Origin of the sequence: Salinicola salarius, from assembly GCF_002179555.1 — a bacterium.
Lineage (GTDB): Bacteria > Pseudomonadota > Gammaproteobacteria > Pseudomonadales > Halomonadaceae > Salinicola > Salinicola salarius_A.
On sequence record NZ_NHOU01000011.1, the window covers coordinates 55,507 to 113,177 of the forward strand.

46 protein-coding genes (1 of these 46 running past the window's edge) are annotated in these 57,671 nt (G+C 64.4%); 11 read left to right on the plus strand and 35 right to left on the minus strand.

Annotated elements, in window-relative coordinates; translation table 11 throughout:
* The first annotated feature begins 317 nt into the window (after positions 1 to 317).
* Positions 318 to 2,027, plus strand: a complete 1,710-nt coding sequence (locus tag CCD76_RS10490) for a proline--tRNA ligase (protein WP_087719475.1) — start codon at positions 318 to 320, stop codon at positions 2,025 to 2,027.
* Positions 2,028 to 2,039: 12 nt separating this feature from the next.
* Complete coding sequence (locus tag CCD76_RS10495) at positions 2,040 to 2,672, plus strand: lytic transglycosylase domain-containing protein (RefSeq protein WP_256961258.1); 633 nt, start codon at positions 2,040 to 2,042, stop codon at positions 2,670 to 2,672.
* A 65-nt stretch (positions 2,673 to 2,737) separates the two neighbouring features.
* On the opposite strand, the gene CCD76_RS10500 is transcribed toward CCD76_RS10495, so the two are convergent.
* Both CCD76_RS10500 and rfaH read right to left on the minus strand, forming a co-directional pair.
* Positions 2,738 to 3,253: an FKBP-type peptidyl-prolyl cis-trans isomerase gene (locus tag CCD76_RS10500; RefSeq protein ID WP_087719476.1), complete on the minus strand. Its 516-nt coding sequence runs from the start codon at positions 3,251 to 3,253 to the stop codon at positions 2,738 to 2,740.
* Between the two features lie 81 nt (positions 3,254 to 3,334).
* Positions 3,335 to 3,871: a transcription/translation regulatory transformer protein RfaH gene (gene rfaH, locus CCD76_RS10505; protein ID WP_087719477.1), complete on the minus strand. Its 537-nt coding sequence runs from the start codon at positions 3,869 to 3,871 to the stop codon at positions 3,335 to 3,337.
* Positions 3,872 to 4,102: 231 nt separating this feature from the next.
* Here rfaH and CCD76_RS10510 point away from each other — a divergent pair, with 231 nt between their 5' ends.
* On the plus strand, positions 4,103 to 5,557 hold the full coding sequence (locus CCD76_RS10510) for an AmpG family muropeptide MFS transporter (protein ID WP_143543275.1): 1,455 nt from the start codon (positions 4,103 to 4,105) through the stop codon (positions 5,555 to 5,557).
* A gap of 59 nt (positions 5,558 to 5,616) precedes the next feature.
* On the opposite strand, the gene CCD76_RS10515 is transcribed toward CCD76_RS10510, so the two are convergent.
* Positions 5,617 to 7,437 carry an SEC-C domain-containing protein gene (locus CCD76_RS10515; RefSeq protein WP_087719478.1) on the minus strand — a complete coding sequence of 607 codons (1,821 nt, stop codon included), beginning with the start codon at positions 7,435 to 7,437 and terminating at the stop codon, positions 5,617 to 5,619.
* Between the two features lie 150 nt (positions 7,438 to 7,587).
* Between CCD76_RS10515 and CCD76_RS10520 the strand changes: the two genes are divergently transcribed.
* The 3 genes from CCD76_RS10520 to CCD76_RS10530 are packed head-to-tail and all read left to right on the plus strand — an operon-like array spanning position 7,588 to position 12,561.
* On the plus strand, positions 7,588 to 9,501 hold the full coding sequence (locus CCD76_RS10520) for a hypothetical protein (protein WP_087719479.1): 1,914 nt from the start codon (positions 7,588 to 7,590) through the stop codon (positions 9,499 to 9,501).
* Positions 9,502 to 9,544: 43 nt separating this feature from the next.
* Positions 9,545 to 11,590 carry a DNA topoisomerase III gene (locus CCD76_RS10525; protein ID WP_087719480.1) on the plus strand — a complete coding sequence of 682 codons (2,046 nt, stop codon included), beginning with the start codon at positions 9,545 to 9,547 and terminating at the stop codon, positions 11,588 to 11,590.
* The gene (locus CCD76_RS10530; protein WP_087719481.1) at positions 11,587 to 12,561 is read left to right on the plus strand and encodes a ketopantoate reductase family protein; all 975 of its coding nucleotides are present in this window, start codon (positions 11,587 to 11,589) and stop codon (positions 12,559 to 12,561) included. The genes CCD76_RS10525 and CCD76_RS10530 overlap by 4 nt, the downstream gene beginning before the upstream one ends.
* A gap of 59 nt (positions 12,562 to 12,620) precedes the next feature.
* Here the strand turns inward: CCD76_RS10530 and CCD76_RS10535 are convergent, their stop codons facing one another.
* The 8 genes from CCD76_RS10535 to cysM all read right to left on the minus strand — a co-directional run bounded on the left by CCD76_RS10535 (position 12,621) and on the right by cysM (position 23,444).
* Positions 12,621 to 13,307, minus strand: coding sequence for a nucleoside/nucleotide kinase family protein (locus CCD76_RS10535; protein ID WP_256961259.1), 687 nt, complete (start codon positions 13,305 to 13,307; stop codon positions 12,621 to 12,623).
* A 354-nt stretch (positions 13,308 to 13,661) separates the two neighbouring features.
* Positions 13,662 to 13,970, minus strand: a complete 309-nt coding sequence (locus CCD76_RS10540) for a chaperone modulator CbpM (protein WP_179208900.1) — start codon at positions 13,968 to 13,970, stop codon at positions 13,662 to 13,664.
* Positions 13,967 to 14,998, minus strand: coding sequence for a DnaJ C-terminal domain-containing protein (locus CCD76_RS10545; RefSeq protein ID WP_087719482.1), 1,032 nt, complete (start codon positions 14,996 to 14,998; stop codon positions 13,967 to 13,969). The genes CCD76_RS10540 and CCD76_RS10545 overlap by 4 nt, the downstream gene beginning before the upstream one ends.
* Positions 14,999 to 15,130: 132 nt before the next feature.
* On the minus strand, positions 15,131 to 17,806 hold the full coding sequence (gene ppc / locus CCD76_RS10550) for a phosphoenolpyruvate carboxylase (RefSeq protein ID WP_087719522.1): 2,676 nt from the start codon (positions 17,804 to 17,806) through the stop codon (positions 15,131 to 15,133).
* 176 nt (positions 17,807 to 17,982) lie between these two features.
* Entirely contained in the window at positions 17,983 to 18,858 is an 876-nt protein-coding gene (gene mazG, locus CCD76_RS10555; RefSeq protein WP_087719483.1) for a nucleoside triphosphate pyrophosphohydrolase, read from the minus strand.
* The gene (gene relA / locus CCD76_RS10560) at positions 18,855 to 21,119 is read right to left on the minus strand and encodes a GTP diphosphokinase (RefSeq protein ID WP_087719484.1); all 2,265 of its coding nucleotides are present in this window, start codon (positions 21,117 to 21,119) and stop codon (positions 18,855 to 18,857) included. Before relA ends, mazG begins: the two co-directional genes overlap by 4 nt.
* Before the next feature lies 1 nt (position 21,120).
* Entirely contained in the window at positions 21,121 to 22,545 is a 1,425-nt protein-coding gene (rlmD, locus tag CCD76_RS10565; RefSeq protein ID WP_087719485.1) for a 23S rRNA (uracil(1939)-C(5))-methyltransferase RlmD, read from the minus strand.
* Between the two features lie 2 nt (positions 22,546 to 22,547).
* The gene (gene cysM / locus CCD76_RS10570) at positions 22,548 to 23,444 is read right to left on the minus strand and encodes a cysteine synthase CysM (RefSeq protein ID WP_087719486.1); all 897 of its coding nucleotides are present in this window, start codon (positions 23,442 to 23,444) and stop codon (positions 22,548 to 22,550) included.
* Between the two features lie 258 nt (positions 23,445 to 23,702).
* On the opposite strand from cysM, the gene CCD76_RS10575 reads away from it, so the two are divergent.
* The gene (locus tag CCD76_RS10575; RefSeq protein WP_087719487.1) at positions 23,703 to 26,219 is read left to right on the plus strand and encodes a response regulator; all 2,517 of its coding nucleotides are present in this window, start codon (positions 23,703 to 23,705) and stop codon (positions 26,217 to 26,219) included.
* Positions 26,220 to 26,224: 5 nt separating this feature from the next.
* Here the strand turns inward: CCD76_RS10575 and pdxJ are convergent, their stop codons facing one another.
* The 10 genes from pdxJ to rpoE all read right to left on the minus strand — a co-directional run bounded on the left by pdxJ (position 26,225) and on the right by rpoE (position 37,019).
* Positions 26,225 to 27,022, minus strand: a complete 798-nt coding sequence (gene pdxJ, locus CCD76_RS10580) for a pyridoxine 5'-phosphate synthase (protein WP_087719488.1) — start codon at positions 27,020 to 27,022, stop codon at positions 26,225 to 26,227.
* Positions 27,023 to 27,102: 80 nt separating this feature from the next.
* Positions 27,103 to 27,813, minus strand: coding sequence for a DNA repair protein RecO (gene recO / locus CCD76_RS10585; protein ID WP_087719489.1), 711 nt, complete (start codon positions 27,811 to 27,813; stop codon positions 27,103 to 27,105).
* A 56-nt stretch (positions 27,814 to 27,869) separates the two neighbouring features.
* On the minus strand, positions 27,870 to 28,769 hold the full coding sequence (gene era, locus CCD76_RS10590; RefSeq protein WP_087719490.1) for a GTPase Era: 900 nt from the start codon (positions 28,767 to 28,769) through the stop codon (positions 27,870 to 27,872).
* Positions 28,766 to 29,449, minus strand: a complete 684-nt coding sequence (rnc, locus tag CCD76_RS10595; RefSeq protein WP_373419417.1) for a ribonuclease III — start codon at positions 29,447 to 29,449, stop codon at positions 28,766 to 28,768. The genes era and rnc overlap by 4 nt, the downstream gene beginning before the upstream one ends.
* 199 nt (positions 29,450 to 29,648) lie before the next feature.
* Positions 29,649 to 30,437 carry a signal peptidase I gene (gene lepB / locus CCD76_RS10600; RefSeq protein WP_087719492.1) on the minus strand — a complete coding sequence of 263 codons (789 nt, stop codon included), beginning with the start codon at positions 30,435 to 30,437 and terminating at the stop codon, positions 29,649 to 29,651.
* 11 nt (positions 30,438 to 30,448) lie between these two features.
* Positions 30,449 to 32,266 carry a translation elongation factor 4 gene (lepA, locus tag CCD76_RS10605; protein ID WP_087719493.1) on the minus strand — a complete coding sequence of 606 codons (1,818 nt, stop codon included), beginning with the start codon at positions 32,264 to 32,266 and terminating at the stop codon, positions 30,449 to 30,451.
* A 338-nt stretch (positions 32,267 to 32,604) separates the two neighbouring features.
* A complete protein-coding gene (locus tag CCD76_RS10610) occupies positions 32,605 to 34,020 on the minus strand; it encodes a DegQ family serine endoprotease (RefSeq protein WP_087719494.1) in 1,416 nt (471 codons plus the stop codon).
* 251 nt (positions 34,021 to 34,271) lie between these two features.
* Complete coding sequence (locus tag CCD76_RS10615; protein ID WP_087719495.1) at positions 34,272 to 35,339, minus strand: MucB/RseB C-terminal domain-containing protein; 1,068 nt, start codon at positions 35,337 to 35,339, stop codon at positions 34,272 to 34,274.
* On the minus strand, positions 35,339 to 36,133 hold the full coding sequence (locus tag CCD76_RS10620) for a sigma-E factor negative regulatory protein (protein WP_087719496.1): 795 nt from the start codon (positions 36,131 to 36,133) through the stop codon (positions 35,339 to 35,341). Before CCD76_RS10620 ends, CCD76_RS10615 begins: the two co-directional genes overlap by 1 nt.
* Positions 36,134 to 36,413: 280 nt before the next feature.
* Positions 36,414 to 37,019 (minus strand): RNA polymerase sigma factor RpoE, encoded by a 606-nt coding sequence (gene rpoE / locus CCD76_RS10625; RefSeq protein WP_087719497.1) that lies wholly within the window; start codon positions 37,017 to 37,019, stop codon positions 36,414 to 36,416.
* 347 nt (positions 37,020 to 37,366) lie between these two features.
* Here rpoE and CCD76_RS10630 point away from each other — a divergent pair, with 347 nt between their 5' ends.
* Positions 37,367 to 38,449: a 3-deoxy-7-phosphoheptulonate synthase gene (locus tag CCD76_RS10630; RefSeq protein ID WP_087719498.1), complete on the plus strand. Its 1,083-nt coding sequence runs from the start codon at positions 37,367 to 37,369 to the stop codon at positions 38,447 to 38,449.
* A gap of 90 nt (positions 38,450 to 38,539) precedes the next feature.
* Here CCD76_RS10630 and dinG read toward each other — a convergent pair whose 3' ends face one another.
* Together dinG and rhlB are read right to left on the minus strand one after the other, a co-directional pair.
* A complete protein-coding gene (gene dinG / locus CCD76_RS10635; RefSeq protein WP_087719499.1) occupies positions 38,540 to 40,693 on the minus strand; it encodes an ATP-dependent DNA helicase DinG in 2,154 nt (717 codons plus the stop codon).
* A gap of 103 nt (positions 40,694 to 40,796) precedes the next feature.
* On the minus strand, positions 40,797 to 42,086 hold the full coding sequence (rhlB, locus tag CCD76_RS10640; protein ID WP_087719500.1) for an ATP-dependent RNA helicase RhlB: 1,290 nt from the start codon (positions 42,084 to 42,086) through the stop codon (positions 40,797 to 40,799).
* 372 nt (positions 42,087 to 42,458) lie between these two features.
* Between rhlB and CCD76_RS10645 the strand changes: the two genes are divergently transcribed.
* A complete protein-coding gene (locus tag CCD76_RS10645) occupies positions 42,459 to 42,710 on the plus strand; it encodes a hypothetical protein (RefSeq protein ID WP_087719501.1) in 252 nt (83 codons plus the stop codon).
* Positions 42,710 to 43,528: an exodeoxyribonuclease III gene (gene xthA / locus CCD76_RS10650; RefSeq protein ID WP_087719502.1), complete on the plus strand. Its 819-nt coding sequence runs from the start codon at positions 42,710 to 42,712 to the stop codon at positions 43,526 to 43,528. Before CCD76_RS10645 ends, xthA begins: the two co-directional genes overlap by 1 nt.
* A gap of 421 nt (positions 43,529 to 43,949) precedes the next feature.
* Here xthA and CCD76_RS10655 read toward each other — a convergent pair whose 3' ends face one another.
* The 8 genes from CCD76_RS10655 to CCD76_RS10690 all read right to left on the minus strand — a co-directional run bounded on the left by CCD76_RS10655 (position 43,950) and on the right by CCD76_RS10690 (position 51,064).
* Entirely contained in the window at positions 43,950 to 45,155 is a 1,206-nt protein-coding gene (locus CCD76_RS10655) for a hypothetical protein (protein WP_087719503.1), read from the minus strand.
* An 11-nt stretch (positions 45,156 to 45,166) separates the two neighbouring features.
* Positions 45,167 to 45,955, minus strand: a complete 789-nt coding sequence (locus tag CCD76_RS10660; RefSeq protein WP_087719504.1) for an energy transducer TonB — start codon at positions 45,953 to 45,955, stop codon at positions 45,167 to 45,169.
* Positions 45,955 to 46,362 carry an ExbD/TolR family protein gene (locus tag CCD76_RS10665; RefSeq protein WP_087719505.1) on the minus strand — a complete coding sequence of 136 codons (408 nt, stop codon included), beginning with the start codon at positions 46,360 to 46,362 and terminating at the stop codon, positions 45,955 to 45,957. Before CCD76_RS10665 ends, CCD76_RS10660 begins: the two co-directional genes overlap by 1 nt.
* Entirely contained in the window at positions 46,355 to 46,888 is a 534-nt protein-coding gene (locus CCD76_RS10670; RefSeq protein ID WP_087719506.1) for a MotA/TolQ/ExbB proton channel family protein, read from the minus strand. The genes CCD76_RS10665 and CCD76_RS10670 overlap by 8 nt, the downstream gene beginning before the upstream one ends.
* Positions 46,872 to 48,278, minus strand: a complete 1,407-nt coding sequence (locus tag CCD76_RS10675) for a MotA/TolQ/ExbB proton channel family protein (RefSeq protein ID WP_087719507.1) — start codon at positions 48,276 to 48,278, stop codon at positions 46,872 to 46,874. Before CCD76_RS10675 ends, CCD76_RS10670 begins: the two co-directional genes overlap by 17 nt.
* Before the next feature lie 11 nt (positions 48,279 to 48,289).
* The gene (locus CCD76_RS10680) at positions 48,290 to 49,129 is read right to left on the minus strand and encodes a DUF3450 domain-containing protein (RefSeq protein WP_256961262.1); all 840 of its coding nucleotides are present in this window, start codon (positions 49,127 to 49,129) and stop codon (positions 48,290 to 48,292) included.
* Between the two features lie 232 nt (positions 49,130 to 49,361).
* Positions 49,362 to 50,288 carry an electron transfer flavoprotein subunit alpha/FixB family protein gene (locus CCD76_RS10685; protein ID WP_087719509.1) on the minus strand — a complete coding sequence of 309 codons (927 nt, stop codon included), beginning with the start codon at positions 50,286 to 50,288 and terminating at the stop codon, positions 49,362 to 49,364.
* Between the two features lie 14 nt (positions 50,289 to 50,302).
* Positions 50,303 to 51,064: an electron transfer flavoprotein subunit beta/FixA family protein gene (locus tag CCD76_RS10690; protein ID WP_087719510.1), complete on the minus strand. Its 762-nt coding sequence runs from the start codon at positions 51,062 to 51,064 to the stop codon at positions 50,303 to 50,305.
* Positions 51,065 to 51,470: 406 nt separating this feature from the next.
* Between CCD76_RS10690 and CCD76_RS10700 the strand changes: the two genes are divergently transcribed.
* Positions 51,471 to 53,153 carry an electron transfer flavoprotein-ubiquinone oxidoreductase gene (locus CCD76_RS10700; RefSeq protein WP_087719523.1) on the plus strand — a complete coding sequence of 561 codons (1,683 nt, stop codon included), beginning with the start codon at positions 51,471 to 51,473 and terminating at the stop codon, positions 53,151 to 53,153.
* 151 nt (positions 53,154 to 53,304) lie between these two features.
* Here CCD76_RS10700 and CCD76_RS10705 read toward each other — a convergent pair whose 3' ends face one another.
* The 4 genes from CCD76_RS10705 to CCD76_RS10720 form a co-directional block, all read right to left on the minus strand.
* Positions 53,305 to 54,132 carry a sulfurtransferase gene (locus CCD76_RS10705; protein ID WP_087719512.1) on the minus strand — a complete coding sequence of 276 codons (828 nt, stop codon included), beginning with the start codon at positions 54,130 to 54,132 and terminating at the stop codon, positions 53,305 to 53,307.
* Between the two features lie 114 nt (positions 54,133 to 54,246).
* Positions 54,247 to 56,499 carry an ATP-dependent helicase gene (locus CCD76_RS10710; RefSeq protein ID WP_087719513.1) on the minus strand — a complete coding sequence of 751 codons (2,253 nt, stop codon included), beginning with the start codon at positions 56,497 to 56,499 and terminating at the stop codon, positions 54,247 to 54,249.
* Positions 56,496 to 57,029: a DUF1285 domain-containing protein gene (locus tag CCD76_RS10715; protein ID WP_087719514.1), complete on the minus strand. Its 534-nt coding sequence runs from the start codon at positions 57,027 to 57,029 to the stop codon at positions 56,496 to 56,498. Before CCD76_RS10715 ends, CCD76_RS10710 begins: the two co-directional genes overlap by 4 nt.
* 56 nt (positions 57,030 to 57,085) lie before the next feature.
* Positions 57,086 to 57,671, minus strand: partial view of a TatD family hydrolase gene (locus CCD76_RS10720; RefSeq protein WP_087719515.1) — the 3' portion only. 221 nt of this gene lie beyond the right edge of the window; 586 of the gene's 807 nt are visible here — the last part of the coding sequence; the start codon falls outside the window, past its right edge; it ends in the stop codon at positions 57,086 to 57,088.

The following is a 57,671-nucleotide window of genomic DNA, read 5'->3' on the forward strand; positions in this document are numbered from 1 at the left end:
TCCCTCCGGCGCGGGCCGCCAACGACGGATTTCCGATGGTGTCCTGTTCCGCTCGCCTCCCCGACGATGCCGGATGCGGCCCTCACCCTCACTATAGGAAAGATCAGCAGAGTGGAAAGGCCAATCTCGGTGCCTGTTGCAGACCGCCAGCCGGCAGGCGCTGTGCCATGGTGCCCGCGGGAGGTTTTTACCGCTCGCCCTTCCCCGTCCGCTGCTCGCATCTCTATACTGGCGACCCTACGAACGACCGCAGATCACGTCATATCGAGCATATGCCGCGTTCCGCTTACGCTGATGAATACAGGAAAGAACACCCAATGCGTGCCAGCCAATTACAGATCTCGACCCTCAAGGAAACGCCGGCGGACGCGGAAATCGTCAGTCACCAGCTGATGCTGCGTGCCGGCATGATCCGCCGTCTGACATCGGGGCTCTACACCTGGTTGCCGGTGGGCGTGAGAACGCTGCGCAAGGTCGAGCGTATCGTCCGCGAGGAGATGGATCGCGCCGGCGCGCAGGAAGTGCTGATGCCGGCGGTACAGCCCGCCGAGCTGTGGCAGGAGTCCGGCCGCTGGGACGAGTACGGTCCGGAATTGCTGCGACTCAAGGATCGTCATCAGCGCGACTACTGCGTCGGTCCTACCCATGAAGAGGTCATCACCGACCTGGTGCGACGCGAGATCAGCAGCTACAAGCAACTGCCGACCAACTTCTATCAGATCCAGACCAAATTCCGCGACGAGATCCGCCCCCGCTTCGGCGTGATGCGCTCGCGCGAGTTCATCATGAAGGACGCGTACTCGTTCGACAGCGACGAGGCCGGTCTCAAGGCGTCCTATCAGCGCATGTACGACGCCTACGTGCGGATCTTCACCCGGCTGGGTCTCGATTTCCGCCCGGTACTCGCCGACAACGGCTCCATCGGCGGCACCGGCTCCCACGAATTCCATGTGCTGGCCGACTCCGGCGAAGATGCCGTGGTCTTTTCCACCGGCTCCGACTACGCCGCCAATATCGAGAAGGCCGAGGCGCTGCCGCCCAAGGACGCCGAGCGTGCCGCGCCGCAGGAAACCATGCGCCAGGTGCCCACGCCGGGCGTGCGCACCATCGCCGCGCTGGTCGAAGGCTTCGATCTGCCGGTCGAGAAGACCGTCAAGACGCTGATCGTGCATGCCGCCGACGGCGGGCTGATCGCGCTGATGGTACGCGGCGATCACCAGCTCAACGAGATCAAGGCCGAGAACCTCGACGCCGTCGCAGCGCCGCTGACCATGGCCAGCGAAGAGGAAATTCGTGCCGCTATCGGCGCCGGCCCCGGCTCGCTGGGTCCGGTGGATCTGCCGCTGCCGCTGATCATCGATCACAGCGTTGCGCTGATGAGCGACTTCGGCGCCGGCGCCAACGTCGACGATCACCACCTGTTCGGCATCAACTGGGAGCGCGACCTGCCGCTGCCGCAGGTCGCCGATCTGCGCAACGTGGTCGAGGGCGACCCGTCGCCGGACGGCCAGGGCACGCTGTCGATCACCCGCGGGATCGAGGTCGGCCACGTCTTCCAGCTCGGACAGAAGTACTCCAAGGCGATGAACGCCACGGTACTCGATGATAACGGCCAGCCGACGACGGTCTGGATGGGTTGTTACGGTATCGGCATCACCCGCGTGGTGGCCGCAGCCATCGAGCAGAACCACGACGCCGGCGGCATCATCTGGCCCGACGCCATTGCTCCGTTCCAGTTGGCGATCGTGCCGATGAACGCCCACAAGTCGGACCGGGTTCGCGAGACCGCCGACAAGCTCTATCAGGAGCTGACGGACGCCGGCATCGACGTGCTGCTGGATGACCGCGACCTGCGCCCCGGCGTCAAGTTCGCCGACCAGGAGCTGATGGGCATTCCCCATCGTCTGGTGATCGGCGACCGCGGTCTCGACAAGGGCGAGCTGGAGTACAAAGGCCGCCGCGACAGCGAAGTCACCATGGTCGCGCTGGACGAACTTCGCGCATTCCTGGACGCCCGGTTCGCCTGATCGGGCGGGATCGTGCCGGCGCGACTCACCGCGACACTGACGACGGCGAGCTGGCTCGTCGTCGCCAGCCTGTTCTCGGCTGGCGTGACGCTGGCCCAGACGAATGCGCCGCCCGCCGGCAGCCCGAGCGAGCCGCCATCCCCCGCGCTGCTGAGATCGCTGTCGCGGGTCATGGCGGCGCCGGACGGCTTCGAGGATGCTTTCGATGCCCAGGTGTGGCTGCTGGACATGCAATCCCGCCTGGCCCGACGCCAGCCCGAAGCCTATCCGTCACGCCATGACCGCCTGGCTCTGCTGGAGCGCATTCATGCCGAAGCGCGGCGTGCCCAGCTGCCGCCCGAACTGGTCCTGGCGCTGATCGATGTGGAGAGCCGCTTTCGACCGAGCGCGGTCTCGTCGGCCGGCGCGCTGGGGCTGATGCAGGTCATGCCGTTCTGGAAAGCCGAGATCGGCCGTCCGCAGGACGATCTGCACGATATCGATACCAATCTGCGCTACGGCTGTACCATCCTCGCTCACTATCTGGCACGCGAACATGGCGACTGGACCCAGGCTCTGGCTCGCTACAACGGCAGCCTGGGCCGCACGGTCTATCCCGAACGGGTCATGCAGGCCTGGTTCACGCGCTGGTGGGTGGATCGCTGAGAACCCGTTCACAATCTGCTGCGCGTCGGCGGCAAGCCCCTTCACGACATACTAGCCACGACATACTAGCGTTTGCGGTCCTCGACTTCGGTATGTGAGGTTCCCGGCGGTAGCGGATGCCCCTTGGCCAGTTCGGCCCGCGTCGCCTCGCGTACCTCGAGAATCTCGATCTCGTAGGTCAGCGTCTCGCCGGCCAGCGGATGATTGGCGTCCACGGCGACCTGCGCCTCGTCGACCTCGACGACCGTCACCGTTCGCGGGCCGTCCGGCCCCTGCGCCTGGAAGCGCTGACCGGCCTGCAATACCTGGTCTTTCGGGAAAGCCGATCGCGGGCTGGCGCTGACCAGCGCTTCGTCGCGCTCGCCGTAGGTATCCACCGGCGCCAGGGTGACGCGCAGCTGCTCGCCCGCCCGGCGCTTAACCAGTGCCGCTTCCAGCGCCGGGAACAGATTGTCGTGCCCGTGCAGATATTCCAGCGGCTGCTGGCGTGCCCGGGAATCGTCGAGGGTGCGGCCTTGCTCGTCCGCGAGAACATAGTGCAGGGACGCAACGAGAGACGGTGCGATGGCGAACTGGCTCATGATGACTCCAGGATGACGATGGGAATTCTTGGTGGATGAGGGACGATGCCAGCTTGCCGGAAGGTCGATGAATCCGAACAGCTAGGAGGAGTGCTTGCGCAGGGCATCGACAGGCACTTCGAGGCGCTGGGTCTGCTGCAGCAGGTTGAGCAGCACGATGGCGCGCTCTTCACCCTTCTGCGCCTCGAACACGGCCTGCAGGGCGCGAAACGGCCCGTCGGTGATCTCGACGATATCGCCCTGGCGATAGTAGACATTGGCGCGGTCGCGGCTGGCATCGGCGCTGACGCGATCGCGCAGGGTATCGATTAGCGCATCCTGCACGAACACCGGCTCCTGGCCGAAACCGACCAGCCGCAGAACGCCCCGCGTGGAGCGAATCGGCCGCCAGTTGCTGGCAACGCGATCGAGACGGATGAACAGGTAATGCGGAAACAGCGGCTCGGCAACCCAGGTCAGCTTGCCACGCCGGCGCTTCTGCACCTCGAGCACCGGGTGGAACACTTCGTAGCCCTGGTTGTCGAGATGTTCACTGGCACGAAACGACTCGCCGCCCTTGCACTGGATCACATACCAGCGTGGCAACGACTCGCCGTCCTGCGTCGACTCACTGGTCATCGGTATACCTTCCCTGATCGCCGCCACTGATCACGACCTCTGGTCATGACCATTAATCATGACCTTTTAAAAAGACAATCCCTGTCATCGCCCGTTTCGACGAGGCAGAATCACGCGTTATCGCGAGATCGCCAGCGTGGCATTCGGGCCAGACGCGACAGGCCATCTAGCGTACCATTTTCGATCCGACACGTCCGCCCGCGGCGTGCCGATCCGGTTCTGGGAGGTTGCATGCAACGCAAGCCACGTGACTGGCTGACATCCTTGCGCGTCTACCTGCGGGCGCCGGTGGTGACCCTGCTATTCCTGGGGTTTTCCGCCGGGCTACCCTATCTGCTGGTGTTCTCGACGCTCACCGCCTGGCTCGAGGATAGCGGTGTCGAAGTCGCCGCCATCGGCTTTTTCAGTTGGGTGGGGCTGCTCTATTCGATCAAGCTGTTCTGGGCGCCGATCGTCGACCGGGTGAGGCTGCCGCTGGTCGGGCGCTGGCTGGGCCAGCGCCGCAGCTGGATGCTGCTGGGGCAGACGCTAATCGCCGCCGGCCTGCTGGGACTGTCCGGGCTCGATCCCGCCGGACACCTGCCGCTGGTGGCGGCCTTCGCCCTGCTCACCGCCTTCGGCGCGGCGACCCAGGACATCGTCATCGACGCCTACCGTATCGAATCCGGCGAAGCGGCAATCCAGGCCGCCATGGCTTCGACCTACATCATCGGCTATCGCATCGGTATCGTCATGGCGGGGGCCGGTGCGCTCTACATCGCCGACGCCGCGTCCTGGGCAGTAGCCTATCTGAGCATGGCCGCGCTGGTCGGCATCGGCATGGTCACCGTGCTGGTACGCCCGGAACCGCCGCGTCCGCAGAGCCTCACCGTAGTGCTGTTCCATCCTCGGGTGAAGCGCTTTCTCCGCCGCAGCGCGAACCGCCCCGGCTGGCAGCGACAGACCGGTGTCTGGCTGATCGCGGCTATCGTCTGCCCGATCGGAGACTTCTTCCAGCGCTATGGCCGCCTGGCGCTGTGGCTGCTGGTCTTCATCGGCATCTACCGCATCAGCGACATCTCGATGGCGGCGATGGCCAATCCGCTCTACCTGAGTCTGGGCTTCACCAAGAGCGACATCGCCAGCGTCACCAAGGTCTTCGGCGTGCTGATGACCATCGGCGGCGGCGTTCTCGGCGGGCTGCTGGTGGTCCGTTATGGTCTGGGCCGGATGCTGATCGTCGGCGCGCTGGCCGTGGCACTGACCAACCTGCTGTTCGTGCTGCTCGCCACCGGCGGCGACAGCCTGCCGCTGCTGATCGTGGCCATCACCGGCGACAACCTGGCCAACGGCCTCGCCAGCACGGTGTTCATCGCCTTCCTGTCGAGCCTGACCTCCCGCACCTACACCGCCACCCAGTACGCGCTGTTTTCCTCGCTGATGACCCTGCCCGGCAAGTTCATCGGCGGCTTCTCCGGCGTGGTCGTGGCCGATGTCGGCTATGCCAGCTTCTTCGGGATTGTCTGCCTGCTTGGCCTGCCGGCCGTGGCGCTGGCGTGGTGGCTGAGCCGCCGGCTGCCGACGCTCGATACCAACAGTGACGGCGACGAAGCGGGGACGGCCTCGAAAACCCAAGGACGGGACAACGGACGGAAAAACGGACAGGAAAGCGGGCGGGAAGACGGCGAGCCCGCCAGCACACGCTGACGGGCCCGGACAGGAATGAGAAATGAAGAGGCCGTTGTCGGCGAACCTCTCGGCGAACCTCAGGAGAGCGCCCGGCGCTGCCGGGCGAGCCAGTCCAGGGCGCCCTCCGAGGCGAGCCACTGGTCGCGCATCAGCTGGCGATACTGCCACGCCTCCGCGCGCGTGCCCGGCTCCGGCATATCGTCGCCGAGCCGTGCCGGCCGCGGGCGGTCTTCGCACAGGATCGGCAATATGTAGGGATTGGCCGAATAGACCTCGCGCAGCACGGCGAGCGCGTCCTCCCGACGCGACAGGCGATAGAGCGCCAGTACCCGGCCCATCTGCACGCCCAGCATCTCGGTTCCTTCCGGCCCCTGTTCGCTGACCGCCAGCGCCTGTTCGTCGTTGCCCTCACGCAGCAACTGGTCGATCACCAGCTCGCGCAGGCCCAGGCTGTCCTCCTCGTCCAGCGCCAGCAGCCGCTGCGCCAGCTTCCGCGCCTCCTGCCCCGCGCCACGCTCCATGCCGATGACCAGCGCCAGGCCGGTTCGCAGCAGCGTCGCGTTGTCCGCATCATGCCAGGAAAAGCTGCCACCGGCGTCCTCGAGCTGGTTGAGCCAGAAGCCGTAGCGCTCCGCCAGCGGCGTGAAGAAGGTATCGACCATCCAGGGCAGGCTGCCGAAGCGACTGGCCAGCGCCAGGGTCAGCGCCTGCATCACGCGCGGCGCGTCCAGCCATTCCGGGTTGGCGCACAGCGCCTGCAGCCACTGCAGCGCCGTTACCCACGGGTCGCCCAGAAACCCGAGCGCGGCATCTTCGTCGATCTCGACCTCGCAGGCATCGGCCCAGCCGCGGTAGAGCGATGCCTCGCGAGAGCTGGGCTCGTACAGCAGCGCCCCTTCCTCGGAGTGGGTCAGTTCGAGACGGGGCGGACGCTGCTGGGTATGCAGCAGCGCCTGCAGCGCCGTCAACGGGCCGGCCAACGCCTCCTCGGAGTGGATGACCTGCTCCGCCAGCGCCGCCTGAGGGTCGTCGGCCAGCTCGGCGATGAATTCGAGCTGATCCGGGTCCAGGTGGTGCTGGCGCGACAGCCGTCGCCACCAGAAGGCCGCGCGCTGACGCGCCTTGCCGACATTGCCTTCGTGAAGCAGTACCATCGCCTCGATATACGCCAGCGATGGTGAATCCGGCAGGGTTCGCTGGGCGCTCTGGAAGGCGTCCCGCGCGCTGGCCAGATCGCCGCTGTCCAGATGCATCAGGCACAACCGCTCGAGGGCGGCACCCCGCAGGAACCCCGGCCCCTCGGCCATCACTTTCTCGACCAATGCCGCTCGCTTGCGATGGAAGCCGCGCTCCTGATAGAGATCGACCAGGATTTCGAAGGCCGGCTCGATCTGCTCTTCCAGCGCCTCCCAGTCGCGATCGCCGGCAAACAGCGACTCCAGAATCTGCTGGGCGCGGCCGTTGTTGCCACTCTCCGCCGAGACGATGCCGGCTTCCAGCAGCGCCTGCGGCGGCGCCTTGCGGCTGTCCAGCGCGGCCTTCAGCGTCTCGCCACGCCACTCGCGCAGCGACAGCATCCACATCAGATGCCCGGGAATGACGCTGGGCATCTCGACTCGCGCACAGCAGTCGCGATAGAGCCGTCCGGAGTCGCACCAGCAGGGTTCGTCCCGCTTCGGCTCCGCCAGCGGCTCGGTATCGAAGTCGCGCCGGACCAGCGGGGTCTGATTCCAGATGAGCGGAGCGAGCGCCTGGGCCAGATCGAGACTGCCGCCGCAATGTTCGACCCCCTCGGCTCGGGCCCATGCCATCATCGTCGGGTAATATTCATTGGCGCGAATCGCCTCGAGGGCACCGCTGGCAAAACCCAGCAGCTGTTCGACCCAAGCTGTCAGCATGGCATTCCTCCGTTTTCTGGCCTCATCCTAGCACGCCGGGCAACGGCGCTGGCGAGTGCCGGCATGGGGTGATAATTTAGCCGCCGCTTGCCCTATCGTGACTAGCCGACCGCCGTACCCACCCACCGTCGTCACCAGAGAGGAGCGCCCGTGCTCTTGCCGATTCCGTTTCGTCGCCCTTCGCCGTCGGCCGCCAGCGATGCACCACAGGTAAGGCTGGAACGGGAAGGCCGTGACGAGATTCGGCGCATCACCGCGGCGGTCGAGAAAGTTCCCTGGACCGTCAGCCTGCTGCAGATCCTGTGGACCGCCGGGCCGGTCACCCTGCTGGGCGCCTGGGGCGGCTACCTGCTGGGCTACGGCAAGGCGCCGACGCTCGAGAACTACATCTTCTTCATTTCGTTCACGGTCATCACCGGCGCGGCGGGGATCATCGCCAATCTTCTGCATCACCTGACAGGCGGGAGACGGCTGGAACGGACCTCGAGTCGCATCGAGCGCGTCATCAAGACGCTGCCGGAGTTGCTGCTGGCGACGCGCAATCTCATCGTTGAAAGCCTCGAGGGCGATGCCCGGCGCCGTGAAGCGGCCGCCATGCTGCTGCGCAAGCAGGACCTGTCGCCGGAAGGCGTCGAACTGGCAGCGCTCGAACTGCTGGACGATCACGAGAGCGCGCGCGTGATCGGCCAGATCGATGTCTACCGCCGGGTGGGCCTGCACGCGCGTGTCAGCGATCTGGTCGAGATCTACCGCGACGACATCGAACCCCGCCTCACCGAACTGTACGAGCTCGCGCCGGTGGCGATCACCCTGCTGCGCGAGCGCTTCGAAGGGCACGCCCCGGACCCGCGCTACGGTGTGCCGCGCGACGAGCACTTCATCGAACGGGTCATGGCCGCCATCGAGCACGACAACGACCTGCTGATGACGCTGCAGGACGTCGAAGAGATGGTGATCCTGGCGTTCGAACTGATCAGCGGCCGGGAGATTCCGGTGCTGTCGTTCGAATATCGCGGACGCTGGAAGCTGGCCCGGGCGTTCGACAGTCTCGAGGAAGCCCGCGCCCGCCACCGCATCGCCCAGGCGACCGGGCTCTCCCGCCTCAAGGCGCTGAATACTTACCTGATCGAGCATTCGGTGACCCCGCTCGCCGAGAACGTCTCCGGCCAGCGTGCCGATGCCCTGCTGGCCCACAGCGTCGCGGCCATCGACGAACTGAGCGAACAGATCCAGACGCTGGCCTACGCCATCCATACCGGGCGCAGCGATGATCGCCAGACGCTACGCCACCAGGCAGAGGTGCTGACCAACGCGATCAAGCTCTACAAGAGCGTCTCCAGCGCCTACAACGAAGTCGGGCGCAGCCACGCCCATCGCCTGCGCATGGCCCAGCGCTGGGAGGCGGTGAGCGCCGATCTCTCGGACGACACCACCCGCCTGCGTCTGGGGCCGGGACGGCGCGGCCTGCGCATTCGCGAGAGCAAGATCGCCCTCAACGACGAAGCCAAGGCGGTGGTGTGCAAGCGTCTCGGCCAACACCTGGAGAAGGCCAATATCGGCACGCTGCGCGAGCGGCTGCGCCAGGCCGAGCGGGATACGCAGCTCAGCGTAGGGGTGGAAAGCGCCAAGCGGGTCGCAGTAGAGATATTTCTGGCGCTGGAGCCCCACGTGCACCTCTCGCGCCCGGCCGTTCAGCGTGCCATCAACAGCACCAATGCCGCGGATTTCGGCCAGCTCGAACCCAACCTGTCGATCGCCGCGAAAGCCGCGATGGGGTCCGCCATGGTCCGCGAGATCGAGACCGACCTGTCGCGTACCGCAGAGTCGCTGGCCCTGGCCCTGGTCAAGCACTACCGCGTCGCGCTGGAGCCGGAAGCGATGGCGTTCCTGCAGCGTCAGTACGGCGCGCGGGAAGCCACGCTGCAGATGCTGACCAACGTCAACCTCGACCGTGGCGAAACGCCCAACGTCAGTTACCTCAGCATGGCGCCGCCCGCAGTGGGTACGCCGCATCGCCAGTGGTATCGGTCACTGGTTCGTGCTCGTCGCCATCTCGAAAAATGATCGCCGAACGGATCGACCACAGCCATCTGCCGGAGCCAGTGCCATGCGCTTGATCGTCGCCGAAAAGCCGAGTCTCGCCCGCGCCATCGCCGACGCGCTGCCGGTCAAGGCGACGCGCCGCGACGGCTATCTCGAGGCCGGCGATACCGTCGTGAGCTGGTGTCTCGGCCACCTGCTGGAACAGGCGCCGCCCGAGCGCTACGACCCGAGATACAAGCAGTGGCGGCTCGATGACCTGCCGATCATCCCCCAGCGATGGCAACTGGTGCCCAGAAGCCAGGCGAGATCGCAGCTGTCCGTGCTGCGCAAGCTGATCAAGAGCGCCGACAGCGTCGTGCACGCCGGCGACCCGGATCGCGAGGGACAGTTGCTGGTGCAGGAAGTGCTGGATCATCTGGGCTGGCGCCGGGAAACCCAGCGGCTGCTGGTCCAGGATCTCAATCGGCCCGCCGTGGTCAAGGCGCTCGCCAGCCTCGAGGACAACCGCCGCTACCAGCCGCTCCACGCCGCCGCCGAGGCCCGCTCCCGCGCGGACTGGCTGTACGGCATCAACCTGACCCGCGCCTGGACCCTGATCGGGCGCCAGGCCGGCTTCGATGGGCTGCTGTCGGTGGGTCGCGTGCAGACGCCGGTGCTGGGGCTGGTGGTCCGGCGAGATCGCGATATCGCCGCATTCGAACCCAAGCCCTTCTACGTTCTGTGGGTCGATCTTCGCGTCGCCAACGGCTCGCTGCGGGCCTGGTGGCAGCCCGGCGAGCACCATCCGCTGGATGGCTCGTGTTTTGATGGCTCATGTTTTGATGAACAGGGCCGCCTGCTCGATCCGCGTCCGGCCGAGGCGCTGGCGCAACGGCTCAGCGGTGCCCGCGGCCATCTCGCCGAACTCGACCAGAAGCGCAAGCGCCAGGCCGCGCCGCTGCCCTACTCGCTGTCCGCGCTGCAGGTCGATGCTGCACGACGCCACGGCCTCTCCGCGCAGCGAGTGCTCGATGTCTGCCAGTCGCTCTACGAGCGCCACCAGCTGATCACCTATCCCCGTTCGGACTGCCGCTACCTGCCCGCCGCGCACCATCGGGAGGCGGCCAAGACCCTGACCAGCGCCTGTCACCTCGACGATCAACTGCGGGGATGGGTCGAGCAGGCGAACTTCGGCCTGCGCTCCAAGGCCTGGGACGACGCCAAGGTAGGCGCTCACCATGCCCTGGCGCCGACGGGCCGGCCGGCGAACATGGACAGGCTGAACCGCGACGAGGCCAACCTGTTCCGATTGATCGCGCGCAACGTCCTCGCCCAGTTCTATCCGGCGCTCGAGACCTACGAGACCCAGGCAATCTTCGAACTCCTCGACGAGCGCTTCAAGGCCCAGGGGCGGGAGATCCTCGAACCGGGCTGGAAGCCGCTGTTCACCACGCGCGACGATGTTCCCGCCCTGCCACCGCTGACGCGTGGCGAGCCGGCCACGGCGACCGATGCGAGCAGCGAGAATCGCGAAACCCGGCCACCGGAGCCGTTCACCGACGCCAGCCTGATCAAGGCGATGATGAACATCGCCCGCTACGTCGAGGACCCCGCGGTCAAGCGTACGCTGCGCGAATCCGACGGTCTCGGCACCGAAGCGACCCGGGCCGGCATCATCGAGACGCTGCTCACTCGGGGCTATCTGGTCCGCGACAGGAAAGCCATCAAGGCCACGCGCATCGGCCATGCCCTGATCGACTCGCTCCCGTCAGCGGCCACCCGGCCGGAACGTACCGCGCTGTGGGAGCAGCGGCTCTCGGCGATCGCCGACAATCAGGATGCGCCGGCGCCCTTCCTGGAAGCGCTGATCAGCGACCTGCGCGCGCTATTGGGCCAGGCGGACGCCGGCCGGCTGAATCAGGCGCTCAAGCTCGCGGCGCAGGGCAGCGCGCCGGAAGCCCCGGCTGCAAAGCGCGGCGGACGCAAGACCGGTGCCAGCCGCTCGCGACGACGATCGACGGGAACCCGATCGAAGGCCGCGCCATCGAAAGGCGGACAATCGAAAAGCGGGCAGTCGAAAGCCACCGCCAACCCGGCACGCGCCCGCCGCGCCAGGAAGCCCGACTCATGACGATTCGCCCCGAACACGCCGGACCCGAACTTGCCCGGCCCGCGACGTCGCCCGACGGTGGCCCGTGGCTTATTGTCGGCGCCGGTGCGCTCGGCCAGCTGTTTGCCGCCGCCCTCGCGCCGACGAATCCCGTGATCCTGCTCGGCAGACGCCCGGCACCGCCCGCCATCCGGTTGCGCACGCTGGAAGGCCGGGATCTACGGATAGCCCTGCGACGTGCGCAGGTGAGTGATTGGGCAAACCGGCCATCCGGAAACGAAGCGCCGGCGCTGGTGGTACTGGCGACCAAATCGCACGATACGCGGACGGCTTTGGAAACGCTGGCGCCCCGTCTCGCGCCGGCCACGCCGTTGCTGCTGTTGCAGAACGGCTTTCGCAGTCAGCCAGACATCACCGAACGCTGGGCCGGACCGGTACTTTGCGCCTCGACCACTGAAGCCGCCTATCGTCACGAACCCGATCCGGCCGGCCTTTTACCCGATGTGGTTCATGCCGCCACCGGCAAGACCTGGATCGGCGATCTCGCCGACCGTCACCTCGCCCTGGCGGCCAACGTTGCCGAGCGCCTGACCCGAGCCGGCATCACGGCCGCGCCATGTCGCGATATCCGCCAGCGGCTATGGCAGAAACTCGCGATCAACGCCGTGATCAATCCGCTGACCGCCAGCCATCGTGTTCGCAACGGCGAACTGGCCGGGCCCCGATTCCGGCCCTGGATCGTCGCGCTGGTAGCGGAGATCGCCCAAATCATGCAGGCCGAAGACGTCTTGCCACCCGACGCGGGCTGGCAGGCGCTCGTCGACGGCGTGATCGAGACTACTGCCGCCAATCGGTCTTCGATGCTGCAGGACGTGCTCGCCGGTCGCCCCACCGAGCGTGATGCGATCCTGAGGCCGCTGATCGATGCGGGGCGCCGCCATGGGCTCGACGTCGCCACGATCGATGCACTCTATCGAACGACGCCGCACTGACCGTTGCCGACCGCATCGACAGTCGGCAAGCCACGAGTCTTCTCGCGCCCGGCGGGCGATCAAACCGATTTGAATCGTATGCTGGTGCCGTTCCACAACAACTGGCGATCGGCGCTGGCGGCCACGGCCTCGATGCGTTCGGCGTTGGGGGCATCGGTCGTTCGCACCCACTCCCGTGCCTGCCTTTCGGTACGGCCGAACCGCATGTGCCGAGCCACCAGGCGCTCTTCCCGCAGTTCCTGATCGACATCGAGAAACCACACTTCGTCCAGTATGGCCCGCACTCGAGGCCAGGGTTCCTCCTCGAGCAACAGATAATTGCCTTCGGTAATGATCAGAGGCGTTCCCGGCGCGACCGCGATACTGGCGGCGATGGGCTCCTCGATTTCCCGATAGAAGCCGGGGGCATACACGGTTTCGCGATTGCGGTAACTAGCGCGAAGACGATGCAGCAGATCGCGGTAACCGAACGCATCGAAGGTATCCGGCGCGCCCTTCCTCTGGGCACGCCCCAATGCGTCCAGTTGGCGATTGGAAAGATGGAAACCATCCATCGGCACAACCTGCGCCTGATCCCCCAGCGCAGCGAGCAGCGCCTCCGACAGCGTGCTCTTGCCGGAACCCGGTGCGCCGACCAGACCGAGAATTCGGCGTTTTGATGAATCGATTAAGCTACGAGCGGCATCGAGAATCAGCGGGTCGATATCGATCGATAACGCCCGCGTTTCCGTTGTCATGATTGGCATGAGGGAATCGCAGAAAAAGCGGGAAGTTCAAACAAGCCTAGCACGCTCATTTTGATGAATGAGAGCGGTTTTTCAGCGACACGACTTTAGTCGTAAACTTACCAATATGACGCATGACCGGGAGCTACCTGGCGGTTTTCCCGGTCGATATTCAGGCTATCCAGCTGCAAAGCGGATTCATGACGCGGCAACGATATCGAAAAACAGCCCCCTAGGTTTTGTCTGAAAAGTCGTCGAGCGAAGGTCAGACAAGGCAAAAATCGTTGAAAAGACGGAGTTTACGCGGTGTAAATGAGTACTTTGAGCCGATTTTTAACGCCGTATGGCCGAGCGCAGGCAGTTTTCAGACAAAGCCTAGCTTTCGCCGACTCTCTGACGCAATCTTGCCACCTCATCCATCAGTTCGAGCGCCAGTGCCGCCCCGGCCAGGTTGACGCCGAGATCCCGTTGCAGTCGCTTTACGACCTTCACGCGGTGCAGGCTAGCGCCATAGAAACGCCACTGCTCGCGCCGACGCCCGCTGGGCTCGATGATGCCTTCATCGACCAGTTCGATGATCCACTCAGCGTGGACCGTGCAGGCTCGGCACAATTCGCCCAGCGTCAGAACGGGGGTTTCGTCGAGATTGTCGACCGGCATCTCGGTAAGGTCGTGGATGGTCATGATCCGTTCTCCGCGTCCGCTCTGGGATTGAAACCTGCCACCGCCGCCAGCTGGCGATAGGCTGCCTTGACGTCGTCACGCTTCGCCGAAGGCAGGACGACCTCCAGGGTCACGTAGCAATCCCCCGGCGGCTGACCGGGTATACCGCGGCCCTTGAGTCGCAGGCGCCGCCCGCTCTGGGAGTCCGGTGGAATCTTCATCTCCACGGAACCTTCGGGCATCGGGACCGTCACCGTGGCGCCCAATGCCGCCTCCCAGGGCGCGACGGGGAGCTTCACCGTGACGTCGCGCCCTTCCACCTGATAGCGCTGATGCGGCTCGAATTCGATCTCCAGGTAGAGATCGCCCGCCGGCCCACCGCCAAGACCCGGCTCGCCCTGCCCGCTCAATCGGATCCGCTGGCCCTGCTTCACGCCCTTGGGAATGCGCACCTTCAACGTGCGATGACGAGACCGAAGCCTGCCCTGCTCGTCGATTTCGCCGCTCTGGAGCGTCAGCGTCCGCGCTGCACCGCGATAGGCATCCTCGAGTGCAATCGCGACCTTGGCGTGATGATCCTCGCCGCGCACACTCGCGCCGCGGGTACGATACCGAGCGCCGTCGGACTCACCATGGGTAAAGCCGTCCGAGCCGAAGCCCGTCGAACCAAAGCCCGTCGAGCCAAAGCCCCGGCGCTGGCCGAACAGGGACTCGAAGAAATCGCTGAAAGCCGCACTGTCTTCCCGAGAATAGCCTTCCTGCGTGTAACCACCGCCCCTGAACTCGAATCCGGTATCCCAGTCCGGTGGCGGCCGAAAATCCTGCCCGGCCCGCTGGCCTCGCCCCACCTGATCATAGGCGAGACGCTTTTCCGGATCCTTCAGCACCTCGTAAGCCTCGCCCAGCTCCTTGAAACGGGCATCGGCGTCGGCTTCCTTGCTGACGTCCGGATGATACTTTCGCGCCAGCTTGCGATAGGCCCGCTTGATCTCATCCTGGGTGGCATCCCGCTCGACACCCAGCACCGCATAGTAATCCTTGAACTCCATGCCGCACTCCCCGTGACCGAACCGACGGTGACCGCGGCCGGATGGCGGAGGACGGCCGACCAGTCGTCGGTCCGTCCTCGATCGCGTCTCGCAGTCACTATCCTTATAGCAGGATTGGCGAGGCTCGGGTGGCTAGCCGGTGTTGCGAAGGCCAGCGGCGATGCCTGCCATCGTGACCATCAGCGCCCGGGAGAGCTCCGGGGTGATGTCGCCGTCCGCATCGCGGTTGCGCTGCAGCAGTTCGGCCTGGAGGCCATGCAGCGGGTCGATGTAGGGGTTTCGCACCTCGATGGCCTGACGGATCAGCGGCGTGTTCTCGAGTAACTGGCGCTGATCGAGTATCCGCAGCAGCACGGCCTCCAGATCCCCCAGGCGCTGGCGCAGCGACTCGCCCAGTTGCGTCAGGGCGGGATCGTCGACCAGGCGCTTTTCGTAGTAGGCGGCGATAAGCGGATCCGACTTGGCCAGCAGCATCTCGAGCATGTCCAGATAGGTGCCGAAGAATGGCCACTGCTCGCGCATCTCGCGCAATCTGTCGAGCCCGCCATCTTCTTCCAGCCGCTGCGAGAATGCTTCGCCGCTCCCCAGCCAGGCCGGCAACATCAGGCGGGTCTGCGTCCAGGCGAAGATCCAGGGTATGGCACGCAACGTTTCGATGCCGCCCTCCTGGCGTCGCTTGGCGGGACGCGAACCTAGCGGCAGCCGGCCCAACGCCCCCTCCGGCGTCACCGCCCGGAAGTAAGGCACGAAGTCGGGATCCTCGCGCACGACGCCAACGTAGGCACGGTGGGCGATGTCGGCCAGGCGATCCATCTCCTCGCGCCAGACCGGCTGCGGCGCGGGCGGCGGCAGCAACGTCGCTTCCAGCACTGCGCAGACGTAGATCTCCATCGAGCGCAGGGCGATATCGGGCTGGCCGAACTTGAAGCGGATCATTTCGCCCTGCTCGGTCACCCGCAGGCTGCCGTTCACCGAGCCGGGCGGCTGCGACAGGATCGCTGCATGGGCCGGACCGCCGCCGCGACCGACGGTGCCGCCGCGGCCGTGGAAGAGGGTCAACGACACGCCGCCTTCGCGGCACACCTCGACCAGCCGCTCCTGGGCCCGATACTGAGCCCAGGCAGCCGCCAACTGGCCGGCATCCTTGGCCGAATCCGAGTAGCCGATCATCACTTCTTGGTGATCGCCGGCGGCCTCGCGATAGCCCGGTAGCGCCAGCAGACGTTCGATCACGTCACCGGCCCGATCCAGATCGTCCAGCGTCTCGAACAGCGGCGCGATGGGCAGACGCACGCCGTTGCCGGCCTCCTTCATCAGCAGCGCCACCGCCAGCACGTCGGAGGGTTGCTGCGCCATGGAAATGACGTAGGTGCCCAGCGCCTGGCGATGCTCGCGGCCGATGACGCCGAAGGTATCGAGCACTTCGCGGGTCTCGGCCGAGCACGCCCAGCGCGAAGGAATCAGCGGTCGCGGAGAGGCCAGCTCCTCGAGCAGAAACGCCTGCCGCGCCGGTTCGTCCCAGTCGTGATAGTGGCCGACGCCAAGGTAGTCGGTCAGCTCCTCGAACACCTGCGCGTGGCGGGCGCCATCCTGGCGCACGTCGAGCTTGGCCAGGTTGACGCCGAAGACCGCCACCCGTCGCAGCGTGTCGAGCAGCACCCCGTTGGCGATGGTTTCCAGCCCCACGTCGCACAACGAGCGATAGCAGGTCAGCAACGGTGCGAAGAGCTGTTCGCGGGTTTCGATGATCGGCGCATCGCCGGGCGGTTCACCGTCGAGTCGAGCCCGCGACCAGGCCCGGGTCGCCTCCAGCCGGGTCGATAGCCGTTTGAGCAGGGCGCGATAAGGTTCTGCTGCTTGTCGAGAATCGCGCTCGGAATCGTCCCCGATCTCGGCCCGCAGCGCATCGCTGGCCTTCCACATCGACAGCTCGGCCTTGAGCTGTTCGAGATCGCGCAGGTAGAGATCCGCCGCCATCCAGCGGCCCAGCAGCAGCACTTCTTCGGTCACGCCGGCCGTGACATTGGGGTTGCCGTCCCGATCGCCGCCCATCCACGAAGCGAAGCGGATGGGCGAAGCTTCCAACGGCAGGCGCTCGCCGGCGGTCTCCATCAGCAGCGCGTCCAGATCGCGATGGAACGTCGGCACCGCTTCCCACAGCGAATTCTCGATCACCGCGAACCCCCATTTCGCCTCGTCGACGGGTGTGGGGCGCTCGTGGCGGATCTCGTCGGTGTGCCAGGACTGGGCGATCAGCTCTTCCAGGCGACCGTGCGCGCGCTGCAGCACTTCCGGATGGTCGGCACTGGTCTCGATGGTCTGCAGGCAGTGATCGATGGCGTCGTATTTCTGGATCAGGGTGCGGCGAATGACTTCGGTGGGATGCGCCGTCAGCACCAGGTCGACTCGCATGTCGGCGATGGCATCGACCAGCTGGCGCGGGGAATGCCCCGATGCCGCCGCCCGATGGAGCAGCTCGCCAAGATCGGGCTGGGTGCCGGGCTTGTAATCCTCGACCCTCCGAAAGCGCGCCCGATAGTGCTGCTCGGCGATATTGGAGAAGTTGAGAAACTGGTTGAACGCGCGGGTGACCGGCAGCAATTCCTGCTCGGGGAGCGCGCGAAGGTAGTCGATCAGCTCGCGCCGGTCCGCTTCCTCGGCGTTCTGCCGCCCTTTCTTGGCCAGGGCGCGGATACGTTCGATGCGGTCCACGAACTCGCTGCCGAGATCCTTGGCGATGGTGCGGCCGAGACTATCGCCCAGCAGCCTGACATTGTCCCGCAACGACTCATGCAGCGACGTTTCCACTTCCGAGTTCATGGCATCCCTCCCAAGATGGTGGAGCAGGGGCACCATGTGGCGCCCCTGCCCGAACAGACCGATATCGTCAAAAGCCCTTTAGGGTTCAGCATAACGATCTGCGGGACAGAGTCGACCGGCAGGAAAACGACATTAGTCGTAAATTTACGACATCAATGAAGGGTTCAGGCGTTTTCGTCCTGCTTCGCCGCCTGCCAGTGGCGCTCCATCTCCTCCAGCGAGGCATGCTCGATGCGCGAGCCATCTGCCGCCAGCGCCCGCTCGACATGACGAAAACGGCGCTCGAACTTGGCGTTGGTGCGGCGCAGCTGCTGCTCCGGGTCACACCCCAGACGGCGCGCCAGGTTGACCACGGCGAACAGCAGGTCGCCGACCTCTTCCTGGGCGTGGGCCCGATCGTCTTCGGCCAGCGCCGCTTCGACCTCGGAGAGCTCCTCGCGAATCTTGTCGATGACGCCACGTTCATCCGGCCAGTCGAAGCCTTGGCCGGCCGCACGCTTGCTCAGCTTGGCGGCACGGCTCAGAGCCGGCAAGGCGGTCGGAACGTCGTCCAGCGCCGAGGCCCTGCTTCGATTCGAGGTATGGCGAACCTCGCGCTCCTCGGCCTTGAGCGCTTCCCAACGCGCCTTTACCCGACCTTCGGCGATCTCGTCGTCGCCGCGCCGGGACTCCAGCGTGCCGTCGGGGAAGACGTGCGGATGGCGGCGCAGCATTTTTGCCGTCAAGGTATGGACGACATCGCCGAAGTCGAAGCGCCCTTCCTCGCTTCCGAACTGGCTGTAGTAGACGACCTGGAACAGCAGATCGCCCAGCTCGCCCGGCAGTTCGTCGAACGCCCGCCGCTCGATGGCATCGGCGACCTCGTAGGCTTCCTCGAGCGTATGCGGAACGATGGTGTCCCACTCCTGCTTGATATCCCACGGGCAGCCGTGCCGGGGGTCTCTCAATACGGCCATCAGAGTCAGCAGGTCATCGAGCGTATGTCGCCGAGAATCCTGGCGACCAGCATCGGGCGATGGTGCAGTGCCTTCGTCCTTCATCGTGACTCCTGTCCCTGAGCATGGCCTTGGCGCAGCCGTTTGACGTCGATCACGTTGGGCAACTGCTGGATGCGCGAGAAGATGCGCTCCAGCGCTTCCAGCCCGTCGATTTCCAGCGTGATCCGCATCCGCGCGATATTGTCCAGCTTGTCCGTCACCGTGTTGACCGAGGTCACGTTGACGCGATCACTGGAGAGTACGTGGGTGACATCGCGCAGCAGCCCGGAGCGATCCCACGCTTCGATCTCGATATCCACCGGGTACTGGGCACGTACTTTCTGCCCCCACTCGACATCGACGATCCGCCGTGGCTCCTCGCTGCGCAGCTGCAGCACGTTGGCGCAGTCCTGGCGGTGAATGGTGACGCCGCGACCCTGGGTGATGTAGCCGATGATCTGGTCCCCCGGCACCGGGTGGCAGCAATTGGCCATGGCCGTCTTGAGATTGCCGACGCCAAGTACGGTGATGCCGTCGCTGGATTCCTTGCCCTGGTGGCGCCTGGGCTTGGTCAGCAGCCGGTCGAGCTGCTCCTGATCGTCGCTCTCGCCGAACAGCTGCTGCGCCTGATGCAGCACCTGGCCGATGCGAAGATCGCCGGCGCCGATCGCGGCGTACATGTCATCCACCGAGGTGTAGTTGACCGCCCCCGCCAGCCGTTCGAGGTCGACGCCGTCGATGTCGAGCCGGCGGAACTCGCGGTCGAAGATCGCCTTGCCCTCGTCGAGGTTCTGCTCCCGCGCCTGCAGCTTGAACCAGGCCTGGATCTTGGAGCGCGCGCGCGAGGTGCGGACATAGCCCAGGTTGGGGTTGATCCAGTCACGGCTCGGCGCACTCTTGGTCGCGGTGAGGATCTCGACCTGCTGGCCGGTCTTGAGCAGGTAGGTTAACGGGACGATACGGCCGTCTACCTTGGCCCCGCGGCAGCGGTGGCCGATTTCGGTATGCACGCGGTAGGCGAAGTCGATCGGCGTGGCGACCTGCGGCATGTCGATGACGTGGCCGTCCGGGGTGAACACGTAGATCCGATCCGGCGCCACATCGCTCGCCAGCCCTTCGCGGAAATCCCCGACATCGCCAACCTCCTCCTGCCACTCGAGCACCTGGCGCAGCCAAGCGATCTTCTCTTCGTAACTCCGGCTCTTGGCGTTGGTGTCCATCCCCTTGTAGCGCCAGTGCGCGCAGACGCCGAGCTCCGCCTCCTCGTGCATGGCGAAGGTACGTACCTGGATCTCGAGCACCTTGTTCTCGGGGCCGATCACCGCGGTATGCAGCGACTGGTAGCCGTTCTTCTTGGGGTTGGCGATATAGTCGTCGAATTCGTTGGGCACATGATGCCAGCGCGAATGCACGATACCGAGGGTGGTGTAGCAGTCGGCGATTTCGGGCACCAGAATGCGCACCGCGCGCACGTCGTAGACCTGGGAGAAATCGATGCGCTTGCGCTGCATCTTGCGCCAGATCGAGTAGATATGCTTCGCGCGACCGTCCAGGTGATATCGCAGTATCCCCTGGCGTTCGAGCAGCGTTTCCAGCGTATGCACGACATCCTGGATATAACGGTCTCGATCCAGCCGCTTCTCCGCCAGTTGCTTGGCGATCGACTTGTATTCGGTCTCGTGCAGGTAGCGGAAGGCCAGATCCTCCAGCTCCCACTTGATCTGGCCGATGCCCAGCCGGTGGGCCAGCGGCGCGTAGATATCAAATACCTCGCGCGCCACGCGCAGCCGCTTTTCACGGGACGCGTCCTTGACCTGTCGCAGCATGCAGGTCCGTTCGGCGATCTTGATCAGCGCCACGCGGACGTCGTCGACCATGGTCACCAGCATCTTGCGCAGGTTGTCCTGCTGGTTGTGCTGCGACAGTCCGTGCTTGGGCGCCTGAAGCTGGCTGATCGCGGCCATGCTGAGCACCCCTTCGATCAGCTTGGCAACTTCGCCGCCCATCTGCTTGGCGACACTCTCGAGACTCAACAGACCGCGACGGACGCTGCGATAGAGAATCGCCGCTTCCAGCGTGGGTTGGTCCAGCTTGAGCTGGCTAAGGATGTCGGCCATTTCCAGGCCGGTGAGCAGTGTCTGGTCAGGGAGCGCTTCGGCCACGCCCTGGTGGGCATCCCGCTCGCTGGCCCGGAGGGCCAGTTCGCAGGCCTGGCGTATTCGCTCGGGCGCTCGCAACTCGACATCCTGCTGCAGTCGTTTCAGCCACAAATCCAGATCGACGCTGCCATCGACCAGCGGCTCGCTCTCTCGCACTTTCACCATGCTAGTGCTTGCCTCCCGAAATCGGACTTCCGAGACCACCAACCCGCCGCCGTGGCCGCTCGAACAGCGCGAGCGACTCCAGATGGGCGGTATGCGGAAACATGTCGGCCATTGCCAGACGCGACAACGAGTAGCCTCCCGCCAGCAGATGCGCCGCGTCCCGTGCCAGCGACGCGGGATCGCAGGAGATATAAGCCACCCGCGCCACGTCGCTTTCCGCCAGCTGTCGGCAAACCGCATCGGCACCGTCCCGCGGCGGATCCAGCAATACCGTATCGTGCTCGGCAATCAGCGCTTCGATCGTCGCGCCTGGCGCGCTGAGGTCGGCCTGCAATGCCGAGACGTCCAGGCCGTTGCGGCCGGCATTGTCTCGCAGCCGCTCGACCATCTCATTGCTCCCTTCGACCGCCGTGACGCTGGCAACGTCACCAGCCAGCGCCAGCGAGAAGTTGCCGATACCGGCGAACAGGTCGAGCAGCCGCTCCCCGCCGCCAGGGGCGAGCCAGTCTCGCAGCGTGTCGACCAGGCGCTGGTTGATCTCGGCGTTGACCTGCAGGAAATCACCCGGCGCCAGCGCGAGCGACACCGGTCGGCGATCGCCGCCGTCGACCGTCGTGACCAGCTCTGGCCTGTCGCCAAGCCAGACCAGGCTGGTCGACTCGCGGCCTCGGCGCAACGCACAGGCCACACCTTCGCGCTCGGAAAAGGCTCGCCAACACTGTTCGTCACCAGGTACGTCGCGCAGCTGCCGCACCACCACGGTGACCACGTCGGCATCGGTCAGCAACAGTTCAAGGTGCCCCACATGACGCGGCGCCTCGAGGGACTCCAGCTGTGCACGCAGGCGCGGCAACAGGGCCGCCAGCGGCGGCGCCAGCACGTGGCAGCTGTCGATGTCGACCAGCTGCTCGCTGCCTCGCGCGCGGAACCCGAGATGAACCCGACCTTGCGCGTCGCACTTGACGCCCAGCCTGGCGCGACGACGATAGCCGGCATCGTGGCCGATCAGCATCGCTATCTCTTCCGGGGCATCAATGGCTTGACGCTTGAGCAGATCGACCAGTACCCGGCGCTTGTGCTCGCGCTGGCCCTCGACGCTCAAGTGCTGCAGATCGCAGCCGCCGCAGCGTGCCGCGTAGATACAGGGCGGTTCCACACGCTCTTCGGCCGCGTTGAAGCGCTCGCGTACATGAGCCTCGTCATAGCGCTTGCGCTGACGATGGATCGCGATGTCGACCCGCTCTCCCGGCAGCGCGGCATCGACAAACACCGTCTTGCCTTCGGCGTTTCGCGCTACGCCACGCCCGTCATGCGCCAGTCGCTCGATGGTCAGCGAGCCGTCGTCGGCTTTCGCTGCCGGTGCGTGCCGCGACGTCTGGCGTTCGCGACGTACGACCGGTGACCGCTTTTTCCCCAGCATCGCCATGATCAGGCGTCCGGCGCATAGAGGCCGGTGGAGAGATAGCGATCGCCCCGGTCGCAGACGATGAACACGATCACGGCGTTGTCGACCTGTTCGGCGACCCTCAGCGCCCCCGCCAGCGCTCCGCCGGAGGAGACACCAGCGAGAATTCCCTCTTCCCGTGCCAGGCGGCGCATGTGCTCCTCGGCTTCCTGCTGGCCGATGTCCAGCACGCTGTCGACTCGCTGCGGTTCGAAGATGTCGGGCAGATACGCCTCGGGCCAGCGCCGGATGCCGGCAATGCTCGCGCCGTCCGCCGGCTGAAGGCCGACGACCTGGATCGACGGGTTGCGCTCCTTGAGATAGCGCGAGGTCCCCATGATGGTGCCGGTGGTCCCCATGGCGCTGACGAAATGGGTGATGCGCCCCGCGGTCTGCTCCCACAGTTCGGGACCGGTGGTACGGTAGTGGGCCAGCGGATTGTCGGGGTTGGCAAACTGGTTGAGCGGCTTGCCTTCGCCTCGGGCGATCATCTCGTCGGCCAGATCCCGCGCCCCTTCCATGCCGGCTTCCTTGCTGACGCCGATCAGCCTGGCGCCGTAGGCCGCCATGGCCTGCTTGCGCTCGCTGGAGGCGTTGTCCGGCATGATCAGGATCATGCGATACCCCATCACCGCGGCGGCCATGGCGAGTGCAATGCCGGTATTGCCGGATGTCGCTTCGATCAGCGTGTCTCCCGGCGAGATATCGCCCCGAGCCTCCGCTTCGCGGAGCATGGAGAGCGCCGGGCGATCCTTGACCGAGCCTGCCGGATTGTTACCTTCCAGCTTGGCCAGAATCGTATTGTCGCGCCCGGCATTGATGCGGGCGAGTCTCACCAATGGCGTATTGCCAACGGTTTGCGCGAGCGTGGGAAATGCCATAGAAAAGTTCCTGGGGCCAGAGCTTGTACGGTTTCGAACCGGACCAATGACGAAAGCGGCCGGCCGAGAACCAGTAAATGGAATGGTAATAGTATATCGAAGCCGGCGGGGGACATGACAGCGGTCATCCAGGACACGGCGACGGCTCGTGTGTCGGCATCGCCGTCTCGATCCATAATGGGCGATCGGTTTTATGGCATTGCCGATTCGAGTCACTGGCAGGGCTACGGTTTTTCAGACCTTCGCCGATAAAACTCCATGAAAACGCAAGAGCTTCAGGGTTTAATGGTTTCACGCGGGCTGATCATTTTTTTCATACTATTTTCCGCGCTGCTGCTCGGCTTGGCCGGGTGGCATGCCTGGGAATGGTGTCGTGCCAATGATCAGATGTTGTCCCGACGGCTGCAAAGCATCAACCGTGTCTTCACGCCATCGCTGGCTGAGGCCGCGCAGAACGAGGACATGCCTCGGGTGCACAAGCTGCTGGCCCGTCTGACCAGCGACCCGGCTATCGTCAACGCCACCCTCCGAGATGAAAGCGGCAAAGTCCGGGATTTCACGGGGACGGCCCCTCCTCCGGCGGCACTGGAGACGCTTTCATCGGCATTGCGCACCTGGAACCACGATGGGGTTCGGAGATGGATACAACCGCTGGAGACCTTCGTTCTCCCGCAGTCGCCGCACCGCTACTGGCTGGATCTGAGTCTCGATCCTCTACGCGCCAACTCCATACCTGACCGCCCTTTTAGCCCCTGGCTGCCGCTGCTGTCACTGCTGCTATTGATTCCGTTGACGTTGGTCTGGCGGCGATCACCTCCTGACCGTACGACGCGTGACCGGACAGCGCCCAACGCCAAAGCGTCGCTTTTCCCGACGTCATCATTGACTCACGCACCGGAAGTGAGCCCGGACAGTGATCTGACCTACGTGAGTCATGAGCTACGCGCGCCGCTGTCCGGGGTGCTGGGGTTCTGTCGCCTGCTGGAGAACAGCCCTCTCGATACGCAGCAACGGGAATGGCTCCGCCACATTCATCTGGCTTCCACCGGGCTGCTCGATACCGTCGACCATGTGTTGGGGGACAATCGCAGCCGGACGGATCACGTCTTTGATATCGCCGAGGTACTCTGGGAGATCCTGTGTCTGCAGACACCGTTGGCGCAAGCGAAGCGCATGACGTTGCTGGCTATTGTCTACGATGACGTTCCCCCTCGCCTCGTCGGTGCCGACATCGGCATCCGCCAGCTGCTGACCAATCTGATCAACAACGCCATCAAGTACGGCGAGGAAGGCGATATCGTCATTCGCGTCGTCCTGGAGAGCCGCGAAGGTAGCGCGGTCCGCTTGCGCTTGAGTGTCAGCGATGGCGGCAGCCGCGATCCATCAAATCGTCAGCGCCTGCAGCAAGCGCTCGAACGAGGACAAGCCGAAGCAGTCGATGCCAAAACCGGTGTGGGTATTGCTATCTGCCAGCGCCTGGCAGCGGAGATGAACGGGTCGCTGGCCCTGGGGGCCAGTTCGGGCAAGGGCAACACGATCATCGCCAGCATCGGCCTGGAGGCCTGCGAGCCCTATGTTCGCCCCGCAGAATTCGATCTGGAAGGTGCGGAAATCACAGTATGGCAGCCACATGCCCGGCTGGCGTATCTGCTCGACTATGCGCTCAAGCGATGGCGTGCGCGCCCGACATCGCTGAGCGAACCGGATTCCTTGAGCGCGACGGGTGACACGTGTCAGTTGTCGATCATTGGCATTGATGAGAAGGCTCTCGAGCCCGAGGCTCATCGAATCTGGCAACAACGCTTCGACGCCATGCGCCGCCCCTGTCTGCTGGTGGCCAATCTCACCCCGACGCGGCCGATAACCTGGCGTCTGCCGGAAGGAAGCGCCATCCTCCGGTTGCCGATCTCCCGATATAGCCTGGGGCGAGCCCTGGCCAGGATGCTCGCCGAGCATCGTCAGCAGGATTTACCCCCACGCCCTCGAGTGCTGGTCATCGATGATGACGAGGTGTCGCAGCACTACCTCGACGCAGTGCTTCCCATCATCGGCACGGAGGTCGTGGTGGCGGGCAACGCCGCCGAAGCCATCGCCATCGCCTCGAAGCGGACCATCGATCTGGTTCTGGTGGACCTGCACTTGCCCGATGCCAGCGGCTTCGAAGCAATAGACCGCCTGCGACGACTGAATCGGGAATGGAAACGCAAACCCGTCATCGCCATGACCGCCGAACCGAACGCGCCAGAACGAAGCCGATCGACGAATGGCGCCATCAACGAGATATTAGTCAAGCCGCTAGCGGAAAGTCTGCTGAGAAGCGTGCTGGCGCAATATCTGACGATGCCTCCGTGCCCACCCTCGGAACGGACGACCTCGCCTTCAGGTACAGATCTCTCCCGAACACCGCCACCCCTGCATGCGGGTGACCTGCCGGTCGTCGACAAGGCCCGGGCCCGCCGGGTCAGTGGCGACCGCGAGGCGCTCGCCGCAGACATGTTGGCCCAGTTGATTGCGGAGCTGCCCGGGTATCGACACGAACTGAATGTCGCGTGGCAGCGCCGCGATGCCGAGCGGCTTGCCGAGATCGCCCACCAGCTCGGCGGCGGTTGCCGCTACTGCGGCGCGCTCCAGCTGGCGGCGGCTTGCGACAAACTGGAGAACCGCTGTCGCCATCACCCCGTGGACGCGTGTGGCGAGGCATTTCGTGAAGTGATGGCCGCTTGCGATCGTCTGGGCATCTGGGCCGACGATCAGACGGTCACTGGCATCCACTGACGCGCTTACGCGTGGTCGTGGTCGTGGTCGTGGTCATGCTCGAAGGACTCGATCTGGGCGACGAGCCCCGACTCCTGACCGGCCACCATCAGCCGTTTCATTTCCGCCACGGCTTCCTTGAGTCCGACGAACAGCGCCCGCGCGATGACCGCGTGGCCAATGTTGAGCTCGTGGATTCCGGGAATCGCCGCAATCGCCTCGACGTTATGGTAGTGCAGGCCGTGTCCGGCGTTCACCACCAGGCCCAGTTCGTCGGCGAATTCCGCCGCCGCGGTCAGTCGTTCGTACTCGAGGCGCTGCGCCTCGCCGCTGGTTTCCGCATAGGCACCGGTGTGCAACTCGACCACCGGGGCACCCACCTCGAATGCCGCCTGAATCTGCGCCGGCTCGGGATCGATGAACAGCGAAACCCGGCACCCTGCCGCCTCGAGTCGACGACAGGCACTAGCGATGGCATCGCGACCGCCAACGACGTCGAGCCCCCCTTCGGTGGTCAGCTCTTCCCGCTTTTCCGGCACCAGGCAGACATCCGCTGGCTTCAGCCGCTCGGCGAGGGCGATCATCTCCTCGGTCACCGCCATCTCCAGGTTCATGCGCGTATTGAGCACGGCCGCGATCAGTTCGACGTCCCGCTCCTGGATATGCCGTCTGTCCTCGCGCAGATGCAAGGTGATGCCATCGGCGCCGGCTTCCTCGGCCAGCAGCGCGGCCTGGACCGGGTCGGGATAGCGGGTACCGCGGGCCTGGCGTAGCGTCGCGACATGGTCGATGTTGACACCCAACTGAATACGAGTAGCGATCATGAACTCGGGCTCCTTGGAGCGGTGAAAGACAAGAGGACCCGGGTCGAGGGACGCGCTCCCCGGCCCGGCGATAGCGAGAATCAGGCACGCCCCTGACGGCGGCGCTGGCTGAGCCGTTGCATTAGTTCCCGGGAGCGTAGCGGCTGGTTGCCAATCAGCGGCGCCAGTGCCGCTCGGGTCAATGCCTTGCTCAGGCCAGCCAGCCCGGACGCGTCCCAGTCGCCGCGCGCCAGCAGCTTGAGGCTGCGGCCATCCCAACCGGGGTGCTGCGCACCGACGGGCATGAAGCGGCGGCTCTCGACAACGTAGGTGTAACGGGTGGAGGGATCGAGCGGGCTGTCGTCCGTCTCGAGAAAGATCGGCTCGGCATCCAGCGCCTCGAGCAAGGTGATCTCAAGGCGCCTGAGGCTGGTGGCACGTTCGGCCGGCCGGGTCAGTCGCTCGATCGTCCAGGCGTAGATGGCGAAGAGATCGCCCGTCGGCAGCCCGACCGGCAGCGCTCGCGTCAGCAGCTCATTGGCGTAGAGTCCACAAAGCAAGCCTTCACCGGCCAGCAACACGGCGCTCTGGGTGGTTTCCATCATCCGCAGGCGTTTGAGATCGCCGTCGCCGATCCAGGTCAGATGCAGTGGCGCAAAAGGTTGCAGCTTGGCGCGGGACTTGCTCCCCGCCCGCTGAACGCCCTGGGCGACGGCGCGGATATGGCCGTGCTCCAGCGTGATGACGTCCACCAGGGCGCTGGTCTCCCGATAGGGCCGCTTGTGCAGCAGATAAGCCGGCTGGGGCGTCATTGCCAATGCCTCGTCAGCGAGAAAATCGCGGGCAGTCGCTCAGTCGTGACAGGGGTTCAATCATGGTTGTAGCCCAGGCTCTTCAGCGCTCGATCGTCGTCCGACCAGCCGCGCTTGACCTTGACCCATAGGTTGAGCATGACCTTGCTGTCGAAGGCTCGCTCCATCTCCTGGCGCGCCTCGATGCCGATCTTCTTGATCCGCTCCCCCTTGTCACCGATCAGGATCTTCTTCTGGCCCTGGCGCTCGACCAGCATCAATGCGCTGATATGGATGACCTTGCCTTCGTCGCGGAACTCCTCGATCTCGACGGTCATCTGATAGGGAAGCTCGTCGCCCAACTGGCGCATGACCTTTTCGCGGACCAGCTCGGCGGCCAGAAAGCGCTGGCTCTTGTCGGTGATCTGATCATCCGGGAAGTAGTGCACACCTTCGGGCAGGCGCTTGCCGACTTCGCCTTCGAGCTCCGGCACGTTGGTTCCATGCTTGGCGGAGATCGGCAGGATCGCGGCGAATTCGCGTCTGGCGGAAAGCGACTCCAGCCACGGCAGCAATGTCGTCTTGTCCTCGAGCCAGTCGACTTTGTTGACCGCCAGGATTACCGGCGCTTCGACGTGGGTGAGCTTGTCGAGCACGACCTGATCCTCATCCGTCCAGCGCGTGCGGTCGACCAGGAACACGACGCAATCGACGTCGCGCAGCGCCTGTGATGCAGCCTGGTTCATGAAGCGATTGATCGCCTTGTTGCGATCCCGGGTCTGCAGATGGATGCCGGGCGTATCGACATAGATGAACTGCGCCTCATCCACTGTCTTGATGCCCATGACCTGGTGGCGCGTCGTTTGCGGGCGCCGCGAGGTGATGGAAATCTTCTGCCCCAGGATACGGTTCATCAGGGTCGATTTACCCACGTTGGGACGCCCGACGATAGCGACGAAACCACAGCTCTGTGTCATTGACGCTTGCCCTTTGATGGTTCGAGTTGGGTCAACGCAAGCTCGGCGGCCTGCTGTTCGGCGAAACGTCGGCTCGTGCCTTCTCCCAGCGTCGGTGACTCGCCCAGCATGGCCACGTGGCACTCGACGCTGAAGGTCTGGGCGTGGGCCTCGCCTTCCACCGAGATCACTTCATAGCGCGGCAACGCCTGCTGCCGGGACTGCAGGAACTCCTGCAGGCGCGTCTTGGGATCCTTCTGCGTATTGTGCAGGTCGATCGCTTCCAGGCGCGTCCCGAACCAGGCCAGCACGCGACTGCGTGCCACATCCATACCGGCGTCGAGATAGATCGCCCCGATCACCCCTTCCAGCGCGTCGGCCAGGATCGAATCGCGCCGATGACCGCCGCTTTTCATCTCGCCGGACCCCAGCCTGAGGCACTCGCCCAGGTTGAATTCCCGCGCCACCACGGCCAGCGTCTGCCCCTTGACCAGCCCGGCCCGCAGGCGGGACAGCTGCCCTTCCCGCGCGGCCGGAAAGCGCTTGAACAGCGCCTCGCCGATCACGAAATTGACGATCGAGTCTCCCAGAAACTCGAGCCGTTCGTTATTGGCGCCGCCGACGCTGCGGTGCGTCAGCGCCAGTTCCAGCAGCGCCGGGTCACGAAAGTCGTGGCCAATTCGGCGGCTGAAGCCTTGCAGAGGATCACTCACGTCATTCCCATTGAGTCGTTATCTTTGAAACAAAGAATCGTTGTCTTTGAAGCAAAGCGGGCGCGGGATAGCCCGTCGCCCGCTATGCGAGTTGCGCGTCTTGCCGCTGTTCCGAGAACGGGACCGTCATGATCCCGCGTCCGGAGCCGGCGGCCGACCAACTGAAATTTCAACAGCTATATAAGAATCAGTTTATCTGGCGTACCGTGCTGAAGCTAGGCAATCCACCATCCCAGTGCATCCACACGGCAAACGCCTTGCCGACGATGTTCTTTTCCGGGACGAAACCCCAGTAACGGCTGTCGTTGGAGTGGTCGCGGTTGTCGCCCATCATGAAATACTCGTGGTCGGGAACGACGATCTCCCGCATCTGGGGCCCGGGGCTCTGGGGGTTGTTGAAGATACTGTGCTCGACGTCACCGAGGTGTTCCTCGAACAGTTCTTCGCCCGGTGCTTCTGCCGGGTCGGGATCGGTCATCGACTTGGGCACCGGTTCGCCATTGACGTAGAGCTGCTTGTTTTCGTAGCGAATGTGATCCCCCGGCAGGCCAATGACGCGCTTGATGAAATTGACCGATGGATCCTGCGGGAAGCGGAAGACCATGACATCACCGCGCTCCGGTTCCCCGATATCGGCAATTTCGGTGTTGATGACCGGCAGGCGGAGTCCGTAGCTGAACTTGTTGACCAGGATGAAATCCCCTACCTCGAGTGTCGGTCGCATCGAGCCCGAGGGAATCTGGAACGGCTCGATCACGAAGCTGCGCAGCACCAGAACGACCAGCAACACGGGGAAAAAGGAGCGGGCGTAGTCGACCGGCCAGGGGTCCTTGTAGTCGACCGACTTTTCGCCACCCTGTGCTTGTGCGGCGGCCTGCTGGCGTTGGCGACGCGAGCGCCGCCAGAACAGGCTGTCGAGCAACCAGACGAGCCCCGTGATGGCGACAGCCAACACCAGTAACAACGAAAAATCCATGAGGTGTTTTCCTACTCGTTCATTTTGAGAACGGCAAGGAACGCATCCTGGGGTATTTCGACACGACCCACCTGCTTCATGCGTTTCTTGCCGGCTTTCTGCTTCTCCAGCAATTTCTTCTTGCGCGTCGTGTCGCCGCCGTAGCACTTGGCCGTCACGTTCTTGCGTAGCGCCTTGACCGTCGTTCGTGCCACGACGTGACCGCCGATCGCTGCCTGTACCGCGACATCGAACATCTGGCGCGGGATCAACTCCTTCATCTTGTCGACCAGAATGCGACCACGCGAATGAGCGTGATCGCGATGAATGATCAACGCCAGCGCGTCGACACGATCGCCGTTGATGAGAATATCCAGGCGTACCAGCTTGGCGGCCTCGAAACGCTCGAAGCTGTAGTCGAGCGAGGCATAGCCCTTGGAGATCGACTTGAGTCGGTCAAAGAAGTCCATGACGACCTCGGCCATAGGCAGTTCGTAGACGAGCTGCATCTGGCTGCCCAGCACCTGCATGTCCAGCTGCACGCCGCGACGATTGACGCATTCGGAGATGACGTTGCCCACGTACTCCTGCGGCACCAGAATACTGGCGCGCACGATCGGCTCGCGCATCTCCGCCACGTTGGCCATATCGGGCAGCTTCGACGGGTTGGAGATGGTGACCAACTCACCGTTGTCCATCAACAGCTCGTAGTTGACTGTCGGCGCCGTGGTCAGCAGATCGATGTCGTATTCGCGCTCCAGGCGTTCCTGGACGATTTCCATGTGCAGCGTGCCGAGGAAACCGACGCGGAAGCCGAACCCGAGCGCATCGGAGTTCTCCGGCACGTAGTCGAGCGAGGCATCGTTGAGCGCCAGCTTCTCGAGCGCGTCACGGAAGTCTTCGTAGTCGTCGGAGCTGACCGGGAACATGCCGGCGTAGACCTGCGGCTTCACTTTCTGGAAGCCGGGCAGACGCGGCACGTCCTTGGTCTTGGTATGGGTGATCGTGTCGCCGACCGGCGCGCCCTGGATATCCTTGATGCCGGCGATGACGAAGCCGACTTCGCCGGCACGCAGGATGCCGGTGGAGTTCTGCTTGGGCGTGAAATAGCCGATGTCGGTCACTTCCCAATCGCGACCGGTCGACTTCATCTGAATCTTGTCGCCCTTCTTCAAGGTGCCGTCGAACAGACGCACCAGCGACACGACACCCTGGTAGTTATCGAACCAGGAATCGATGATCAGGGCCTGGAGATGGCCTTCGCGATCGCCTTTGGGGGGCGGAATATCACGCACCAGACGCTCCAGCAGCAGATCGATGTTGAGACCGCTCTTGGCCGACACACGTACCGCGTCATGAGCATCGAGACCGATGATCTCCTCGATCTCGTGAGCCACTTTGTCCGGGTCCGCCTGGGGTAGATCCATCTTGTTGAGAACCGGGAGCACTTCCAGGTTCTGCTCGATGGCGGTGTAGCAGTTGGCGACCGACTGCGCCTCGACACCCTGAGCGGCATCGACCACGAGCAATGCCCCCTCGCACGCGTAGAGCGAGCGCGAAACCTCGTAGGAGAAATCGACATGCCCGGGCGTGTCGATGAAGTTGAGCTGGTAGGTGTGCCCATCCTGCGCCTGGTAGTCGAGCGTGACCGACTGCGCCTTGATGGTGATACCGCGCTCGCGCTCGAGATCCATCGAATCGAGCACCTGCTCCTTGAGTTCACGATCTGTCAGACCACCGCAGAACTGGATGATGCGATCTGCCAGCGTGGACTTGCCGTGGTCGATATGGGCGATGATCGAGAAGTTGCGAATGAACTTCAGTTGCTCGTTGCTTGCAGCGTCTGCCATTGAAACCTTACCGGTAATTTGTACGCGCGCGGTCCGCACGGAGTGCCGTAGCCAGGGAAACGTCGATAAATCGTCGAGCGGGATGAAGCGCACGACGCGCGGCGCAGGAAGCACCAGCCATGACGCGGGGTCCGGTCAGTATTCGAGCAGCGCACGACGCAGCGATTCGCCCGCGCCGACTTTTATGTACCGTTGTCTTCCTGTCGCGCGGTTGATTACGAATTTGGCGCATTGTACCGACATGGCCGTGGCAAAGACAGCGACAACCGGAACGTACACAGCCTCGCTTTCGCGAGGCTGTGAGGCGGGCTTGGCCCGAACCTGTCGCCCGGCGCGACTCAGTCGCTGGCCTTCAAGCGCAACGCTACGAACAGTGAAGTCCCATCCCGGACGATACGCACCGGGATGGCACGATCACCGTCGGCCTGCTTGACCGCATCGATCAGCTGATCGGCGCTATCGATCGCTTTCTGATCGAAACTGACGACGACGTCACCAGGCTGAATACCCGCCGTCGCCGCCGCGCCACGCGGGTCGACGCGACGCACCAGGGCGCCATTATCGATATCCAGCTGCTGCTTCTCCTGATCGCTGAGATCACTGATCGCAATTCCCAGCTTGGTCTGGTCGTTGGAAGATGCGCTGGACGGCGAGCCATCGGCCGCCGTCTGGTCCGGCCAATCACCCACGGTCACGTCGACCTTGCGCTGGTCGCCACCGCGCATGACCTGCAGACTGACCTCGGCTCCCGGCGCCACCTGGCCAATCAGACGTGGCAGCGTCGTGGAGTCATCGATATCGGACCCGTCGGCACTCAGAATGACATCACCTGCCTTCAGGCCTGCCTTCTGCGCCGGGCTGTCATCACTGACATCGGAAACCAGTGCCCCCTTTGTGCCATCGAGTCCGAACGATTCGGCAAGATCCTTGGACACCGGCTGAATCACCACGCCCAGCCAGCCGCGGCTCACATGACCTTCGGTGCGCAGCTGATCGGCGACGTTCATGGCAACGCTGATCGGCACGGCGAACGATAGCCCCATGAAACCACCGCTACGTGTGTAGATCTGCGAATTGATCCCCACGACTTCGCCATCGAGGTTGAACAAGGGGCCACCGGAGTTACCCGGGTTGATCGCCACATCGGTCTGGATGAAGGGCACATAGGTCTCGCTCGGCAGCGTGCGATTGATCGCACTGACGATGCCGGCCGTTACCGAATGATCGAAACCGAACGGAGAACCGATGGCGGCCACCCATTCGCCGGCTTCGAGGTCATCGGAGTTGCCGATCTTGAGCGTAGGAAGATCGTCGGCGTCGACCTTGAGCAGGGCGACGTCGGTTCGCGCATCGGAGCCCACCAGTTTGGCCGGGAGTTCCCGCCGGTCGTTGAGACGCACCATGATCTCGTCGGCGTCCTTGACCACATGGGCGTTGGTCAGGATGTAACCATCCTTGCGGATGACGAACCCGGAGCCCAGTGACTTGCGCTCTTCCTCGCCCTGCGGCGCGCCAGGCATCGGCGGCATCTGATCACCGAAGAACCGGCGGAATATCTCGGGGACGTCCTGCTGACCATAGGGCCCATTGGGCGCACTGACGCTACTGGTGGTGGCGATATTGACCACTCCGGGAGCGGCCTGCTTGACCAATCCGGTGAAGTCCGGCAGATCGCGGGCCTGCGCCGTCTGGACAGACAGTAACGTGACGGCCATCAATAGCCAGGGAGCAAACCATCTTGTCATACGTTCCATTAAACACTCCTAACATTCGATGAAGACTCTGGCGAGTCGCACGTAGCTAGATCGATGTTCATAAGGGATAAATCGGCGATAACGAACCTCACGCCATCGAATCGTCGCCGCGCCCGGTCAAGGCACGGCGACCACTTTCATTGATACGAAAACACGCCAAGAGTTCAACGGGATGTAAAGTTTCTTTGCGCTAAAGAGCGAAAAACCCCGTCACAGGCTGAAGAACTGGCTGAAGAGGAAAGGCGAGGAAACTAGGAGCCGGCGGGGGGAGCACTCGCGTCGGAGTCGTTCTGAGGGTCCGACATATCAGTGGACGGATCGTCGGCATCGCCCCCTTGGTTCCAGGTCACTCGCGCAGCGATACGTGCCAGCACCTCGGGCGGCGCCTCGCCCAATACCAGTATCTGCATGGGCCGGCCCTCATGATTCACATGACGAACCGCTGCATAGGAGATACCCAGTCGATGCATGCCGGGCAACAAGGAACGCCGGTTACCGGTAATGGGTTCGACGAACAAGCTGATGCTGGTCAAACCATCACTGTAGAGCTGGTGCTCAATCCGTGCGCTCTGACCAGGGCTATCAGGCGGGATCGGCTGCGAGGTAAACCCGGCAGGCAGCCACTGCGCGTGCCACGGAGAATCCGCCGGAGACTGGCCGGGGCCGAGACGAAGCGTATCAGGATAAAGCGTGGGGGCTCGCAGATCGGTTATCTGAAAGGTTTCGAGAATCTGGCCATTGATACCGATCATTTCACGCTTGAGCAGCAGCGATGTCTCGCGATCCAGCCAGAGACAGTAACCGTAGCGGAGCTCGTCCTGCGGTTCGATATCGAGACGCCATGCCGCGCGTCCGGCAATTCGCTCGATTTCCATCGGTTGGAGGTCGTAATGTCCGGCAATCTGTCGGGTCAAGGCGCCAGGCGCGAGACCAGCGGTAAAATCCAGCGTTCCCTGCCCCGCCGCATCCTGGCTCACGCTGCCCCGCTTCTCCACCGCGACGGGCGGACCATCCAGAAATCTCGCGGCCTCGGTCTCCACGCCCTGCTGCACGCTATGCGTCAGCGCCAGGGTCCTGACGCCATCGAAACTGATACGCACGGCCCGTGCACTGAAGTTATAGCAGTGGCTGGCCCAGAGACTGCGCTGAAACAGCGCCTCGGGAGAGACATCGCTATCGCTGGCGGCAGCCAGGTCGCGACAGTCGAAAGTTTCCGGAACCGCCCGCTCATCGACGGACGCTTGAGCCTGGGCAGTGCCGGAAACCGCAAGCAGAGGAAGTATCGCAGCCAGAGAGGCCCGGGGAGTAAACCGAAACATCAACGCGCTTCCGTGGCTCCGGCACCGTCGACCTGAGCGGACAGTGCGCCCGGCGTACGCAGCAACGGCATCCAGTTGTCGCCGGTGCTGTAGGCAGCGCCGACGGAGTGACGCTCCAGATAGGATTGCAGCGTCTGCGCCTGCTCCATATCGACGTTGGGAGACTGACGCGTGCTCGGCGACAGGAACATCGGCTGCATCACCTGCTCCCCGACCGTCATCAAGCCGCTGTTGTTGCCAGCGCCGAAGCTTCCACCGCCAAAGCTGCCGCTGCCCAGCGAATAGGGCAGCCCGCTGGAGACCGGCGCCTGCATGGAAGCCTGCATCGCCCCGCTCTGGTCGCCGGCAACACTTTCGGAGGCCAGCGTGGCCTGGGCCTGGGCACTTTCGTTGACCGCAGAGGTACCCGTAGCGGCCGCCACATCCGAGGACGTGGTGGTGTCGGCGCCAAAGCGGCCGTTATAGACCTGAACGCCGGTGATCACCATGAGCGATACCGCCGCCGCCACGGCAGCGCCGCCCATCATGGAAAACGAGTGGCGCCTGACCGGCTCGCTGGCTGGTTCCGCGACGGGCCGGGGTTCATCCGCCAGCGCCGCCATCACGTCGCCGGAGATATCGATATCGACGATCGCATCCCGCTCGCGCCGCATCATGCTGCGGGCCAAGTGATATCGACGCCAGGTATCGGATTCCTGCGGCGACGTGCCCAGCGTCTTGAGCGCCCGCCTCAGATCGAATTCATCGGCCTCGTTATCCATCAATGCGGAAAACGATTCGTATACCTGCTTCATAGTCACACCCTCACACTCGCCTTGCGGCTTGCCACGTGTTGAATGACGGCGACACTCAGGGCGACATCTGGGGGCGTGCCATTGCGATCCTCGAAGGCCGCAATGCCCTTGCCCGCTACCTGCGTCACCGGACCCTCGTCGCCGGATTGTCTCCAGCCGACGACGGCTTGGCTATTACCTGCCCCACTATGACGACAGAAATCGATGACAGTTCATTTTCGATTCATCTTTCTCGATTCGATCGCCATCGGCGCTCCCGAACCTATTGATCCTGCGTCGCTCAAGCGCCGTTGACCGCGTCTCGCCCACCGTGTTCCAGCAACGGTTCGATATGCTTGTCGACCGCCTCGCGCGCCCGGAAGATCCGCGATCGGACGGTTCCCACCGGGCACTCCATGATCGTGGCGATATCTTCATAGGAAAGCCCGTCGAATTCACGCAGCGTGATCGCGGTGCGCAGATCATCCGGCAGTTGCTCGATCGCTTCGAACACGGCGGCTTCCAGTTGATCGCGGGCGATCGCCGCTTCCGGCGATTCGATATCCGACAGACGCCCGCTCTGGTCGACGATCTCGGCATCGCTGATATCCAGATCGCTACCGGGAGGACGCCGCCCCCGCGATACCAGATAGTTCTTTGCCGTGTTGATGGCGATGCGATACATCCAGGTATAGAAGGCACTTTCGGCACGAAAGCTGCCCAGGGCGCGATACGCCTTGATGAAGGCTTCTTGGGCAACGTCCTGAACTTCGGAATGGTCCTGAACATAGCGGCTGATCAGACCGAGAATCTTGTGCTGGTACTTCTTGACCAAAAGATCAAAAGCTCGGGTGTCCCCTTTCTGGGCGCGTTCGACGAGTTGCTGATCGGTCTCTCGGACACCCATTCAACGCCTCCCCGTACGACTGGGCACCGGAAGCTGCAGGACCTGGAGCAGTGAAATGACACAGCGATAACGAGTGTGGTGACTAGGAGATAATACGCTCATGATCCCACCTGGAGCCCTTTGAGCTCACGATTCAATGACAGGCGTGCAAGTTATAACAGAAACGATGGATTAGCACGCGAAGCCGGCCAGTGTTCCTGTTTTAACCCGCCCCATCAAGTCGCGCTCCCGGCGCCGGATCCCCGGCATGCAGGGCACAACGGGGCCGGAAAGTTGATTTTTGTACCCTGCAACCCCCATAGTACGCGCTCCACGCGCAGTCACCATCAGAGTCAACGGGCCCCAGCATGTCGGAACAGCAGGTCAACAATCTCAACGTTCTCTCCCAGGATGTCCTGATTACCCCGGAAGCGTTGAAGCAGAACATTCCGCTTTCGGAATCCGCCGAGCGCACGGTCATCGAAGGGCGTCAGACCATCCAGCGCATTCTCGATCGCGAGGATCCTCGCCTGCTCGTGGTCATCGGCCCCTGCTCGATTCACGATCCGGAAGCCGCACGCGACTACGCCAGACGCCTTCGCAAGCTCGCCGATGCCGTCAGCGACAGCCTATACATCGTGATGCGCGTCTACTTCGAGAAGCCGCGTACCACGGTCGGCTGGAAGGGCTTGATCAACGATCCGCACCTCAACGACTCGTTCGAGATCGAGGAAGGCTTGCACATCGCTCGCCGGCTACTAGTGGATCTGGCCGAAATCGGCCTGCCGCTGGCCACCGAGGCGCTCGATCCGATTTCGCCGCAGTATCTGCAGGACTGCATTAGTTGGTCCGCGGTAGGGGCCCGCACCACCGAATCCCAGACCCACCGTGAAATGGCTTCCGGCCTTTCCGGCCCGGTCGGCTTCAAGAATGGCACCGACGGCAGCCTGGACGTGGCAGTCAACGCATTGCAGTCGGTCGCCAGCCCGCACAACTTCCTGGGTATCGACCAGGCGGGTCAGGTCGCGGTGATCCGGACCCGGGGCAACGCCTATGGCCACGTCGTTCTGCGGGGCGGCAACGGCAAGCCCAACTACGACAGTGTCAGTGTCACGCTGGCCGAGCAGGAACTGCACAAGGCGGGGCTGAAAGCCAACCTGATGGTCGACTGCTCCCACGCCAACTCCAACAAGGACCCGGCGCTGCAGCCGCTGGTCATGGAGAACGTGACGCACCAGATCCTCGACGGCAACCGCTCGATCATCGGTTTGATGATCGAATCGAATATCGGCTGGGGCAGCCAGAAGATTCCCGAAGACCGGAGCCAGCTCGAATACGGCGTTTCGATCACCGATGCCTGCATCGACTGGCCGACCACCGAACGCACGCTGACCGAGATGGCCGAGCAATTGAAGTCCGTGCTCCAGTCGCGCCAGCGTTCCGACGACTGATCCCAGGACGACGACCGTTCAAGCAGAACGCCCGGTGCCGCAATTCACGGCACCGGGCGTTTTTTGTTGGCGGCGGCAACGCGGCCCCCGTCAGTTCCTGGCCGGCTCGCCTGCTTCCACCCCTTCGATCTGACGCCGAAACGGTGGCAGCGCGTCCAGCAACGCCTTGCCGTACCGCCGGGTCAGCACACGCCGATCCAACAGCGAGATACGGCCGCTGTCGTTCTCCTTGCGGATCAGCCGCCCGCACGCCTGCACCAGCTTGATCGACGCATCCGGCACCGATATCCGCATGAACGGGTTGCCGCCCTGACTCTCGATCCACTCGGCGAGCGTGGCGCCGACCGGATCGTCCGGCACCGAAAACGGCAGCCGGGTGATGACCACGTGGGTGAGATAACGACCGGGAAGATCGATCCCCTCGGCGAAACTCGCCAGCCCGAAGATCAAGCTACCGCCGCCGTCGTCGACCGCCTTGCGATGGCGCTCCAGCAGCTCGCGCTTGGGCAGCCGATCCTGCGAGAGCAGGCGCGACGACCAGGGTTCCGGCAACGCATCGGCCACGCTGCGCAGTTGCTTGCGCGAGGAGAACAGCACCAGCACGGCTTCGTCATCTTCCAGCCCCTCGATGAACTCGACGATGGAACGGTCGTGCGCCTTGGCATCGCCGGGCTCCACCGCTTCCCTCGGCACACTGAGGATGGCCCGGGAATAGTCGAAAGGGCTCGGCAGGCGCTGGTAGCGATAGCGATTGGCCAGGCCGGCCCGCTCCTGCAATCGCTCGAAACGATTGAGCGCCGTCAGCGTCGCCGAGGTCACCACCGCCCCGTAGCAGGTTCCCCAGAGATGCCGCGCCAGTGTCTCCGCCGCCGATACCGGGCTGGCCGAAAAGGTCAGCTCCGGCTCGCCACCGAAGTTCTGGAACGTCAACCATCGCGCTTGCGGTGCCTGCCCCGCCGGATCCGGCTTGGCCATGGCTGACCACAGCGCATGCGCTTCCAGCGCGCGGCCGTGGAGCAGCGCCGTCAGCGGCAGCCACGGTTCCGCCTGCTCCCGCGGGAGCCCGGTGGACTTGTCCGGGTCGAGACTCTCGCGGAGGATATCGCTCATCGTCTCCAGATCGCGCGATAACTCGGCGAACGGAATGACCAGCTGCTGGGCCAGATCGACCAGCGGCTCCGGCGCCCGGCCGTTGGGAAAGCGGAAATGCTGCGTCTCCTCGCCTGCCCCGGATCCGAGCCCGGCAATCTGATGTCCCATGGCGTAGGCGTCGCCGAGACGTGGCTCCAGCGCCGCGATGCGTTCGGGGAAGGTCGCCAGCAAGCGGCCGAGTGTCGGCTGGGCGCCGAGCGCGGTGTTCAACTCCGTCAGCGACTTCTTCAACGTCCGCAGCCAGCGCAACGTGCCGTTAATCCCGAAACGATGATAGAAGTGATCCAGCGCCTTGTCCGGCAGGTGGTGTCCTTCGTCGAAGACGTAGATACACTCCTTGGGCGACGGCAGTACCATGCCTCCGCCTAGCGCGAGGTCCGCCAGCACCAGGTCGTGATTGGCGACGATGATATCGGCCTGCTCGAGATGCCGGCGCGAGCGGAAATAGGCACAGGCGCCGAAATGGCCGCAGCGCCGATTGGTGCACTGGCGATGATCCACGGTCAGCCGTCGCCAGTCGCGATCATCAATGGCGACCGGCCAGCTATCCCGATCCCCTTCCCAGTTGCCGGAGGCATAGGTATCGGCCATCTCCTGGATCAGCTGCGGGAAGTCACCGCCGGCGTCCGTGGCGATGGTCTGCTCGAACAGCGACAGCGTCGGGTTGGGCTCGGCGCCTTCCAGCGCCTGATCCAGCTTGGCCACGCACAGGTAACGCCCCCGACCCTTGGCCAGCGCGTATTCGAAATCGAGCCCGCTGTGCGCCTTGAGCATCGGCAGGTCCTGATTCAATACCTGCTCTTGCAGTGCCACCGTGGCAGTGGCGATGACCAACCGCTTGCCGCGCGCCTTGGCGACGGGTAACGCCGCCAATAGATACGCAAGGGTTTTACCGGTACCGGTACCCGCTTCCAGAACACAGACGTGCTCGTTGGACGTCCTTCGGCCCTGATCATCTCGCTCGATCGACGCCAGCGTGCGCGCGATCTCCGCAATCATCAGACGCTGACCGTAACGCGGGGTGAGCTCCAACCCTTCGAGCACGCGCCGGTAAGCCTCCTGGATCTCTTGCTTGAGGGGTTCGTCGAGCATGCGCATTCCGGGGAAGGAAGGTCAGAAACAGATCGCCCACCGACGGTGGACGATCGAGAGAGCCGAACCGTTGACGATGTCAGCCGCTCAGGAAAGCATCGGCTCACGACATCATGGACTCGGGCGGATGCTCGCAGGGCAGCTTGCCGTTGATGTAGTTCTCGATCTCCGGCAGCGAGAAGGCATCCTCTTCGCCGACGAAACTGATCGACACACCCTTCGCGCCCGCACGGCCGGTCCGCCCGATACGATGGACGTAGTCTTCAGGATCTTCCGGCAGCGTGAAGTTGATGACGTGGCTGACATCCTCGATATGGATGCCACGACCGGCAACATCGGTCGCCACCAGCACGGTCACTTCGCCTTCCCGGAAACGCTCCAGCGTCTTGATTCGCTGGCTCTGCGGCACGTCACCCGAGAGCATTGCCGCGTTGACGCCCTGGTCGCGCAGCATCTGATCCAGTTCACGCACCAGATCACGACGGTTGCCGAACACGATCACCCGCTCCATCGCTTCCTGGCTGACCAGGTTGAACAGCAGCTTGCGCTTCTCGCTGTCGCTGACCAGATAGACCCGCTGGTCGATATTGGCCGCGTTGTCGGTGGTCACCTCGATCTCGACGTAGGCCGGATTCTGGGTCCACTGCTCGGAGAGGTTGAGGATATCCGGCGTGAAGGTCGCCGAGAACAGGAAGGTCTGGCGCTCCTCGCGCTTGGGCGTATAGCGGATGATGCGCTTGACGTCCGGAATGAAGCCCATCGACAGCATACGATCGGCTTCGTCCAGCACCAGCACCTCGACCTGGGAGAGATCGATGTCGCGCTTCTGCTGGAAATCGAGCAGACGCCCCGGCGTGGCCACCAGAACGTCCAGGTTCTTGCTCAGCTGATCCCGCTGCTTCTGGTAGTCCATGCCGCCGACGACGCTTGCCACATGCAGTGACGTGAAGCGGGCCAGCGCCTTGGCGTCCTTCTCGATCTGCAGCGCCAGTTCGCGGGTAGGCGCGATGATCAGCGCCCGCGGCGTTCCCGGCTTCTGGCCATCCGGCGCTTCTTCTTCCAGGAAATAGGCCAGCATCGAGATCAGGAAAGCCGCAGTCTTGCCGGTGCCGGTCTGTGCCTTGCCGACCACGTCGCCGCCGAGCAACGTATGCTTCAGCGCTTCGGCCTGGATCGGCGTGCAGTATTCGAAACCTTCTGCCTGGATCGCGCGCATCAATGATGTCGGCAGGTCGAAATCATGAAACCGCCAGCGTCCGGCAACGGGCTCGACCTGAAACTGTTTCAGCGACCAGTTGGAAGTGTTCCGCGACTGCGATTTACGTGGCTTGCGCCGACGCCGCTTGGGTCTGCGGTTCTGTGCCGGGGGCTGGGTGTTGTCAGACTCACTCATAGTTATGACGAATGTCCGAAATCGATTGACGGTTTGACTCGCGACGGCTGGCGTCCTGCTCGGCGGCGCCATCTACGGCGCGGCGGGCCGGCATTCACGCCTTCAAGGACGAACCCTCGACGCGACGATGATCGACTTCGCCGGGGCCAGGCCCGGCGCGAGCCGAACACATTGTACCAGTTCTGGCCTGCTAACGTCGCGAGCCCAGTGGTCCAACGTCGCGGCTAGCCGATGGCAGAGCCCCCTTCCCCTGTTAGAATGTGGGCTATCGTTGGCTCCGGGAACACCGCCTTGGCGGTCGAGAGTTTCCAATGCCGATGCCCATATCGCTATATCGCTGGATTTCCCGCTGAATACTGACAGGTTGCGCGCATGACTCGCAGAAAAAAGACCCGGTCGCTGGCCGACAAGGTGACGATCCGTACCGGCAAGCGCAAGGACTATCGCCGCTGGCGCCATGACAATCCCGATGAAGTCGCTCCATCGCGTCGTTACGTCGACAAGAAGACCCAGCAGCGAAAACTGCAGGCCGAGCGCAAGCGCCAGCGTCAGAGCGCCCCGCCGCTGCCGCTGCATTCCGCCAGCACCGATGGCGACGCCTCGAAGCATGAGGGCTCCGATTGATGCGACTCGTCTCTTTCAATATCAACGGCATCCGCGCTCGTCTGCACCAGCTCGAGGCACTGATCGAGACCCACGCGCCGGACGTCATCGGCCTGCAGGAGACCAAGGTCCAGGACAGCGAATTTCCCCGCGAAGCGGTGGAAGCCATGGGCTATCACGTTCACTTTCATGGCCAGAAAGGCCATTACGGTGTCGCGATGCTGACACGGGCAGCACCGACATCCGTTCATTATGGGTTGCCCGACGATGGCGAGGAGGCGCAGCGCCGCCTGATCGGGGTGACGCTCGATATGGATGATGGCAAGCCGCTGACGGTGTGGAACGGTTACTTTCCCCAGGGCGAGAACATTGCTCACCCTACCAAGTACCCCAACAAGCGGGCGTTCTACGCCGGTCTCAACGCGCTTCTCGAAACGCAGCACCAGCCTTCGGAGCGCGTCGCGATCATGGGCGACTTCAATATCTCCCCGACGGATATCGACATCGGCATCGGCGAGGACAATCGCAAGCGCTGGCTGCGCGAAGGCAAGACCAGCTTCCAGCCCGAGGAACGCGAATGGCTGGAGCGCCTCAAGGCGTGGGGGCTCAAGGACAGCTATCGACTGTGCCACCCGGACAGCAGCGACTATTTCAGCTGGTTCGACTATCGCTCCAAGGGTTTCGATCGCGAGCCCAAGCGTGGCCTGCGTATCGATTACATCCTGGTCACCGAACCGCTGGCCCGCGCCACGCGTCGCTCGGGTATCGACTATGACCTGCGCGCCATGGAACGGCCATCCGACCACGCCCCGGTGTGGAGTGAATTCGAGCTAGCGTGAGTTTCGTTTCCTATGGCGACAAGTTCACTATGGCGACAGGTTCAAGCAGGACGAACTTACCACTGACCGAGCATCAACTTTCCTTCTGCTCGTTAATGCGAGGGGCAAGCCCCTCGCGCTCCCCTTTTTGACGCCACAGACGGCGAAACCCTAAACGCCAATCGCCCGCGCTCGGGTCGGCGCGAAAGGGCATCCCTGCCCTACGCGCCTCTGGCGTCATCCATGACGCCAGACCCGGCACGGGCGACCGTCGTTTAGCGCCGTCTGGAAGGCGTCATTCGGCGGCAAATCCCAGTGTCCCGGCTTTATTGACCAACAAACAAAAATGCTGACAAGGACCACTGGTGATGGTCAGTGGAGAACGGCTCACGCCACAATTCGCCACCTTACCAAAACCGACCAGCGCGTGAGCGAACCACCGCTACGCCGATCCCAGCGAATCCAGCCACTGCTGCGCCTGCTCGATGCCCGCTGCCCGGGCCTGCTGGAAGGCATTGCGGGCCGCCTTCCGATCGCCGAGCTGCAGCGAGGCGACGCCCTGCAACAACCAGTCCCGTCCGGAAATCTCGCCGCCTGCCTCACGCAGACGGGAAAGCGCGTCTCGTGTCGTCTGCCACTCGCCCCAACCGTAAGCGAGTTCGGCCAACTGCTGCCAATCCTCTGCCCGACCACTCTTTTCGGCCAGCGTCTGCCAGGCCGACAGCGCGTTTTCATGATCGCGAGCGGCCGTCCAGGCTTGGGCGATCAGGCGCAGATTGGTGCTGCTGGAATCCAGCCGACCGCTATCCAGCCAGTTTTCCAGATGCTCGGCGGCACGCGCCGGCGTTCCTCCGACGATGTGCAGTTTGACCAGCCGCAACAGATCTTCATCCGACGTCAGCACACCTCGGCGCCAGCCGCTTTCCCAGATCGCGGCGGCACGACCGTCATCCCCGGCTTGCTGGGCAAGCACCGCGGCCCGGCGCCACACGTCCGGCGAGCTCGCGTCGTCGCCCAGCAGCGTCAGCGCGTCGTCGAAGCGTCCCGCCTGCTGGTAGACCGTACTCGCCAGCTGCCGTCGGGACTGGCTCCAGCCCTCGGTGCCGGACGCTCTTAGCCGATCGAGCGAGTTGGCCGCGGCCGACCACTCCTCGAGCGATGCCCACGCCTGGACCAGCAGCCAGCGCGAAGCCTCGTCTCCGCCACTGCGCTCGACCCAGCGAGTCAGCAGATCCGCGCCCTGTCGTGTCTGGCCGCCACTCAAGCGCAATCGTGCTTCCTGATGCAGCCAAGAGAGACGGCGTGCGTCAGGGGCATCGTCGATGCGCCGAGCCTCGGCCAACTGCTCCGCGGCCTGGATATCGTGGCCCTGACGGGCATTGGCCGACGCCGCCAGCTGCAAAAACAGGGCGCGCGCCCAGCGGTCGGCCGCATTGCCGCCTTCGAGGCGCGAGGCCGACTCGGCAGCACGCGAAGCCACCGCCGCGTCGTCGCCGGACTCGAGCTGCGACTGCATCGACTGCAGCGCCTGGATCATGTCCGCGCGCAGCGCCGGACCCTCGGCCCGGGCCAGCGAGATACCGCCGCAACCGATCAGGCCCACCAGCGCCAGCGACAGACAGCGCTTGCCCAGACGACGAACCGTCATTGAACTCACGATCAGCCCTCCAACTGGAACTGAATGCGCTGGGTGGCCCGCCGAACGTCATCGGCCGGCGGGAATCGCCACCGTGATACCGCTTCCTCGACGGCACGGTCGAACACGTTGGCGGGATCGGCGTCGATCACTCGCAAACTGTCGGTATCGACCCGGCCGTCAGGCTGAATGATGAAACTCACCTCCACGTAACCTTCCAGGCCACGCCGGCGCGCGCGCATCGGATAGGATGGATTGACCCGGCTGGCAGGTTGTAGCTGGCCGACATCGCGCGGCGATGCCTGCGTTCCTCGCGGCGGTTGCTGCGGTGCGGGTTCGGGCTGCGGCGGGCCGGGCTCGGCTTCGGACTGAGGCGCCGCATCCGCCACGGCTTCCTGCGTCGGCTGGGGTTCCGGCTGGGGTTCCGGCTGAGCCTCGGGTTGCGGTTGTGGACGCGGCTCTGGCTCCGGCCGCGCCTCGCTCAGTTCGGGCAGCGATTCGTCCAGCGTCACGTCCGGCGCCTCCATGGGCGGCGTTTGCGGCTCCGGAATCTCCACCGGGCTCGGCGCCTCTGCCGCAGGTACGGGTGCCGCCGCAGGAGGTGGCGGCGGCGCGCTCGGCGGCGTCGGCAATGCCGGCGACGTTGGCGTCGGTTGCGCCTGTTCCTGCTCCGGCGCGTCGACCATCGAGATCGCCGTCGGCGTCACGATCTGGGTGCGATCCGGTTCCGGCGGAGCCACCAGCAGCGCCAACAGATAGAACAGCAGCAGCGCCAGCAGCGCGCCGCCGACCAGGCCTGCCACTCTACGCATCAGCCGGCATCCCGGTTGGCGGCCACGGCGACGTTATCGACACCCGCCTGGTGGATGCGATCCATGACCTCGATCAGCAAGCCCGTCGTCGAGTTCTTGTCGGCCTGCACCACGACGCTGCCATCACCGGAGACCAGCTCCGCGACACGAGCGCCGACGCGATGGGCATCCACCGCTTCGCCGTCGACCCAGACCGCGCCTTCGCCGGTGATGGCGACGAGCACCTGGGTATCCTGGCGCGCCGTGGCCTCGCTCGACTCGGGCCGCTGGATCTCGACGCCACTCTCCTTGATGAAGCTGGTGGTGACGATGAAGAAGATCAGCATGATGAAAACGACATCCAGCATCGGCGTCAGATCGATGCCGGTCGAATCGTCACTGGCTTCCCGCAAGCGGCGCCTACGCATGAGAGTCCTCCACGGCGCGGGCCATGCGGTCATGCAACCGCTGATCCTCGCGCCGAATGATCTGTTCCAGACGAGTGACGAAAAGCAGGCCGACCACGGCAACGGCCATGCCGCACAGCGTGGGCAGCGTGGCCTGGGCGACGCCGTCGGCCATCGCGCGGGCCTGGTTGCTCTCGGTGAGAGCCAGGCTGTCGAATACCTGGATCATGCCCGTCACCGTCCCCAGCAGCCCGAGCAGCGGGCAGACCGCGATCAGCAGCTTGAGCCATGGCAACGGCAGGCGTAACCGGGCGATCAGTTCGCTCGTCCACACTTCGCGCAGGGTCAGCGCGCTCCAGCTCGAGTGATCGCGACGCTGAATCCACGCCTCGATCAGCACACGCCGGGCACGTCGATGAGTGAACTGCCAGTAGAACAGCCGCTCCAGCGACATCGCGAACAGCGCCATCGCCACCAGCATGATCACCACCAGCACCTCGCCGCCAGCGCCGATCAGCCAGCGGATCGGCTCAAGCGCGGACACCATGGCTGCGCTCCTCGGCATGGGCGACAGCGGCCGTTTCGGCCTCGAGATGCTCGGCGAGCACCGCGCTGGCGCGCCCTTCCAGCAGACCGATCAATCGTCGGCTGCGGCTGCTCAGGGCGGTATTGACGAACAGCAGCGGCACGGCGGTGATCAGACCCAGCACGGTGGTCACCAGCGCCTGGCTGATGCCGCCGGCCATCAGTTGGGGATCGCCGGTGCCGAACACGGTGATCGACTGGAAGGTGACGATCATCCCGGTCACCGTGCCCAGCAGCCCCAGCAAGGGCGCGACGGCAGCGATCAGCTTGACGACCGGCTGGCCCCGCTCCAGCCGCGGCTGCTCTGCCAGCAGCGCCTCGTCGAGCCGAGCCTCCAGCGCTTCCGGCGCGTGGTCGCGGCCCAGCGCAGCGAAGCGCTGAAGTACGCGCCCCAGCGGGTTGTCGTCGCTGAGGGACTCCGGCGCCCGCATCTGCCGACGCATGCGCCCGCTGACCCGAAGCAGGTAGACATACTGTATCAGCGCCACCAGCAGCCCGATGATCCCCAGCGCGACGATCACGTAACCGACGTAGCCGCCCTGCTGGAACCGCTCCCACAGGCTCGGCTGCTGGGCGAGCGCGTCCAGCACGTCGCCGTCGGTGGGATCGACCACGATCTGGTTGCCCTCGCCCTGCTGGAAAGCCTGCAAGGCCTGGCGAGCATCGCCCGGCGTTGCCGCCACGACGGAAAGACGACCGTCGTCGCCGATTCGCTGCAGCAGATCGCCGTCGCTGAAGGCGACGATATCCCCCAGACGGACCACGGGGCGCTGGGCGACATCGCCGTCCGGCCCGGCAACCGGCGCCTGGAACCGCACGCCTCGGCCGCTTTCCGCGATCAGGCCCGCCAGATCCTGGCGCACCCGATCCAGCGTCTGCAGGTCGATCAGGCCGCGATCGTCGAGCCGCGGAGGCAACTGCGCATCACCGCCGACGGTCAGCCAGCTCTCGCCCAGCGCATCCCGAAGCTCGCTGGCCTGCTGCTTGACGATTCCGGAGATATCACCGATATCGCCGGCCTCTTCCGTGCGCTGCTGCTGTAGCGCCGCCAATTGTTGCTGCTGGTCCGTCTGGCGCGATTCCAGCTGGTCGCGCCTGCCCTGGGCGTCCTGCAGCCGCTGCTCGGCATCGGCGACCGCCTGCTGCAACGCCTCACGGTCATCCAGCAATGTCTCCAGCCGCTGGGTATCGCGCTGTTCCGCGGCCTGGCTGTCGGCCCGGAACGTCTCTAGCACCTGCTGCATCGAGTGCGATCCGCTACCCGACGCGTCGCCGGACTGAGCACTGGCGACGATGGGCAATAGCGTCATCGCCACGAAAGAGAGCGCTGACCACCATGCATGACGCTTCATGACTGTCCGTCTCATGACTGCCCCTCCGTCGCTGACTGTCCGTCTTCGACGACCAGCGATGCCGGCAGGTGCAACAAGGCCGGCGCGCTCTGATCCTGTGCGATGCGAATGCCGCGACGGACCTCGTCGATCTGATCGCCGTCCAACGCTTCCCACTCGCCGTTGGCGATGCTCCAGACACCGCCGGCGCGATCGTCGGGCGTGACGTAGTACCAGCCCGTTCTCCCGACCCGTAGATAGTCGACTTCCCGCGCGAGCTGGCTACCCTGACTCGCCGCGTCGGATTGCGCGCCTTCGAGCGGGCCGCTCCACTGGTCCATTTCCCGCCCGTAGGCGAGCTCGGTACGCCAGGCGGAAAAGATTCGCTGCAGCTTGTCGGCCTGCGAGGCATCATCGCGGGCCAGCATCTGTTCCAGGTCGTCGACGCGGGCCAGACGCTCGTCGCGCAGGAACGGCATGTCCGCTTCGATCATCGCGCGCAGTTGCTCGACCATCTCGCGCATCTCCCCCGGCAGTCCCTCGCGGGTCACGGAGATCTGCGTCAACGCCTGCTGCTCGGAAGCGATGCGCTTGGCCTGGTTGTCGACGATTGGTGCCAGCTCGGCGTTGTAGCTCTCGAGCCGGTCGGCCTGCTGGCTGGCCTGGCGCAGGCGCTGCAGCGCTTCCCGCGTGGCGTCGTCGGCGTTGTCGATACGGCTTTGAAGTTCGGCCTGGGTCTGCTGGGCCTCGATGCTGGCCTGGCTGAGCGAGTCCTGGGCCGGCGCCGTGCTGGCAACGCCCAAGCTCATGGCGGCGAGAAAGGACGCCAACAGGCGTGCGCTTCCTCGTTTCCGCGGGGAATGATGCACCACGCTATCTCCTTGCGTATGAGCCGTGACAACAAGCTGGTGACAAGCACCGCTAACCAGCGGTGTAACGAAGCTGAATTCGACGCGATACGCTAATACAAACAAGAACAATTATCAATCCGTATAACCTGGCGCTCCAGTGACAGCCCGCGACATCCGCTGAACGGCGAGGCACAAAAAAACCGGTACCCGCAGGTACCGGCTTTCTGGATCGCGAATCGCGTAGGCGAGTCGTCTACAGCTTCTGCTCCAGCTCGGGCAGAATCTCGAACAGATCCCCGACGAGGCCGTAATCGGCCACCTGGAAGATCGGCGCTTCGTCGTCCTTGTTGATCGCCACGATCACCTTGGAGTCCTTCATGCCCGCCAGGTGCTGGATCGCGCCGCTGATGCCGACGGCGATATAAAGCTCGGGAGCGACGATCTTGCCGGTCTGCCCGACCTGCATGTCGTTGGGCACGAAACCCGCGTCGACCGCGGCACGAGAAGCCCCGATGGCGGCGCCGAGCTTGTCGGCAATGCCGTCGAGCAGCTTGAAGTTGTCGCCGTTGCCCATGCCTCGGCCACCGGAGATGACCACGCGAGCGCCACCCAGCTCCGGGCGCTCGTTTTGCGCGAGCTCTTCGCCGATGAAGCGCGACAGCGCGTTGGAGACGACGGCATCCACGGGCTCGATGGTCGCGGCTCCGCCTTCGCTCACCGGGTCGAACGCCGTCGTGCGCACGGTGATCACCTTGAGCGGATCGCTGGACTGCACCGTGGCGATGGCGTTGCCGGCATAGATCGGACGCTTGAAGGTATCGGCGCTCTCGACGCTCAGGATCTCGGAGATCTGGGAGACGTCCTTGAGCGCCGCAACCCGCGGCAGCACGTTCTTGCCATCGGTCGATGCCGCGGCGAGCACGTGGCTGTAGTCGCCGGCCAACTGGACCAGTAGATCCGCCAGCGGCTCGGCCAGCTGATGCGCGTACGCCGCATCGTCGGCCACTCGCACGCGGGAGACGCCATCGAGCTTGGCGGCCGCTTCGGCGATGGCCGCCACATGCTCGCCGGCTACCAGGATGTCGATATCGCCACCAATGGCTCGGGCGGCACCGACGACATGAGCCGTGCCGGCGGAGAGACGCCCTTCATGGTGTTCGGCCAGAACCAGAATACTCATGCGATCAGCTCCTTTCACAGCACTTTGGCTTCGTTCTTGAGTTTATCGATCAGCTCGTCCACGGAGCCTACCTTGACACCGCCCTTGCGCTCGGCCGGCGTCTCGACCTTGAGCAGCTCAAGCCCGCTGGAGACGGCCACGCCGAGGGCTTCCGGCGTCCGGCTGTCCAGCGGCTTCTTCTTGGCTTTCATGATGTCCGGCAGCTTGGCGTAGCGCGGTTCGTTCAGGCGCAGATCGGTGGTCACCACCGCGGGCAGCTTGAGCGCGACGCTCTGCAGGCCGCCATCGATCTCGCGGGTGACGCGCACGTAGCCGTCTTCGACGCCATCGCCGAAGGCGACCTCCGAGGCGAAGGTGCCCTGCCCCATACCGCTCAGCGCCGCCAGCATTTGGCCGGTCTGGTTGTTGTCGGTATCGATCGCCTGCTTGCCGAGAATGACCAGGTCGGGCTGCTCTTCATCGACCACGGCCTTGAGCAGCTTGGCCACCGCCAGCGACTCGACGCGCTCGTCGGTCTCGATGTGAATGGCGCGGTCCGCACCCAACGCCAGCGCCGTGCGAAGCTGTTCCTGAGCGGCCTTGGGGCCGACCGTGACGGCGACGATCTCCGTGGCGACGCCCTTCTCCTTGAGACGAACGGCCTCTTCCACCGCGATTTCACAGAAGGGATTCATGGCCATCTTGACGTTGGTCAGATCCACGTCGGAGTGATCCGGCTTGACCCGGATCTTGACGTTGTAATCGATGACGCGTTTGACCGCGACGAGTACTTTCATGGGTGTCCTCGCAGACTAGTGACAAACCGACCCCCGCAGGCGTTGGTCGGCATCGACGATCGAAATATCGGCGATCGTCAGCATGACGGAATGCCGGGCAACAAAAACGTCGGCGGAGACAGAATCACGCCGACGCCAGCTCGGGTCAACTCGGCGCTCCTCCTGCCCCAGCTTGGTGCGCCATCGGGACAGGAACGAGCGAAAAATGCGATGATAGCGCATCAAAGGGGTGCTGCCGAAGCAGCACCTTCGCATAAGAAAAGCGCCTGTTGGCATAACATCAGGCAGCTGACTCACGTTAGGCTATAAAAAACGGCGGCCATCAGTCGTCGACGAACGGACCGGGCAGGCATGGCGGCACGCATCCTGCCAGCAAGCGAGGAGATCGGGTTTGGAACGTGAATCCATGGATTTCGACGTAGTGATCGTGGGAGCGGGCCCCAGCGGCCTGTCGGCGGCGTGTCGCCTGATGCAGCAGGCGAACGAGGCCGAACGGGAGCTCTCCGTCTGCGTGGTCGAGAAGGGTTCGGAGGTGGGCGCGCACATTCTCTCCGGTGCCGTGTTCGAACCGCGCGCGCTGTCGGAACTGTTCCCGGACTGGGCCGAGCGTGGCGCGCCGTTGAACACGCCGGTACTGCGCGACGAGCTCTATCTGCTGAAGGATGCCCACAAGGCCCAGAAGCTGCCCAACGCGCTGGTACCCAAGACGATGCACAACACCGGTCATGGCAGCGACAGCCAGGCCACGAAAAGCCACGTCACGAAAAACTACGTCATCAGCGCCGGCAACCTCTGCCGCTGGCTGGCCGAGCAGGCCGAAGAACTCGGTGTCGAAATCTTTCCCGGCTTCGCCGCCCAGGAAGCGATCGTCGACGACGAAGGGATCGTGCGAGGCATCATCACCGGCGACATGGGCGTGGCCGCCGATGGCAGCGAGACTGCCAACTATATGCCCGGCATGGAGTTGCGCGCCAAGTACACGCTGTTCTGCGAAGGCGCACGGGGCCATATCGGCAAGCAGCTGATCTCTCGCTTCGATCTCGATGCGAACCGCGACCCGCAGCATTACGCCATCGGCTTCAAGGAGCTGTGGGACGTGCCCGCCGAGCAGCATGAGCCCGGCCTGGTGCTGCACGGCTCCGGCTGGCCCCTGAATGACAAGGACCATGGCGGCGACAGCCATGGCGGCTGGTTTCTCTATCACGGCGACAATCAGCAGGTGATGGTAGGGCTGATCGTCGATCTGGCGTACCGCAACCCTTATCTCTCGCCGTTCGACGAATTCCAGCGCATGAAGCACCATCCGCTGCTGAAACGCCATCTCGAAGGCGGCAAACGTGTCGCCTATGGCGCTCGCGCGATCACCAAGGGGGGCGCCAACTGCCTGCCCAGAATGACCATGCCCGGTGCCCTGCTGCTGGGCTGCGACGCCGGCACGCTCAATTTCGCCAAGATCAAGGGCATTCACACCGCGATGAAATCGGGGCTGGTCGCGGCGGAGAGCGTGTTCGAGGCCATCGCTTCCGGCGACGAGGGCGGTCAGGAGCTTACCGCCTTCACCCAGGCCTGGGAGTCGAGCTGGGCGTGGCAGGAGCTGCAGGCCAGCCGCAGCTTCGGCCCGGCCATCCATCGGTTCGGCACCGTGGGCGGCGGCGCCTTCAATTTCGTCGACCAGTTGCTGGGCGGCAAGCTGCCGGTGCAGCACGACACCACGCCGGACCATCAGTTGAAGAAGGCGACGGAGTCGACGCCGATCGATTATCCCAAACCCGATGGCAAGCTATCGTTCGACAAGCCGTCCTCGGTGTTCCTGTCGAACACCAACCACGACGAGAACCAGCCCTGCCATTTGAAACTGAGCGATCCGGACATTCCCATCGCCAGAAATCTGCCGGAATACGCCGAGCCCGCGCAGCGCTACTGCCCGGTCGGCGTCTACGAAGTGGTCGAGGAAGAAGGACAACCGCAGTTCCGGATCAACTTCCAGAACTGCATCCACTGCAAGACCTGCGACATCAAGGATCCTTCCCAGAACATCACCTGGATAGCGCCCGAAGGCGGCGGCGGCCCCAACTATCCCAATATGTAAGCTCGAAGCTCGAAGCTCGAAGCTCGAAGCTCGAAGCTCGAAGCTCGAAGCTCGAAGACAGCATAAGCAAACCGCCCCACGGCAAGCACCTGGGGCGGTTTTTTCTTCCAGCTTGAAGCTTATGACTTGCAGCTTCCGGGCGAGCCCGGGCTTACTCGCCGGTCGCGATCGGCCTCGACGGGTCACGAATCCAGTCGCTCCAGGATCCCGCGTAAAGTCGCGGCAGCGGCAGACCCGCCACGGCATAGGCCAGGATATCGTGACAGGCCGAAATGCCGGAGCCGCAGTATGCCGTCACCTTATCGCCCCCGGGCAACTCTTCCGCCAGCCACTGGGGTGATTTGAAACGCCCATCCGCCTCGAGATTGGTACTACTGGGCCGACAGACTGCGCCGGGGATATGTCCCGCCACCGCATCGATAGGTTCCTCGTCGCCACGAAAGCGAGCTTCGCCTCGGGCATCGACCAGCAAGCCACCTTCTTCCAGCAGATCTCGTACCGGGATGATCATCGTATCGTCGAAATCCGGCTGCCATTGACTACTCAACGACGGTGCCGGCTCGTCAGTCGCCAGCTCGCCGCCAGCGGCCTGCCATGCGGGCAAGCCACCATCGAGCACCCGCACGTCGGGATGCCCCGCCCAGCAAGCCAGCATCCACCAGGCGCGAGCTGCCGATAGCTGCCCACCTCTATCGTCATAAACCACCACGGCGCGTTGCGGCTCGATGCCGAGACGCTGGATCGTCGCCGCGAAGGCCTCATGAGACGGCAGCGGGTGGCGGCCACCGTCGCCGGGCGGTCTCGAGAGATCGCGGTCCATATCCAGGTGGTAACTGCCAGGAATATGCGATTCCTGCCAAAGCCGCTTTCCTGCCGCGGCGGCGTCCAGGCGGGCACGACAATCCAGCACCAGCGGCGGGCGATCGCCAGCCAGGCTTTGCCGCAGCTCCTCTGCCGTTACGAGCACGGATTCGTTCATCATTGCCTCCTTGATGCTTTATCAGCCGAAACAGGTCGTCGATCGAGCAAAGTCGCTGTTGGCTGAATAAAATCGTTGGCCGAGAAAGATCGTCGGTTGAAAGAGTCTGGCCGATCAATGCCGTTTCGTCAGGGGCGCCCGCGCCGTGATCAGGCGACGTCGGCCGGCCGACTCGAAACGCACGTCGATGACCGGATTGGCTTCGTTGCCTTCGACCACCAGCACCTCGCCGTCGCCGAAGCTGGCGTGCCGCACTCGATCGCCAACCTGCCAGCTCGCTCCGGATTCCGCCCCGCGTTCCACGGCAGGCGTTTCCGCCTCTCTGGCTCGCGGCACGAGACCCCGCCCAACGTGCTCCAGTCCGACACGCTGCAGGTAGGCGCCGACCATGTCCGGCTCGCGAACCGCCACGGCGGCCTCGCTGCGCGCCTGAATCGCCTGGTCGATCCGACGGCAATCCTCCACCGCCGTCTCGTCGAGAAAGCGGCTCGGCCGGTGATCGCCGCCATCCTGAACCAGCAGCAGCCGTTCTCGCGCCCGCGTGATGGCGACATAGTAAAGTCGCCGCTCTTCTTCCAGTCGTTCAGGCGACAGCGGATTGTCGCGACTGTAATGGGGGAAATCCTCCTCATTGAGCCCCCATACCGCCACCAGCGGCCACTCGAGCCCCTTGGCGCCGTGCACCGTGCTGATCAAGACGCCGTCGGGACGGTTCTCCACCGGGTTGCGCAAAAGCTCGATGAAAGCCTCGGGATCGTTGGCCAGCTCGCCGGCCTGCTCGATCAGCATGTCGAGCAGGCGCACGTCGTCGTCCCCCTTCTCACGCCGCGCTGCCGATCGACGCAGGACTTTCTCCGCATCGATGGCATCGACGACATGCTCGAGCAGCTTCGCCGGCGGCCAGGCGGATAGCTTGGGCAGTTCGCAGAGGAGCTGCCAGCGCCGCTTGAGATGGCGGCGCTGCCCGGGCTTGAGCCCCGTCAGGACCGAGGCCTCGCGCGCCGGCCATTGCTGCGTGCGTGCGAGCTCCTCGACCAGCCGACGCACGCGCTCCTGGGCGACGAATGTCGTCGGCTGCGAGAACAGCAGGGCCAGATGGCCGGGATCGTGCAGCCGTTGTGGCTCACGGGCCAGTTGAAGATAGCCCGCCAAGGCCTGCACCAGCGGCAGCCGAAGCACGAAGCGCTCTTCCTGTGCCAGCCGGAACGGTACGCCGGCCCGCAGCAACTGGAGCTGTACCGAGACCGACAGCGACCAACTGCGCACCAGGACGCAGGCTTCGTCGCTACGCCGGCCATCGGCGTGCCAACGCTGCAGCGTCGCCAGCAACGCACCGGCGCCGACGCCCGTCCGCAGCCGTGTCAGTGGGTTGCCGGGCGCTGCCAGGCAGAGCTGATCCCAGCGCTGGCGATTGTTGCGAATCGCGTGATTGGCGGCCAATGCCAGGGCATGACCGTGGCGGAAGGTGAAGGAGAGCGGATATTCGCTGGCCTGGCCGAACAGGCCGTCGAAGCGCGCCAGCATGGCGTCGGGTCGAGCGCCACGCCACTCGTAGATACACTGGTTGGCATCACCGACGGCCATGACCTGCGCCTGATGACCGGCCAGAATCTTGAGCAGTCGCAGTTGGGCTTCGTTGATGTCCTGATATTCGTCGACGATGACGTGGCCCAGAAAGCCCTCGACCCGGCGTCGCGCCTCCGCATGGCGTTCCAGGCACTGCAACGGCCGATAGAGCAGGTCCGCGTAGGTCATCGAAGCCGAGGCATCGAGCAGCGATTCCGCCACGTCGAAGGCCTCGATGAAGTGGCGTTCGCTGTCGGTATGGCCGAGCCGTTCGAAGAGTTCGGCGGGCGCCACCACTTCGGCCTTGACCAGATCGCAGAACTGGCCGAACGCCTCGAGCCGGTCCGCGTCCAGCGCGGCCTCGCGGGTCTCGCCATCGGCGGATTCCAGGCTCTGCATCACCGCCTGACGCAGCAGCCGCTCACGCTGCCAGTCGGCCTGCAGCAGTTGACGCGGCGGCAAATAGCCCCAGCGAGTCAGGCTCTGGGTCAGACGGTGACCGATCGAATGAAAGGTGCGCACCTCGGGCAAGACGACATCGGCGGGCGCTTCCCGTACCAGCTTGGCCCGGAAGTCGTCCCGCGCCGCGCGGTTGAACATCAATACCAGAATGCGGCGGGGGTTTTCGCCGTTGGCGAGCAGATGCAGCACTCGTCTGACCAGGGTCGTGGTCTTGCCGGCCCCGGCAACCGCCGCGACCCGCGCATGCCCTTCGCGATGGCCGACCACGGCGCGCTGCTCCTCGGTCAGGCCGTCGGCGGTGGCAGCCAAGGGCAGCGTCGCGTTCACCAGCTCGTTCATCTCGCACCGTCGTCGAGGCGGCCCAGCGGGTGCCATGCCCCGCCACTGTACAGCCCGAGCTCGTTGCCCTGCTGCTCGGCGAGCTCGATCCAGCGGTAGTAGAGATTACGATGCAGACGCGCCTGCAAACCATGACGAACGGGCAGCGCCGGCAAGAGATCGCCATCCGGCGTCGCCAACAAAGACAGCCGGTGTGACGCATCCAGCGACACGCGGTCACCGCAGGCAGTCACCGCGACCCAGTCGGCACCGACCTGATCGGCATCCGTGACCCATAGCGGTAGATCCTCGACGCCGATACGCAGCTTCTCTCCCGGCGTCACCAGGTAATAGTCGCCGTCGGCCTCCCGCCGTAGCACACGGCTGAGCAAGTTGACCAGCGCCGGCCGTCGGATCGGCGTGCCTTCGTGGATCCACTCGCCGTTGGCCGCGATGCGAAGATCCATCTCCCCGCAGAAAGACGGATCCCATCGTTCGAGCGGCGGAATGGCTTGCGCATCGAGCTGTTGAAACAACGTATCGAGTTTCATCGTGCCCCCGTATGACGATGCCCTCTCGCAGAGGGGCATCCATGCAGTGAACGTGCCTACACGAATGGATTGTCGGACTGACCGCCGGGCGCGCAACCAGGAAACAGCTGATAGAAGTTGGCCCGGGTCTGCATCGCCACCTCATCGACGGTAATGCCTCGTTCGCTGGCGATACACTCGGCGACCTCGACGACCCACTGCGGCTCGTTGGGCTTGCCGCGATGGGGAACGGGGGCGAGAAACGGGCTATCGGTCTCGATCAGCAGCCGGTCCAGCGGCACCTGCCGGGCGACCTCGCGCAGGGCGCCAGCGCTGGCGAAGGTGACGATCCCCGACAGCGAAATGTAGAAACCCGACCTGACCGCCTCCCGCGCCATGGCGAGATCCTCGGTGAAGCAGTGAAGCACGCCGCCCACCTTGGGATCGACATGCTCGCGAATCAGGTCCAGCGTTTCGTCGCGCGCCTCGCGAGTATGGATCACCACCGGCAGCTCAAGCTCACGAGCGGCGCGAAGGTGCGCAACGAAACGTTGCCGCTGAATGTCCCGCGGTACGCTGTCGTAGTGGAAATCGAGGCCGGTTTCGCCGATGGCGACCGCCCCGTAACGATCGGCGCACGCCTGAATCGCTTCGCTGTCCGGC

Coding starts and splice junctions, on each gene's coding strand:
- CCD76_RS10490 (WP_087719475.1), top strand. CDS start 318: ATGCGTGCCAGCCAATTACAGATCTCGACCCTCAAGGAAACGCCGGCG.
- CCD76_RS10500 (WP_087719476.1), bottom strand. CDS start 3,253: ATGAGCCAGTTCGCCATCGCACCGTCTCTCGTTGCGTCCCTGCACTAT.
- rfaH (WP_087719477.1), bottom strand. CDS start 3,871: ATGACCAGTGAGTCGACGCAGGACGGCGAGTCGTTGCCACGCTGGTAT.
- CCD76_RS10510 (WP_143543275.1), top strand. CDS start 4,103: ATGCAACGCAAGCCACGTGACTGGCTGACATCCTTGCGCGTCTACCTG.
- CCD76_RS10515 (WP_087719478.1), bottom strand. CDS start 7,437: ATGCTGACAGCTTGGGTCGAACAGCTGCTGGGTTTTGCCAGCGGTGCC.
- CCD76_RS10525 (WP_087719480.1), top strand. CDS start 9,545: ATGCGCTTGATCGTCGCCGAAAAGCCGAGTCTCGCCCGCGCCATCGCC.
- CCD76_RS10530 (WP_087719481.1), top strand. CDS start 11,587: ATGACGATTCGCCCCGAACACGCCGGACCCGAACTTGCCCGGCCCGCG.
- CCD76_RS10535 (WP_256961259.1), bottom strand. CDS start 13,307: ATGCCAATCATGACAACGGAAACGCGGGCGTTATCGATCGATATCGAC.
- CCD76_RS10540 (WP_179208900.1), bottom strand. CDS start 13,970: ATGACCATCCACGACCTTACCGAGATGCCGGTCGACAATCTCGACGAA.
- CCD76_RS10545 (WP_087719482.1), bottom strand. CDS start 14,998: ATGGAGTTCAAGGATTACTATGCGGTGCTGGGTGTCGAGCGGGATGCC.
- mazG (WP_087719483.1), bottom strand. CDS start 18,858: ATGAAGGACGAAGGCACTGCACCATCGCCCGATGCTGGTCGCCAGGAT.
- relA (WP_087719484.1), bottom strand. CDS start 21,119: ATGGTGAAAGTGCGAGAGAGCGAGCCGCTGGTCGATGGCAGCGTCGAT.
- rlmD (WP_087719485.1), bottom strand. CDS start 22,545: ATGGCGATGCTGGGGAAAAAGCGGTCACCGGTCGTACGTCGCGAACGC.
- cysM (WP_087719486.1), bottom strand. CDS start 23,444: ATGGCATTTCCCACGCTCGCGCAAACCGTTGGCAATACGCCATTGGTG.
- CCD76_RS10575 (WP_087719487.1), top strand. CDS start 23,703: ATGAAAACGCAAGAGCTTCAGGGTTTAATGGTTTCACGCGGGCTGATC.
- pdxJ (WP_087719488.1), bottom strand. CDS start 27,022: ATGATCGCTACTCGTATTCAGTTGGGTGTCAACATCGACCATGTCGCG.
- recO (WP_087719489.1), bottom strand. CDS start 27,813: ATGACGCCCCAGCCGGCTTATCTGCTGCACAAGCGGCCCTATCGGGAG.
- era (WP_087719490.1), bottom strand. CDS start 28,769: ATGACACAGAGCTGTGGTTTCGTCGCTATCGTCGGGCGTCCCAACGTG.
- lepB (WP_087719492.1), bottom strand. CDS start 30,437: ATGGATTTTTCGTTGTTACTGGTGTTGGCTGTCGCCATCACGGGGCTC.
- lepA (WP_087719493.1), bottom strand. CDS start 32,266: ATGGCAGACGCTGCAAGCAACGAGCAACTGAAGTTCATTCGCAACTTC.
- CCD76_RS10610 (WP_087719494.1), bottom strand. CDS start 34,020: ATGGAACGTATGACAAGATGGTTTGCTCCCTGGCTATTGATGGCCGTC.
- CCD76_RS10615 (WP_087719495.1), bottom strand. CDS start 35,339: ATGTTTCGGTTTACTCCCCGGGCCTCTCTGGCTGCGATACTTCCTCTG.
- CCD76_RS10620 (WP_087719496.1), bottom strand. CDS start 36,133: ATGAAGCAGGTATACGAATCGTTTTCCGCATTGATGGATAACGAGGCC.
- rpoE (WP_087719497.1), bottom strand. CDS start 37,019: ATGGGTGTCCGAGAGACCGATCAGCAACTCGTCGAACGCGCCCAGAAA.
- CCD76_RS10630 (WP_087719498.1), top strand. CDS start 37,367: ATGTCGGAACAGCAGGTCAACAATCTCAACGTTCTCTCCCAGGATGTC.
- dinG (WP_087719499.1), bottom strand. CDS start 40,693: ATGCTCGACGAACCCCTCAAGCAAGAGATCCAGGAGGCTTACCGGCGC.
- rhlB (WP_087719500.1), bottom strand. CDS start 42,086: ATGAGTGAGTCTGACAACACCCAGCCCCCGGCACAGAACCGCAGACCC.
- CCD76_RS10645 (WP_087719501.1), top strand. CDS start 42,459: ATGACTCGCAGAAAAAAGACCCGGTCGCTGGCCGACAAGGTGACGATC.
- xthA (WP_087719502.1), top strand. CDS start 42,710: ATGCGACTCGTCTCTTTCAATATCAACGGCATCCGCGCTCGTCTGCAC.
- CCD76_RS10655 (WP_087719503.1), bottom strand. CDS start 45,155: ATGACGGTTCGTCGTCTGGGCAAGCGCTGTCTGTCGCTGGCGCTGGTG.
- CCD76_RS10660 (WP_087719504.1), bottom strand. CDS start 45,955: ATGCGTAGAGTGGCAGGCCTGGTCGGCGGCGCGCTGCTGGCGCTGCTG.
- CCD76_RS10665 (WP_087719505.1), bottom strand. CDS start 46,362: ATGCGTAGGCGCCGCTTGCGGGAAGCCAGTGACGATTCGACCGGCATC.
- CCD76_RS10670 (WP_087719506.1), bottom strand. CDS start 46,888: ATGGTGTCCGCGCTTGAGCCGATCCGCTGGCTGATCGGCGCTGGCGGC.
- CCD76_RS10675 (WP_087719507.1), bottom strand. CDS start 48,278: ATGAAGCGTCATGCATGGTGGTCAGCGCTCTCTTTCGTGGCGATGACG.
- CCD76_RS10685 (WP_087719509.1), bottom strand. CDS start 50,288: ATGAGTATTCTGGTTCTGGCCGAACACCATGAAGGGCGTCTCTCCGCC.
- CCD76_RS10690 (WP_087719510.1), bottom strand. CDS start 51,064: ATGAAAGTACTCGTCGCGGTCAAACGCGTCATCGATTACAACGTCAAG.
- CCD76_RS10700 (WP_087719523.1), top strand. CDS start 51,471: ATGGATTTCGACGTAGTGATCGTGGGAGCGGGCCCCAGCGGCCTGTCG.
- CCD76_RS10705 (WP_087719512.1), bottom strand. CDS start 54,132: ATGAACGAATCCGTGCTCGTAACGGCAGAGGAGCTGCGGCAAAGCCTG.
- CCD76_RS10710 (WP_087719513.1), bottom strand. CDS start 56,499: ATGAACGAGCTGGTGAACGCGACGCTGCCCTTGGCTGCCACCGCCGAC.
- CCD76_RS10715 (WP_087719514.1), bottom strand. CDS start 57,029: ATGAAACTCGATACGTTGTTTCAACAGCTCGATGCGCAAGCCATTCCG.